55 protein-coding genes (2 of these 55 cut by a window edge) are annotated in these 55,669 nt (G+C 53.3%); 26 read left to right on the forward strand and 29 right to left on the reverse strand.

What is annotated here, in order from left to right; all coding sequences use genetic code 11:
- The 3 genes from ACPXV9_RS10930 to ACPXV9_RS10940 all read right to left on the reverse strand — a co-directional run.
- On the reverse strand, window positions 1-706 hold the 5' portion of the coding sequence (locus ACPXV9_RS10930) for a GGDEF domain-containing protein (RefSeq protein ID WP_423896860.1). It extends 311 nt beyond the left edge of the window; the window shows 706 of its 1,017 coding nt (coding positions 1-706); its start codon is at window positions 704-706; its stop codon lies beyond the left edge, outside the window.
- A gap of 147 nt (window positions 707-853) precedes the next feature.
- A complete protein-coding gene (locus tag ACPXV9_RS10935; protein ID WP_423896863.1) occupies window positions 854-1,042 on the reverse strand; it encodes a hypothetical protein in 189 nt (62 codons plus the stop codon).
- A gap of 501 nt (window positions 1,043-1,543) precedes the next feature.
- Entirely contained in the window at window positions 1,544-2,299 is a 756-nt protein-coding gene (locus ACPXV9_RS10940) for an enoyl-CoA hydratase/isomerase family protein (RefSeq protein ID WP_423896865.1), read from the reverse strand.
- A gap of 265 nt (window positions 2,300-2,564) precedes the next feature.
- On the opposite strand from ACPXV9_RS10940, the gene ACPXV9_RS10945 reads away from it, so the two are divergent.
- From ACPXV9_RS10945 to ACPXV9_RS10955, 3 genes are all read left to right on the forward strand, one after another.
- Complete coding sequence (locus ACPXV9_RS10945) at window positions 2,565-3,089, forward strand: pilus assembly FimT family protein (protein ID WP_423896868.1); 525 nt, start codon at window positions 2,565-2,567, stop codon at window positions 3,087-3,089.
- Window positions 3,090-3,172: 83 nt separating this feature from the next.
- A complete protein-coding gene (locus ACPXV9_RS10950; protein WP_423896871.1) occupies window positions 3,173-3,400 on the forward strand; it encodes a hypothetical protein in 228 nt (75 codons plus the stop codon).
- Window positions 3,401-3,875: 475 nt separating this feature from the next.
- Window positions 3,876-4,667: a GGDEF domain-containing protein gene (locus ACPXV9_RS10955; protein ID WP_423896874.1), complete on the forward strand. Its 792-nt coding sequence runs from the start codon at window positions 3,876-3,878 to the stop codon at window positions 4,665-4,667.
- A 74-nt stretch (window positions 4,668-4,741) separates the two neighbouring features.
- On the opposite strand, the gene ACPXV9_RS10960 is transcribed toward ACPXV9_RS10955, so the two are convergent.
- The 4 genes from ACPXV9_RS10960 to purM all read right to left on the reverse strand — a co-directional run bounded on the left by ACPXV9_RS10960 (window position 4,742) and on the right by purM (window position 7,768).
- Complete coding sequence (locus ACPXV9_RS10960) at window positions 4,742-5,233, reverse strand: FKBP-type peptidyl-prolyl cis-trans isomerase (RefSeq protein ID WP_423896876.1); 492 nt, start codon at window positions 5,231-5,233, stop codon at window positions 4,742-4,744.
- 30 nt (window positions 5,234-5,263) lie between these two features.
- Window positions 5,264-5,980, reverse strand: a complete 717-nt coding sequence (locus tag ACPXV9_RS10965; protein WP_423896879.1) for a DUF3108 domain-containing protein — start codon at window positions 5,978-5,980, stop codon at window positions 5,264-5,266.
- A gap of 97 nt (window positions 5,981-6,077) precedes the next feature.
- Window positions 6,078-6,722, reverse strand: a complete 645-nt coding sequence (purN, locus tag ACPXV9_RS10970; protein ID WP_423896882.1) for a phosphoribosylglycinamide formyltransferase — start codon at window positions 6,720-6,722, stop codon at window positions 6,078-6,080.
- Window positions 6,722-7,768, reverse strand: coding sequence for a phosphoribosylformylglycinamidine cyclo-ligase (purM, locus tag ACPXV9_RS10975; RefSeq protein ID WP_423896885.1), 1,047 nt, complete (start codon window positions 7,766-7,768; stop codon window positions 6,722-6,724). The genes purN and purM overlap by 1 nt, the downstream gene beginning before the upstream one ends.
- A gap of 163 nt (window positions 7,769-7,931) precedes the next feature.
- On the opposite strand from purM, the gene ACPXV9_RS10980 reads away from it, so the two are divergent.
- Both ACPXV9_RS10980 and hda read left to right on the forward strand, forming a co-directional pair.
- Complete coding sequence (locus ACPXV9_RS10980) at window positions 7,932-9,062, forward strand: DUF2066 domain-containing protein (protein WP_423896888.1); 1,131 nt, start codon at window positions 7,932-7,934, stop codon at window positions 9,060-9,062.
- Window positions 9,062-9,793 (forward strand): DnaA regulatory inactivator Hda, encoded by a 732-nt coding sequence (gene hda, locus ACPXV9_RS10985; RefSeq protein ID WP_423897109.1) that lies wholly within the window; start codon window positions 9,062-9,064, stop codon window positions 9,791-9,793. Before ACPXV9_RS10980 ends, hda begins: the two co-directional genes overlap by 1 nt.
- Window positions 9,794-9,974: 181 nt before the next feature.
- On the opposite strand, the gene ACPXV9_RS10990 is transcribed toward hda, so the two are convergent.
- Window positions 9,975-10,943, reverse strand: coding sequence for an NAD(P)H-dependent flavin oxidoreductase (locus tag ACPXV9_RS10990; protein ID WP_423896890.1), 969 nt, complete (start codon window positions 10,941-10,943; stop codon window positions 9,975-9,977).
- A gap of 251 nt (window positions 10,944-11,194) precedes the next feature.
- On the opposite strand from ACPXV9_RS10990, the gene ACPXV9_RS10995 reads away from it, so the two are divergent.
- Window positions 11,195-12,199, forward strand: coding sequence for an AraC family transcriptional regulator ligand-binding domain-containing protein (locus ACPXV9_RS10995; RefSeq protein ID WP_423896893.1), 1,005 nt, complete (start codon window positions 11,195-11,197; stop codon window positions 12,197-12,199).
- Between the two features lie 15 nt (window positions 12,200-12,214).
- Here ACPXV9_RS10995 and ACPXV9_RS11000 read toward each other — a convergent pair whose 3' ends face one another.
- The 5 genes from ACPXV9_RS11000 to arsC form a co-directional block, all read right to left on the reverse strand.
- Complete coding sequence (locus ACPXV9_RS11000; RefSeq protein ID WP_423896895.1) at window positions 12,215-12,745, reverse strand: gamma carbonic anhydrase family protein; 531 nt, start codon at window positions 12,743-12,745, stop codon at window positions 12,215-12,217.
- A 29-nt stretch (window positions 12,746-12,774) separates the two neighbouring features.
- Complete coding sequence (gene sppA, locus ACPXV9_RS11005; protein ID WP_423896898.1) at window positions 12,775-14,613, reverse strand: signal peptide peptidase SppA; 1,839 nt, start codon at window positions 14,611-14,613, stop codon at window positions 12,775-12,777.
- Window positions 14,614-14,808: 195 nt separating this feature from the next.
- Entirely contained in the window at window positions 14,809-15,189 is a 381-nt protein-coding gene (locus ACPXV9_RS11010) for a DUF2069 domain-containing protein (RefSeq protein WP_423896901.1), read from the reverse strand.
- 30 nt (window positions 15,190-15,219) lie between these two features.
- Window positions 15,220-15,816 carry an NAD(P)H:quinone oxidoreductase gene (gene wrbA / locus ACPXV9_RS11015; RefSeq protein ID WP_423896903.1) on the reverse strand — a complete coding sequence of 199 codons (597 nt, stop codon included), beginning with the start codon at window positions 15,814-15,816 and terminating at the stop codon, window positions 15,220-15,222.
- A 13-nt stretch (window positions 15,817-15,829) separates the two neighbouring features.
- A complete protein-coding gene (gene arsC, locus ACPXV9_RS11020) occupies window positions 15,830-16,177 on the reverse strand; it encodes an arsenate reductase (glutaredoxin) (RefSeq protein WP_423896906.1) in 348 nt (115 codons plus the stop codon).
- A gap of 111 nt (window positions 16,178-16,288) precedes the next feature.
- Here arsC and ACPXV9_RS11025 point away from each other — a divergent pair, with 111 nt between their 5' ends.
- The 5 genes from ACPXV9_RS11025 to ACPXV9_RS11045 all read left to right on the forward strand — a co-directional run bounded on the left by ACPXV9_RS11025 (window position 16,289) and on the right by ACPXV9_RS11045 (window position 21,351).
- Window positions 16,289-17,644 carry a YihY family inner membrane protein gene (locus tag ACPXV9_RS11025; protein WP_423896908.1) on the forward strand — a complete coding sequence of 452 codons (1,356 nt, stop codon included), beginning with the start codon at window positions 16,289-16,291 and terminating at the stop codon, window positions 17,642-17,644.
- Window positions 17,637-18,083 (forward strand): TlpA family protein disulfide reductase, encoded by a 447-nt coding sequence (locus tag ACPXV9_RS11030; RefSeq protein ID WP_423896911.1) that lies wholly within the window; start codon window positions 17,637-17,639, stop codon window positions 18,081-18,083. The genes ACPXV9_RS11025 and ACPXV9_RS11030 overlap by 8 nt, the downstream gene beginning before the upstream one ends.
- 70 nt (window positions 18,084-18,153) lie before the next feature.
- Window positions 18,154-18,522, forward strand: coding sequence for a response regulator (locus ACPXV9_RS11035; protein ID WP_423896913.1), 369 nt, complete (start codon window positions 18,154-18,156; stop codon window positions 18,520-18,522).
- Between the two features lie 40 nt (window positions 18,523-18,562).
- Window positions 18,563-19,171 (forward strand): hypothetical protein, encoded by a 609-nt coding sequence (locus ACPXV9_RS11040; RefSeq protein WP_423896916.1) that lies wholly within the window; start codon window positions 18,563-18,565, stop codon window positions 19,169-19,171.
- 137 nt (window positions 19,172-19,308) lie between these two features.
- On the forward strand, window positions 19,309-21,351 hold the full coding sequence (locus ACPXV9_RS11045) for a TonB-dependent receptor (RefSeq protein ID WP_423896917.1): 2,043 nt from the start codon (window positions 19,309-19,311) through the stop codon (window positions 21,349-21,351).
- 29 nt (window positions 21,352-21,380) lie between these two features.
- Here the strand turns inward: ACPXV9_RS11045 and ACPXV9_RS11050 are convergent, their stop codons facing one another.
- Window positions 21,381-24,017, reverse strand: coding sequence for an ATP-binding protein (locus ACPXV9_RS11050; RefSeq protein WP_423896920.1), 2,637 nt, complete (start codon window positions 24,015-24,017; stop codon window positions 21,381-21,383).
- A 227-nt stretch (window positions 24,018-24,244) separates the two neighbouring features.
- Between ACPXV9_RS11050 and ACPXV9_RS11055 the strand changes: the two genes are divergently transcribed.
- Window positions 24,245-26,614, forward strand: coding sequence for a TonB-dependent receptor plug domain-containing protein (locus ACPXV9_RS11055; protein ID WP_423896923.1), 2,370 nt, complete (start codon window positions 24,245-24,247; stop codon window positions 26,612-26,614).
- A gap of 3 nt (window positions 26,615-26,617) precedes the next feature.
- On the forward strand, window positions 26,618-27,175 hold the full coding sequence (locus tag ACPXV9_RS11060) for a YfiR family protein (RefSeq protein ID WP_423896926.1): 558 nt from the start codon (window positions 26,618-26,620) through the stop codon (window positions 27,173-27,175).
- Here ACPXV9_RS11060 and ACPXV9_RS11065 read toward each other — a convergent pair whose 3' ends face one another.
- Window positions 27,176-27,931, reverse strand: coding sequence for a hypothetical protein (locus tag ACPXV9_RS11065; RefSeq protein WP_423896928.1), 756 nt, complete (start codon window positions 27,929-27,931; stop codon window positions 27,176-27,178).
- Window positions 27,932-28,046: 115 nt separating this feature from the next.
- Between ACPXV9_RS11065 and putP the strand changes: the two genes are divergently transcribed.
- Window positions 28,047-29,459, forward strand: a complete 1,413-nt coding sequence (putP, locus tag ACPXV9_RS11070; RefSeq protein ID WP_423896931.1) for a sodium/proline symporter PutP — start codon at window positions 28,047-28,049, stop codon at window positions 29,457-29,459.
- A 37-nt stretch (window positions 29,460-29,496) separates the two neighbouring features.
- Here putP and ACPXV9_RS11075 read toward each other — a convergent pair whose 3' ends face one another.
- From ACPXV9_RS11075 to ACPXV9_RS11085, 3 genes are all read right to left on the reverse strand, one after another.
- On the reverse strand, window positions 29,497-29,874 hold the full coding sequence (locus ACPXV9_RS11075; RefSeq protein WP_423896933.1) for a VOC family protein: 378 nt from the start codon (window positions 29,872-29,874) through the stop codon (window positions 29,497-29,499).
- 26 nt (window positions 29,875-29,900) lie between these two features.
- On the reverse strand, window positions 29,901-30,644 hold the full coding sequence (locus ACPXV9_RS11080) for a glutathione S-transferase family protein (RefSeq protein ID WP_423896935.1): 744 nt from the start codon (window positions 30,642-30,644) through the stop codon (window positions 29,901-29,903).
- A gap of 115 nt (window positions 30,645-30,759) precedes the next feature.
- Window positions 30,760-31,641, reverse strand: a complete 882-nt coding sequence (locus ACPXV9_RS11085; RefSeq protein WP_423896937.1) for a LysR family transcriptional regulator — start codon at window positions 31,639-31,641, stop codon at window positions 30,760-30,762.
- Window positions 31,642-31,831: 190 nt separating this feature from the next.
- Here ACPXV9_RS11085 and ACPXV9_RS11090 point away from each other — a divergent pair, with 190 nt between their 5' ends.
- The 3 genes from ACPXV9_RS11090 (at window position 31,832) to ACPXV9_RS11100 (ending at window position 33,702) form a co-directional block, all read left to right on the forward strand.
- Window positions 31,832-32,650 carry an SDR family oxidoreductase gene (locus tag ACPXV9_RS11090; protein WP_423896940.1) on the forward strand — a complete coding sequence of 273 codons (819 nt, stop codon included), beginning with the start codon at window positions 31,832-31,834 and terminating at the stop codon, window positions 32,648-32,650.
- A 126-nt stretch (window positions 32,651-32,776) separates the two neighbouring features.
- Window positions 32,777-33,004 carry a hypothetical protein gene (locus ACPXV9_RS11095; RefSeq protein WP_423896942.1) on the forward strand — a complete coding sequence of 76 codons (228 nt, stop codon included), beginning with the start codon at window positions 32,777-32,779 and terminating at the stop codon, window positions 33,002-33,004.
- The gene (locus ACPXV9_RS11100) at window positions 33,004-33,702 is read left to right on the forward strand and encodes an SGNH/GDSL hydrolase family protein (RefSeq protein WP_423896944.1); all 699 of its coding nucleotides are present in this window, start codon (window positions 33,004-33,006) and stop codon (window positions 33,700-33,702) included. Before ACPXV9_RS11095 ends, ACPXV9_RS11100 begins: the two co-directional genes overlap by 1 nt.
- Here ACPXV9_RS11100 and ACPXV9_RS11105 read toward each other — a convergent pair.
- Window positions 33,677-34,846, reverse strand: coding sequence for an aromatic ring-hydroxylating oxygenase subunit alpha (locus ACPXV9_RS11105; protein ID WP_423896947.1), 1,170 nt, complete (start codon window positions 34,844-34,846; stop codon window positions 33,677-33,679). The two genes, ACPXV9_RS11100 and ACPXV9_RS11105, sit on opposite strands and share 26 nt — an antisense overlap.
- 124 nt (window positions 34,847-34,970) lie before the next feature.
- On the opposite strand from ACPXV9_RS11105, the gene ACPXV9_RS11110 reads away from it, so the two are divergent.
- Both ACPXV9_RS11110 and ACPXV9_RS11115 read left to right on the forward strand, forming a co-directional pair.
- Window positions 34,971-35,576 (forward strand): TetR/AcrR family transcriptional regulator, encoded by a 606-nt coding sequence (locus ACPXV9_RS11110; protein ID WP_423896949.1) that lies wholly within the window; start codon window positions 34,971-34,973, stop codon window positions 35,574-35,576.
- Between the two features lie 110 nt (window positions 35,577-35,686).
- Window positions 35,687-36,214 (forward strand): fused DSP-PTPase phosphatase/NAD kinase-like protein, encoded by a 528-nt coding sequence (locus tag ACPXV9_RS11115; protein WP_423896951.1) that lies wholly within the window; start codon window positions 35,687-35,689, stop codon window positions 36,212-36,214.
- Window positions 36,215-36,342: 128 nt separating this feature from the next.
- On the opposite strand, the gene ACPXV9_RS11120 is transcribed toward ACPXV9_RS11115, so the two are convergent.
- The 3 genes from ACPXV9_RS11120 to ACPXV9_RS11130 all read right to left on the reverse strand — a co-directional run bounded on the left by ACPXV9_RS11120 (window position 36,343) and on the right by ACPXV9_RS11130 (window position 41,500).
- Complete coding sequence (locus tag ACPXV9_RS11120; RefSeq protein ID WP_423896954.1) at window positions 36,343-39,141, reverse strand: valine--tRNA ligase; 2,799 nt, start codon at window positions 39,139-39,141, stop codon at window positions 36,343-36,345.
- Between the two features lie 190 nt (window positions 39,142-39,331).
- Complete coding sequence (locus ACPXV9_RS11125) at window positions 39,332-39,991, reverse strand: DUF3313 family protein (protein WP_423896956.1); 660 nt, start codon at window positions 39,989-39,991, stop codon at window positions 39,332-39,334.
- Between the two features lie 135 nt (window positions 39,992-40,126).
- Window positions 40,127-41,500 carry a hypothetical protein gene (locus ACPXV9_RS11130; protein ID WP_423896959.1) on the reverse strand — a complete coding sequence of 458 codons (1,374 nt, stop codon included), beginning with the start codon at window positions 41,498-41,500 and terminating at the stop codon, window positions 40,127-40,129.
- A gap of 157 nt (window positions 41,501-41,657) precedes the next feature.
- Here ACPXV9_RS11130 and ACPXV9_RS11135 point away from each other — a divergent pair, with 157 nt between their 5' ends.
- The 3 genes from ACPXV9_RS11135 to ACPXV9_RS11145 are packed head-to-tail and all read left to right on the forward strand — an operon-like array spanning window position 41,658 to window position 45,981.
- Window positions 41,658-42,785 (forward strand): phosphoribosylaminoimidazolesuccinocarboxamide synthase, encoded by a 1,128-nt coding sequence (locus ACPXV9_RS11135; protein ID WP_423896962.1) that lies wholly within the window; start codon window positions 41,658-41,660, stop codon window positions 42,783-42,785.
- 12 nt (window positions 42,786-42,797) lie between these two features.
- Window positions 42,798-44,444: a Na/Pi cotransporter family protein gene (locus ACPXV9_RS11140; RefSeq protein ID WP_423896965.1), complete on the forward strand. Its 1,647-nt coding sequence runs from the start codon at window positions 42,798-42,800 to the stop codon at window positions 44,442-44,444.
- 43 nt (window positions 44,445-44,487) lie between these two features.
- The gene (locus ACPXV9_RS11145; protein ID WP_423896967.1) at window positions 44,488-45,981 is read left to right on the forward strand and encodes a PLP-dependent aminotransferase family protein; all 1,494 of its coding nucleotides are present in this window, start codon (window positions 44,488-44,490) and stop codon (window positions 45,979-45,981) included.
- Here the strand turns inward: ACPXV9_RS11145 and ACPXV9_RS11150 are convergent.
- Window positions 45,978-46,295, reverse strand: coding sequence for a DUF3301 domain-containing protein (locus ACPXV9_RS11150; protein ID WP_423896969.1), 318 nt, complete (start codon window positions 46,293-46,295; stop codon window positions 45,978-45,980). The genes ACPXV9_RS11145 and ACPXV9_RS11150 overlap by 4 nt on opposite strands.
- A 65-nt stretch (window positions 46,296-46,360) precedes the next feature.
- Here ACPXV9_RS11150 and ACPXV9_RS11155 point away from each other — a divergent pair, with 65 nt between their 5' ends.
- Window positions 46,361-46,819, forward strand: a complete 459-nt coding sequence (locus tag ACPXV9_RS11155; protein WP_423896972.1) for a beta-lactamase hydrolase domain-containing protein — start codon at window positions 46,361-46,363, stop codon at window positions 46,817-46,819.
- Window positions 46,820-46,925: 106 nt separating this feature from the next.
- The gene (locus tag ACPXV9_RS11160; protein ID WP_423896974.1) at window positions 46,926-48,707 is read left to right on the forward strand and encodes an AMP-binding protein; all 1,782 of its coding nucleotides are present in this window, start codon (window positions 46,926-46,928) and stop codon (window positions 48,705-48,707) included.
- On the opposite strand, the gene ACPXV9_RS11165 is transcribed toward ACPXV9_RS11160, so the two are convergent.
- Genes ACPXV9_RS11165 through ACPXV9_RS11185 form a run of 5 tightly spaced genes read right to left on the reverse strand, consistent with a single transcriptional unit; the run spans window position 48,685 to window position 52,142 of the window.
- Window positions 48,685-49,272, reverse strand: coding sequence for a Crp/Fnr family transcriptional regulator (locus ACPXV9_RS11165; protein WP_423896977.1), 588 nt, complete (start codon window positions 49,270-49,272; stop codon window positions 48,685-48,687). The two genes, ACPXV9_RS11160 and ACPXV9_RS11165, sit on opposite strands and share 23 nt — an antisense overlap.
- A gap of 3 nt (window positions 49,273-49,275) precedes the next feature.
- Window positions 49,276-49,590 (reverse strand): BolA family protein, encoded by a 315-nt coding sequence (locus tag ACPXV9_RS11170; RefSeq protein WP_423896980.1) that lies wholly within the window; start codon window positions 49,588-49,590, stop codon window positions 49,276-49,278.
- A gap of 31 nt (window positions 49,591-49,621) precedes the next feature.
- Window positions 49,622-50,152 carry a hypothetical protein gene (locus tag ACPXV9_RS11175; protein WP_423896983.1) on the reverse strand — a complete coding sequence of 177 codons (531 nt, stop codon included), beginning with the start codon at window positions 50,150-50,152 and terminating at the stop codon, window positions 49,622-49,624.
- Window positions 50,153-50,167: 15 nt separating this feature from the next.
- On the reverse strand, window positions 50,168-50,884 hold the full coding sequence (locus ACPXV9_RS11180; protein WP_423896986.1) for an OmpA family protein: 717 nt from the start codon (window positions 50,882-50,884) through the stop codon (window positions 50,168-50,170).
- Between the two features lie 7 nt (window positions 50,885-50,891).
- Window positions 50,892-52,142, reverse strand: a complete 1,251-nt coding sequence (locus tag ACPXV9_RS11185) for a hypothetical protein (protein ID WP_423896987.1) — start codon at window positions 52,140-52,142, stop codon at window positions 50,892-50,894.
- A gap of 145 nt (window positions 52,143-52,287) precedes the next feature.
- On the opposite strand from ACPXV9_RS11185, the gene ACPXV9_RS11190 reads away from it, so the two are divergent.
- Window positions 52,288-54,222: a VacB/RNase II family 3'-5' exoribonuclease gene (locus ACPXV9_RS11190; protein ID WP_423896990.1), complete on the forward strand. Its 1,935-nt coding sequence runs from the start codon at window positions 52,288-52,290 to the stop codon at window positions 54,220-54,222.
- Window positions 54,223-54,315: 93 nt separating this feature from the next.
- Window positions 54,316-55,245, forward strand: coding sequence for a rhodanese-related sulfurtransferase (locus ACPXV9_RS11195; RefSeq protein ID WP_423896992.1), 930 nt, complete (start codon window positions 54,316-54,318; stop codon window positions 55,243-55,245).
- Between the two features lie 95 nt (window positions 55,246-55,340).
- Here the strand turns inward: ACPXV9_RS11195 and rdgC are convergent, their stop codons facing one another.
- Window positions 55,341-55,669 carry the end of a recombination-associated protein RdgC gene (rdgC, locus tag ACPXV9_RS11200; protein WP_423896994.1) on the reverse strand. Its footprint extends 586 nt past the window's final position, so the window shows 329 of its 915 coding nt (coding positions 587-915); its start codon lies off the right edge, out of view; it ends in the stop codon at window positions 55,341-55,343.

Consider the following 55,669-nt stretch of genomic DNA (forward strand, 5'->3'; position numbering starts at 1 on the left):
GGAAAACATAATCGTCGTCGCGGAAGCTTTCTTTTAACAGTTGGGCGATCAGGATCAGAACTTCGTCGCCGTAGAGGTGGCCAAAATTATCGTTGACGCGCTTGAAATGGTCGACATCGATCATAACCAGCCAGTGCAGGTTGCCGGTCTCACCGCGCTGATCTTGGGGGTAGCTGTTATCGCGATGAAAAACCATCTCGTGGATTTTGGAGATGTTCTCCTCAAAGGTTTTGCGATTGGCCAAGCCGGTCAACTCATCGGTTTGTGATTCCAGTAGAAGTTCACAGAAGTTCTTGTGGACCTGAACAAACCCTGAGACCAGATAGGCATCCAGTTTGGAGATCGCCTGTTCGGAGATGACAACCAGGTAGGTGCGACTGCGGTTGGTCTGTTGCAACAGGTAGATATTGATGTGGCCAAAATCCGATTGGGAGTTGTAGCTCTGGCTGTTACTGTTTTCCAGATTTTCTATGGCCTGAGACACTTCCTGCTGCAGCTGGATGTTGTTGTATCGGACTTCGCAGTGACCTGAAACAAAATCCGTTTGCATGATCGGGATGGAACGGCGATTAAGCTTGACCAGACTGAGTTTGGATGGGTACAGATGGCCGTGAATGGTTTTGAGGAGACTGAATTCCAGAAGTTCGACATCGCGCAGGGAGGTGAGGCCGACAATCTTGTCGAGAAGTCTCGGGGCATTTTGCATGGCAAGTGTGATTCGTTGAGCGGTTGTTTTGCTTGCGAGGAGAACTACACAAGACGCGTGTGGCGGCGTGGTTGGCGCGCTATTTAACGTAATTATGGGCGCATTTCTCAACTCAAGCAATATCCATGACAGTATTGCTTGGCGGGGTCAGTGAATTTTCAGTTTTTCGAGTATTTCAGGCAGTTCGCTGGGGAGTGATTCCATATCGGAGAGAGTGAGCTCCTCTATGTTGAATTTCAGCTTTCTCACCACCAGCCCCAGTACTTCCAGAGTCTGGTCCAGTTGGTCCAGTGACATAAGAATATCTTCGTGCGGGTTTTTGCTGGTGTGCTTCATGCTGGTGTCACCTTTTAATTGTGTGATTGAGCATTCCGTTAACGACGCCAATGGCGTGGGTAGGTCTGGCGAAGACCGGGTGTCTCGGTGTTATCCCAAGCTTTGCCGATCTTCGCCTGACACTCTCCCCCAAACCTGTTCAGCGCAGGGCTGATTAAGTTATATGGCCCCATGTTTCTTGGGCTCCGGCCATTTGTGCACAGGACGGATGTGGCCAGTTTGTGATGAACTGGCCTGTTTTATATTGTTTTTTACTATATGTTGAGTTGTTCCTGTGGGTGACCCACAAGATAAGGTGGTTTAAACAGTAGGGCAATATGATAACTGAGTTGTTTACCTGTGAGCAGCTTGTGGATAACTTTGAGAGTTAGCATCCACTGCAGGGCAAGTGCTTATTCTTTCAAGGAGTGGGAAGAAAAAGGTGTCATTTGGCTTGCTAGATTTATTGTTTCTATTAAATGACGCTTATATGACACCTTTTTATGACGCTCGGTAATGACTCTAATTGCCGCTAAAAACCGGTGTGCGCTTTTCTCTGGCCGCGGCCAGGCCTTCCTGCAGATCATTGGATTGATTGCAGTGATTGATCATCAGCGTGGCCGCCTCCTGATCCAATATGCCCGCTGCGGCCTGATCACACAGAGTCTTCATGGTTCTGACCGCTATGGGGCCCAGCCGGCAAATGCCTTCAGCCATGCTGCGGGCTTTTTCGTTGATTTCTTCCGGCTCCACCAGATGGGTCAGATAGCCCAATGCCAGCAAGCTTTCACCGTGGAATTCTTCGCTGGCAATCAACAGGCGTTTGGCGGTGTCCGGTCCGAGTTTATGGACGTATCGCTGAATGCCGTTGAGGGGGTAGCACAGACCGAAGCGCGAAGCCGGGACAAACAGGCGCATGCCTTTGATGCCGATACGGAAATCACAGCAGAGGCCAATTTCTGAGCCGCCACCATAGGCGCTGCCATTCATGGCGCAGATGGTTGGTATCTGTACCGCAGCCAGGCGATTGGTCAGTCGCTCAAAAATTTCACCGCTGAGGTTGCCGCTGCCCATCTCGGTCAGTGAGGCGCCGGCACAAAAGGTCTTGCCTTCTGACGAGGTGATGATCAGGGCACGAACTTCCGGGCTCTGTTCGACCTGATTGAGGTGGGCGATAAATTGCTCGATATCACTGCCCGCAAGGGAATTGTGCTTATCGGGGTTGTCGAGGCAGATGGTGGCTATGGGGCCATCTATATTCAAGAGAACGTTATTCATTGATTTTTCCAGCAGGGGTGAGGTGTTGGGCACAAGGCGCCTATTCTAAACGCATATGGCTTGATTGGTGGTCTGCAGGGGGTGAATTCCTTATTTATTGGCAATTTAGTGGAAGCAGGTCTCGCAGGGAGACACATTGGTGCTTTTCCGGAACACAGACGACAGGTCAGTTTACCCTCACAATTAGCCCATAGGTTCAGCAATAGAGCCAGAAAAAGACAAGCGGGGAGATGGTGAGCCATTAAAGGTCGCCAGAAATAACATTATGAACAGCGTAACAAATAACAGTCGTGGTTTTACTCTGATCGAGTTGATCTCAGTGATTGTCATTCTGGGCATCCTGGGTGCCACTGCCATTCCCTATTACACCGATTTATCCAGTGCGGCCCGGGTATCGGTGTTGAAGGCCGTGGAGGGTACCTTGATCACCGCGGCCAACCAGGCACGAATGGAAGCGATTCTGGTCGGTGTACATGAACAGGAAAGGAGCTCGACCAGCAATCCTCCCCACGTGATCATGGGCGGCAAAATCATGGAGCTGAAATACGGCTACCCAGAGGCCTATGCCGATTCAGGCAGTACCGGTGACATTATTGATCTGATACAAATCAGTGACGACCTTGAAGTGTGCTACAGCGATAACTGCACCAGCGGTAACAGTTCCCGGGTAAAAATCGGTTTTGACACCACCGAGGGCAGCGGCTGTTATGTGCGCTACAGTGAGCCGGGTGGTACCGGAGCGCCTTCAGATACCCTGTTTGGCGTGATTATTGTGGATGCAGGCTGCTAGGACGCCTCGATTATTCTGCGGCTCTGCATCGGTAAAGCCTGATAGAATAATCCCTTCATGATTGATCAACAGGTTTGACCTCTGTGCCGAAAAACAAATCCAGCGATTCCAGCCAAAAATCTGCGGCAAATAATGTGCTGCCCTTCAAGCGGCCCAGCGCGGCTCAGAAGCACAAGGGCAAGAGCCTCTGCCGCAGTGGATTTCACAAATGGAAAATCGTCCAGAAGAAGCAGTTTGATGTGAAGCAGGGCAGGTTGGTAACCATCTATAAATGTTCACGATGTGGTGAGCAGAAGGTTGAGCTTCATTGATGGCAGGTTTAGTCAATATATCGCATCAGCTGGGCTCGATGGTTTGTCGTGTGTTTTAACTTGAACTAGGCTAGGGAGTGATGGAAATGTAACTGTGGATTATTAACTATGGATTGTTATGCAGTTAGAGCTTGATGTAAGAACTTCTCTGTACCTTATTGCCTATGGGAACATTCTCTGTTCTTTGTTACTGCTGAGTTATTTCAGCGGCAACGCCGATAATTCTCGTGCTTTCAAATACTTTTTTTCAGGGCGTATTGTCCAATCTGTCGCCTGGATTCTGCTTTGTCTCAGGGGTTATATACCGGATGTTTACTCCTCTGATTTGGGTAATTGCCTGATATTTTGTGGCTTTGCGCTGGAGTCCATGGGGTTTATATCGATGGTTTCCAGGCACAGGGCATACCCTGTTATTTTGGTGGCATTGGTCGTAATAGGCAGTTTGACCTTTAGTTTTTATTCCCAAGAACCGCATATGAAAGTGGCTGTCGCGAGCCTGTTTTGTGCGCTGATATATTCAACGGTGGTCTGCAGTTTTCTGTTGTTTTCATCGCGAACCAATTTGCATCAGACGCTGGTGCTGATTTTTGGTTCTGTAGTTTTATTGCTGCTGGTTCGATGTTATGTCGCAGCCAATCCAGAAAATAATATGACGCTGTTTGATCGCGAAAACCTGATCACCTCATTGACCCTTCTGGGAATCTTTGGCTTTTTGTTTGCCGCCGGTTTTGGTCAGTTGTTACTCCTTAAGCAACATGATGATGATCGCCTGAAAGAGGCCGCTTCAAAAGACCCGCTGACCAATGTCTACAACCGCAGAGCGTTCTTTGAACACGTTGAGCATTTTGCCAATATGGCAATAAGGGATCGATCTTGCATTTCTTTTCTAATGATCGATCTGGATAATTTCAAAAGTATCAATGACAACTTTGGTCACGACCATGGCGATAAGGTTCTGATTGATTTCTCCGAGAAGGTATCCCAATTGATTCGCCGCGAAGACGTTTTTGGCCGATTCGGTGGAGAAGAATTTTGCGTAATGATGGCTTGCGGCAAGGACAAGGCTATGGAAGTCGCTGAAAGAATCCGATTGGCGATGACGTCACATTTGGTTGGTCGTCCGGAGAGTGATTATTGTACGGTCAGTATCGGGGTGTGTAGTGATGTGCCTGAAAGCAGTGGTTGTGCTGATCGGATGATCGTTGTGGCGGATGGTTGTTTGTATAAGGCCAAGCAGGAAGGTCGCAACAGGGTGTTGTGCGCCTAGATCATAATAGGGCAATGGCTTGGTTGACCATTGCCCGGCAATCAAATGGGCTGCCGGTGCAGCCCGGAATAAGATCAGTGATCGTGACCGCAACCGCCCGGGGCGTGAACATGGCCATGGCTCAGTTCTTCTTCGGTAGCATCGCGAATATCGATGATTTCCACATCAAAGTGTAAGCGCTCGCCGGCCAGAACGTGGTTGCCATCGATGGTTACTGCGTCTTCTTCAACGTCGATGACTTCAACAACCTGCATGCCATTCTGGGTTTCTGCGTGAAACGCCATGCCCACTTCGATGGTGTCGACACCGCCGAACATATTGCGTGGTAACTCCTGAATCAGCTCTGGGTCTTTTTCGCCGTAGCCTTCTTCCGGCTCAACCACGCAGCTGATCTTGTCGCCGGCACTTTTACCTTCCAGCTCTTTTTCCAGCCCGGGTACCAGGTTCATGGCGCCATGGAGGTAGGCCAGAGGTTCCTGCCCTTCAGACGAGTCGAGAACTTCGCCGGCGTCATTTTTCAGGGTGTAGTGAATGTTGGCCACTTTTTTGGCAGTGATTGTACTCATGGTGTTTCCTTCAGGACGATGTTTGGCCGGTTACAGGCCGGTAACGGTTTGTTTATCGACGACGGCTTGGGCAATGTTGATTTCATAGGATTTGCCGTCTTTTTCCAGTTGCTGGATTTTTACGATCAGATAATCCCAGTCTTTGGCTAGCCAGATGTGGGTGGTGCGGTTCTTCTTTTTGCGAATCCGCTTGATTTCTACGGTATTCAGTTTCCCCATCGGGGTGTCGATGACGGATTCGCCGATCTTTTCGAATTCATAGGTTTTCAGGCGGCCGCCATCTGCTATCTGGTAAGGGCCCAGCGGTGAGCTGTTGATCAGGTCTTTTCTCAATTGCAGTTGGTAGCTGAGTTTATCCAGAGCAATTTCCGGCAGATCCATCTTCCATTTGGAATCCTGTACCTGATTGACAACGTTGCGCTGGTCCCAGTCAAAGGTCAGCAGGGCGTGTCGTTCCCGGCCAACCCCGGTGCGGTCGTAACGATATTTCTGCGGGATCAGGTAGCCGTGCTCTCCCCACTCGAACAGGCTTTCTTCCACGATGCTGGCCAGCCAGGAGTTGGCGGTGAAGTTGAGAGTCTGCTTTGGGCCATTGGCGGTCAATGAGCGGGTGGCTTTGATTTCAATGCCGTTGTAATTGGCTTTGTAGGTCGCGCTAAATGCCTTGGGCAGTTGATTGGCCTGCAGGGGCAGGCTGCAGAGAAGGGCGGATAGAAAGACCAGCAGGTATTTTGTCAGTAAGTTCATAATCTGTGGCGGGTTTGGACTTTACGCCAGCATAGCACGGTTACGACAAATAAATGTGGCAATTAATCGTATGCAAGTGCGCCGGAGCTCGGGCAGATTAGAGGTCTGCCCAGGCCATGCCGGCTTGCGGTAGCGGGGTGTTATCCAGCAGGGCCTGATTGCCATTCATGGTCAGGCGCCCGGCGGCAAACCACTCCACTGCTTTAGGGTAGATAAAGTGCTCCACTACGTGGACTTTGGTGGCCAGAGTAGCCGCGCTATCGGTTTGCTCGATATCGATGCTGGCGTGAATCACGTTGGGGCCGTCATCGAGTACCGGGGTGACAAAGTGTACCGTTGCGCCATGTTCGCCGTCACCGGCATCCAATGCCCGTTGATGGGTATTAAGACCCGGGTATTTGGGCAGTAGTGAGGGATGGATATTGAGCATCCGGCCGAGGTAATGCTCGGTAAAGCCCTCAGTTAGGATGCGCATAAACCCTGCCAGTACCACCAGATCCGGAGCAAAGCCGTCGATGGTGTTTTGCAGTTGGGTGTCAAAGGCCTCGCGAGACTCAAACTCTTTATGATTGATCAGCAGGGCCGGAATACCGGCATTTTCAGCGCGCTCCAGGCCATAGGCATTGGGCCGGTTACTGATTACGGCAGCAATTTCGGCATTGATCTGGCCGCTCTTGCAGGCGTCAATAATGGCCTGCAGATTGCTGCCACTACCGGAAATAAGTACAACGACTTTGGTCATTACAGGCCCTGAAGCTCAACTCGCTCTTCATCACCTTCGGTCAGGGCAATCTTACCCACTACAAAGGCCTCTTCGCCTTCGGCGTTCAGCAGAGCCACGGCTTGTTCGGCCTTGTCGGCCGGTACCGCGATGATCATGCCGACACCGCAGTTAAAGGTGCGGTACATTTCGTAAGGCTCAACATTGCCCTGCTCTTGCAGCCACTGGAACACCGGGGGAATTTCCCAGGCGTTGGTGTCAATCACGGCCTTGCAGTTATCTGGCAGGACGCGTGGAATGTTTTCCTGCAGGCCGCCACCGGTGATGTGAGACATGGCGTTAACGCCCACTTCACGGATCAGCTTCAGCAGGGGTTTTACGTAGATGCGAGTCGGCTCCAGCAGGGCTTCACCCAGAGGTTTGTCGCCCACTTGCTGGGTCAGGTCGGCGTTGCTGACCTCGATGATTTTGCGAATCAGGGAGTAGCCATTGGAGTGGGGGCCGCTGGAAGCCATGCCGATCAGGACATCACCTTCGGCAACTTTGCTGCCGTCAATCAGTTCGGACTTTTCGGCAATGCCGACACAGAAGCCGGCCAGATCGTAGTCGTCGCCCTCGTACATACCCGGCATTTCGGCGGTTTCACCGCCCACCAGCGCACAACCAGACTGTTCGCAGCCATCACCAATGCCGGCTACTACGTCTGCGGCGACATCCACATTGAGCTTGCCGGTGGCGTAGTAATCGAGGAAAAACAACGGCTCGGCACCGGCAACCACCAGATCGTTGACGCACATGGCGACCAGATCTACGCCAATGGTGTTGTGGCGGTTAATGTCCATGGCCAGACGCAGCTTGGTGCCGACGCCGTCGGTGCCAGATACCAATACCGGCTCTTTATAGCCTGTGGGCAATTCAAACAGGGCGCCAAAGCCTCCCAAGCCGGCCATAACACCGGGGCGGCGGGTGCGTTGGGCAACGCTCTTGATGCGGTCAACCAGGGCATTACCTGCGTCGATATCTACACCAGCGTCTTTGTAGCTTAAGGAGGGTTTGTTGTCGCTCATAATCTGCTCTATATGCCTGCTGCCAGAGAAAGGCGCGTATTCTATCAGCATATTGGCAGAAACATAATTTATGTTTTTGCTCTCAGGTAACTTTTTGCTGCAAGCCGGTGCCGAGTTCCCGCATAATAAGCGCCTTTGATTTTTCAGGTGTTTGGGGGCTGGTTTGTTATCGTCATTGCCAAAACGTGTTGCCGCATGTGTTCTGGCCGGTTTGCTGCTGGTTAGCGCCAGTGCCAGTGCCGAGTTGGTGCGGGATCTTTATACCCAGTCGGTATTGGTGGCCAACCAGTCTGAAGAGACCCGGCGTGAGGCTGCGCAGGAGGCTTTAAAGAAGGTTCTGCAGCGGGTATCGGGTACGCCGGATGTGTTGCACAGCCCGGAATTGATGGGGCTGATTACCAGAGCCGAATCCTATCTTGAGTCGTTTCACTATGAGTCATCTGACGAGCTGATCGATTATCGGGGGCAGGAAGTCAAAGCCTCGAAGCTGGTGCTGCGATTTTCCGGTTCAACTCTGGAAACCTTTTTACGGCAGGTGCGTTTGCCCGTGTGGCCTGCCAATCGTCCTTCGATACTGGTTTGGCTGGTAACGGACAGCGCTGCAGGAAAGCAGATGGTATCGCCGGAAATGGCCGATCCGGTGGCCGAGCTCCTGCCGCAAGTGGCCCGTGATCTTGGTCTGCCCATTTCCCGCCCACTGTTTGATCTGCAGGATCAGATGGCCGCAAATGCTGCGGATTTCTGGCGCCTGGATCGTCGCGCCGTTCGAGCTGCAAGCCAGCGCTATCCGGTGGATGCGGTATTGATTGGTCGCTATAGCCAGACGTCTACCGGCTTGTGGTTGGCTACCTGGTCTTTGGAGCATAAAAACAATCAGAATATCTTTGACAGTCAGGCGATCGAACCCGAAGCTTTATTGACTGATGGTCTGCAGCAGGTGGCGGCCTATCTTGCAGGACTTTACGGTGTGGTTGCATCGGAAGTGCCGGGTAATGCGCTGGTGCTGGAGTTGTCTTCGGTGGCGACCTTTGCGGATTACATCGGTGCACTGGACTACCTCAATGGTTTGACCATTGTCAGCCATGTCGCTCCTCATTCCATTGCCGGCGACCGCATGCGCCTGCAATTGTTTGTTGAAGGCGGGCGCTCCGTGTTACTGGATACTCTTGAGCTGGACAGGCGTTTGGATCGCGTGGCGTCACCCATTGATGGTCTGGGTCAGGTGAGCGTTAATCCGCCCGGTTCTCTGGAAAACCCCTTGAAGTTCATCTGGCAGGGATCGCGCGCCAGATGATGGATTCCGGAAGTTACGATTCTGCCCCACGGCAGCTGGCGCTGGATGTGGGGCTGACGGACGATGCCACCTTTGACAATTATTATCTGCCGCTTAACGGTGGGGGTAACGCTCAGGTGGTGGAGCAGCTGAAGGTCCAACTGCAGCCTTTTGGTGAGCAGAGTATCTTCCTGTGGGGTGCACAGGGCGTCGGTGTGACGCATCTGTTACAGGCCGCCTGCCTGCACGCCTCGCAACGGGGCTTCAGTGCCATCTACTTGGCGCTGGATGAGCAGGGCCGGTTTCAGCCCGATGCGGTGGTAGATGGGTTGGAGCACAATCAATTGGTGTGCCTTGATAACGTTGATGCCGTGCTGGGGCAACCCCGCTGGGAGACGGCGTTGTTTCACCTGTTCAATCGTGTCCGTGACTTGGGTGGGCGGATGCTCTGGTCCGCCGCCTGCGGGCCTCATGAGCTGGCTGTAAGTCTACCGGATCTGGCGTCTCGGCTGAGCTGGGGGCTGGTGTTTCAGGTGCAGCCACTGTCCGACGATGACAAGATGGATGCGCTGGCCATGCGCGCCAGAAATCTTGGGCTGGAGTTGAGTCCCGAGGTGGCACAGTTTATCCAGCACCGCTGCAGCCGCAATCTGGGTGAACTCTACGATGTATTACGCCGTCTGGATCAGGCATCACTCAGTGAACAGCGCCGGTTGACGGTACCTTTTGTTAAGCAGGTCTTGGGGATCTAGTCCGGGCTGAAAAGTACTTGTTGATCAAGCGCATAAGGTAAATTGCTGCCACTGAGTCGGGCTTGCAGTGAGTAGTGGCAGTGAACTTGCGGTGAGTAGTGGCTGTGAAAGAGTTGCGGCAAAAACGAGTCGCTACAGACAGGCTTGTAGCAACTCGTTTCAAGCGATATGAGTAGAGTAATTACTCAGCCAGAGCCGCCAGTTTCTCTCTGATAACCGCTTTGGCGTCATTGGCGATGGTGGTTACGAGTTCTTCGCAGGTGGGGATGTCTTTAATCAGGCCGCCACACATGCCCCAGGTTACCATGCCGGCATTGACGTCACCGGTAGTCCAGGCTTTTTCCTGATTTTTGCCGCTTACATAAGAGTGAATGTCCGCGAACTCGCCGCCGGCGTTTTCAATTTCCTGTACCTTGACGGCAATGTCATTTTTAAACACGCGGGCGGTGTTCTTAAATTTACGGAACAGCAACGACGTATCGGTTTCCTTCATATTAACGATGGCTTGTTTGATGTTGTCGTGTACCGGAGCCTCTTGGGTTGCAAGGAAGCGGGTGCCCATATTGATGCCATCGGCACCCAGTGCCAAAGCGGCAGCCATGCCACGGCCATCGGCAATGCCGCCAGAGGCGAGAATGGGGATGCTCAACTGATCGGCGGCAGCCGGAATCAGTACCAACCCTGGAATGTCTTCTTCGCCCGGGTGACCGGCGCATTCGAATCCGTCAATACTGACGGCCGCTACACCAATTTTTTCGGCTTTAAGGGCGTGGCGAACCGCGACGCACTTGTGGATCACTTTAATGCCGTGGGCATTGAACTTCTCCATAAAGGGTTCCGGGCTGCGACCTGCTGTTTCAACGATTTTTACGCCGCTGGCACAGATGACATTGACGTAATCGTCGTAGTTAATCTCTGTCGCCACCACGCCGACTGTGAGGTTTACGGCGAAGGGCTTGTCGGTCAGAGACTGGCACTTCTCAATTTCTGCTTTTAACAGCTCGGGGGTGGGTTGAGTCAGTGCCGTCATGATGCCCAGACCGCCAGCATTGGATACGGCTGCGGCCAGTTCGGCGGTGCCAACACGCATCATGCCGCCACAAACGATGGGGTATTCGATGCCGAGTAGTTCTGTAATGCGAGTTTTCATGATGTCTCCTGGTGTTTTGGGTGGTCGCAAGTGTCTGTTGGTGAACAGGGCGCAGGCGGTCATATGGCCGTCAGGCGATGAGTTTGTGGAACCTATTATCTGCAAGGTCAATACTCAGATGAATGACTTGGAAAAACAGGTTGGTTGATACTTTATAACAGTGAAGACTGGTAGTATGGATGCTTGTTGGATCCAAAAAAGTGCTGTCAAAAACTGAAGTCTGAGTGATTTGGCGTAAAAAGCGTGAAAATATGCGGAAAACTGATAAAAAATCCCTGTCTTTCGGTGTTTCTTTTGTTAATGCGACCCTGTCCAGGGTGGCTGTGGATGAGCGGGTTGTTGATACCTTGCTGGCTGATTGCCGTATTCCCAAGGCTTTGTTACAGGTTCCCGGTGCCAGGGTAACCTTGGAGCAGCTGGCCAGATTCACCAGCTCGCTGATTCTGGCATCAGGCGATGAGATGTTGGGGTATGGCACAGAGCCATTACCGGTTGGCAGTCGCTCCATGTTGCTGCACTGGCTGATAACGGCGACCACCATGGAACAGGTACTTGAGCGCCTGGAAAACTTCTTTCATATCGTTAACAAGGGTTTCAGTTTTCACCGGGTCTTGGATGATGAGCAGATACACCTGATCATTGATCCGCCTTACGATGACGAGCCGTTTGTCAGTGATATGTTTTTCCTGACACACCGCATTATCAGTTGGTTGAGACGCGAGATTGTTCCGATCCGCCATCTGCGATTTAAGTGGTCAAAATCGATTATGGCTCAGGACTTTCGGGCGGTATTCTACGGTGCGGACATGTCCTTTGACTGTGATTGTGCCAGTGTGAGTTTTTCGCGATCGCTGTTGGCAAAACCCGTTCGCCAGGATCAGGCCAGTTTGGCTTTGTTGCTTGAGGATCTGTACTTCAATGTGTTTCAGCTTCACTTTGAGACTGACAGCTGGGCGGCGGAAGTAGAGCGCACCATCCGTGATCAGCTCGATGCCCTGCCGACCTTGCCTGAGCTGGCGGAGGCCATGAAGGTAAAGCCCTATACGCTCCAGCGCCGGCTGGCGGATGAGGGCACCAGTTATCTGACCATTAAAAACCACCTTAAGCGAGATTCAGCCATTGAGTTGCTGATCAATACCGACCTGACCATTGAGGAGATCAGTGCGAGGCTCGGGTTTTCTGAAACCAGCCCCTTTACGCGAACCTTCAAACAGTGGGTCGGGGTTCCCCCGAGTGCCTATCGCGACAGCCTGTAAATAACATTTATCCGTTCAGCTGTTATTAGCCGGTACGAGTTCTTTATTAAAGCGCTTGCCGTTTTCTATATAGTGCTCGGCACTGTGTTTCAGTGCCTGTTCGGCGTCTTCGCCGAGGCGGGTTTTGATCAGTGCCGGTGAGCCTACCACCAGACTGTTGTCGGGGATGTCGGTGTTTTCCAGCACCAGAGCATTGGCGCCAATGATGCAGTTTTTACCGATTTTGACCCCGTTAAGAACCACCGCATTGATGCCGATCAGGCTGTTGTCGCCAATCTCACAACCGTGCAGCATGGCTTTGTGGCCAACGGTCACTCCCTTGCCGATTTTCAGCGGGATGCCCGTATCGGTGTGCAGCACCGAACCATCCTGAATGTTGCTGCCTTCACCAATATGAATCAGATCGCAGTCACCCCGGATGACAACGTTAAACCAAATGCTGGCATCGTTTTCCACAATAACCGAGCCCACCAGGGTGGCATTGTCGGCAATAAAATGATTGTCACCGCGCAGTTCGACTTTGCGCTCGCCAAGGTTGTAAAGCATACGGGGTCCTTTTTCTGGGTATCTATGGCTCAGGGTGCGCTGCACTCCATGCACTGAGCGTAGACGGATCTGGGGTCGTGGGTCGGTTGTAGCAATTGCAATGGCTGGCTGATTTGCATCAGATGCCGGGACAGAGTGCTCCAGGTGGTGTTCAACTCCGGGAGCCAGCTTTGGTTTTGCGTGTTCATTTGCAGGTCGCGAGCCAGTTGTTCGGCGATCAGCTCGGCCGGGCTCATGGGCAGACGCACTTTCTCCACGGAGTAGTCTTGCAGTTCTGCCAGCTTGGCCGCTGCGGCAATGGCATCCTGGAGGCTGCCTAACTCATCAACCAGTCCCAGTTCCTTGGCACTGGTACCACTCCAGACGCGCCCCTGGGCAACCTCGTGAATTTGGTCCGTGCTGCGCTCCCGGGCTTCGGCCACCAGCGTCAGAAAGCGGTCGTAGATGTTGTCGACACTCTGTTGCATAACGGCTTTCAATTGCGGGCTTAAGGGGCGGTCGATGCGCATGGCGCCTGCCAGAGGGGTGGTGCCAACGCCGTCGGTGTTAATGCCGAGTTTTTGCAGGCTGTTTTCTACGGTTGGAAAGGCGCTGAAAACCCCGATGGAGCCGGTGATGGTGTTGGGGGTTGCCCAGACTTCATCTGCTGCCATGGCCATCCAGTAGCCGCCGGAGGCGGCAACGCTGCCCATGGAAACCACTACGGGGATACCCTTCTCTCGCAGCAGGGCCAGCTCCTGACGGATCACTTCAGAGGCAAAGGCACTGCCTCCGCCGCTGTCGATACGCACGACCAGTGCGCGGATGGCGGGATTGTCCTCTACTGAGCGAATCAGGTAGCTCAGGGTTTCGCTACCAATGGTGCCGGCGGGATGGTCGCCATCAAGAATGGTGCCCCGGGCTACCAGTACACCGACCTGATCGGGCAGGGCGCGATGTTCGCGATCGCTGTAATTCAGGTATTCGCCCATGCTCAGGGTGCGATAGCCGTCCTCCTCTTCGCCCAGCAGGTCTTGCAGCTCGGCCAGCTGCTGGTTGTGATTGCTGAGTTTATCGACCAGCCCCAATTGCAGTGCCAGCTTGGCCGGGTCTCCCTGATGTTGGGCCAGCAATGAGTCGATGTTGGTGATGTACTCATTGACACTGCCTTCTGCCAATTGCCGTTGCTGTTCAACATTGGTGGTGTAGCTTTGCCAAAGTTCATTCAGCCAGCGACTGTTGTTTTCCCGCGAGGCATCAGACATGGCGTCGGCAATAAAGGGCTCGATAGCGTCCTTGTAATCGCCGGTGCGAAATACGTGAAAATTCAGGGCGAGCTTTTCAAAGGCATCCTTGAAGTAATTGCGGTAACTGCCGTAGCCGGTCAGCAAAACCGCACCCATGGGGTTCATGGTGATGGTGTCGGCGTAGGCCGCCAGATAGTACTGCTCCTGGGTAAAGTGATCACCATTGGCGTAAATGGGTTTGCCAGTGGCTTTGAATTGCGCCAGAGCGCTACCAACTTCCTGCAGTTTGCTCAATCCGCCACCGCCCAGATCGTTAAGGTCCAGTACCAGAGCTGTGATGCGATCGTCTTTGGCCGCACGCTCAATGCTGGTGATGACATCGGTGAGCAGGGTTTCGGCCGGTTGCTCCTGCTGGCCATCGAGGAAGCGATTCAGTGGAGCCACGTAGGTGTACTGATCCACCAGAACACCGGATGGGGCTATGGTCAGCGCAATGTTTTCCGGCATCAAGGGTGGCTCTTTGGGGATCAGGGCTACGATTAAGGCCAGAATCAATACCAGAAATACCAGGTTCGCAAGGCTGTTGCGAATCAGGGTGATGGTGCGCCAGAGGAAGCGGAAAAACAGTTTGATGAGCCCCATGGTGATCTTCCTTGTTGTATAAATCTAAATTATACGAACCATAAATTGTATGGACCATAAGTTGTATGGACCCAGGTTCTATGAACCTAGGGTGTATGAACCCAGGTTATATGAACCCAAGTTGTCTTCAGCAAAATTGAATCTGGCAGGGTTGCATCTGATAGCGTGGACAGCGACCTGGCTTGGCAAAAGCCATCAGGCATCGTGCTGCCAGGCCTGCAACCAGCGACTGGTCATCATGGCGGAGATAAACAGAATTGTGCTGAGCGCAATCTGAATATAGTCGCCAAATTGGCCATTGGGTGCCATGGCGTTGTTCACGCCCACGGTAAAGTGCAGCAGTATGGCAAAACACAACCAGCTGTAGGTACGGTGGTTGTTGATGATCATGCCCGGTAGAAATATGGCAATGGAAGCGCAGGGTACCAGCCACAGTACTACTACAAATTCGTCTTCAATCAGGGCGGAATAGGTGTAGAGTGCCAGCAGCCCAAACAGGCAGGCATAGCTGATAAAACGACCTATCAGCAGATTTTGCGGCATAGGCTTGGCGGTGGCGGTATGTTTGTCGTTCACGGGTTCTTCCTGGGATTTATGGGTTGAGGTTCAGTCAGACAGTTTCAAAGCCAGTTCGGCAACACGCAGTCCCAGTGCCTGACACAGCTGTTTCTCTTCCCTGCTCAGCGACTGAGACTGGGATTCGCCGGCGACATGAGAGGCGCCATAGGGTGTGCCGCCCGTCGTTGTCTTCATCAATGCGTCTTCACTGTAGGGCAGGCCGGCCAGTACCATGCCGTGGTGCAGCAATGGCAGCATCATGGTCAACAGGGTGGATTCCTGACCGCCATGGAGGCTGGCGCTTGAGGTGAATGCCGCTGCAGGCTTATTGATCAGGCTGCCGTTAAGCCACAGGGCACTGGTGCTGTCGATAAAATATTTCAGGGGTGCGGCCATATTGCCAAAGCGGGTGGGGCTCCCGAGTATCAGGCCTGAGCAGTTCTGCAGGTCATCCATGGTGCAATAGAGTGCACCATCGTCGGGAATGTCCGCGGCTGTCTGTTCGGTTTCGGCCGAGACGGAAGGCACTGTGCGCAGTTTTGCTTCCATGCCGGTGGCCTGTTCAACACCACGGGCAATTTCCATCGCCATGGCCGCCGTTGCGCCATGACGTGAGTAATAGAGAATCAGTACGTAGGGAGACATCTGTGATGATCCCTCAATCGATCAATGCCAGAACATTTTCCGGTGGGCGCCCCAGCACAGCCTGATCGCCTTTGACCACAATCGGGCGCTCGATCAGTTTCGGGTGGGCCACCATGGCGTCAACCAGTTGCTGTTCGCTCAGGCCGGTATCCTTGAGATTGTTTTGCTTGTAGGCTTCTTCGCCTTTGCGCAGCAGTTCACGGGCGCCAATACCCAGTTTGCCGAGCAGAGTCTTGATGGTGTCTGCATCGGGGGTGGTCTCCAGATACAGTACAATCTCCGGCTCGATGTTGTTTTCTTCGAGCAGAGCAAGAGTCTGACGGGATTTTGAGCAGCGCGGGTTGTGGTATATGGTAAACATAATAATAAGAAGTGCCTTGGTGTTACTTTTGCTTAAAGCAGCTATTGTAAACACATTCATCGGGCTAAACCTATAATCATCGGGCTTAAACCAGCAAGTTAGAGAGCGTCTATGAGTTTTGAAACCGTCTGGCAGTTTTTCCCTTATCTGTGGCATCAGTTCCGTGAGCGCAGGCTGCAGGACAGGGCTGCGGCACTGACCTATATGACCCTGTTTGCCATAGTGCCGATGCTGACGGTGATCTATTCCATGTTTTCGCTGGTGCCTTCCTTTCAGGGGCTGGGTAATCAGCTTGAGGCCATGCTGTATCAGCACATGTTGCCCGACAGCGGCTTGGAAATTTCCAATTACCTGCAGACCTTTTCCAGTCAGGCAAGAAGCCTGACGTTGGCGGGGATTGGTTTGTTGGTGGTGACGGCCTATCTGATGTTGAAAAACATCGAGCGGGCTTTTAACGATATCTGGGGCATTAAGGAATCCCGCAAAGGCTTGTCCAATTTCCTGTTGTACTGGGCGGTGTTGAGTCTGGGGCCACTGTTGCTCGGTGTCGGACTGGCCATGAGCACCTACCTGTTGTCCCTCAAACTGTTTGTCGAGGGCGATGCCAGTATGGGGATTATTCCCCAGATTCTGAATTTTGCCCCCTGGTTACTGACGACCCTGGCGTTTACCCTGTTGTTTGCCGCCGTGCCCAATTGCAAGGTGCCCATGCGTCACGCGGTGGTCGGCGGTGTGCTGACCGCCGTCTGCTTTGAATTGCTGAAAGACCTGTTTGGCTGGATTGTCGCCAATTCCAGCTTTCAGGTGATCTATGGCGCCTTTGCCATGGTGCCGCTGTTTTTATTGTGGGTGAACATTCTGTGGATGATTGTGCTGACCGGTGCGGTTCTGGTGCGATCCTTGTCAGGTTATGGCTTGGTTAGCCGTGGCCGGGTGTATCCGGATCTGATTGCTTCCCTGTTGGTGCTCTGGACATTCGAGCAGGGACGCAAAACCGGGGTGGCAATCGACGATGATCAGGTGTTGAAGGTTGGGATTGAAACGGAGCAGTGGCAGCGACTGCGACGCGCGTTTAAATCCAACAAAATCATTGCCATTACCCAGTCGGGTGATTATGTCCTGAGTCGTGACCTCAATGAGTTGAGCCTGCGCCGTCTGGCGGATGTGGTGGGTATTGAATCCCACTTGCCGGGTGTCAGTGATTATCTGCAAACCTTCGACTGGCTCCCTGAGGTGGCTGCCAGATTGCTGTCCATCGATCAGCACACTGAGCTGGAATTTGATATTACCATTGCGGAGATATTTTCTTCCCATACCCAGCAAGAGCAGGGAACCAGTGATTTGGCTAAAATCGAGGGCTTTGAAACCACCGAGATGGAAGCTGTAACGGATGAAGGGGCCGGGCCTATTACCCAGTCACAGGATCACCCGACTGATCTGTCGCAACGTAACAGTCTGCATGGTTAAGCTCTGGTTGAGGATTTGCACAGTGCTGCTGGCGGTGTTACTCAGTGGTTGCACTGAACGCCATTTGTCTCTGCACCGCGAACCGGATATCACCTGGGAATCGTTACGCGGGCAGTGGCTGTTTATCAACTATTGGGCGGAGTGGTGTAAGCCCTGTATTGAAGAATTACCGGCATTGTCCGCTTTTGATCGACAGCAGGCCTCGGCAAGGGTTCTGGGGGTGAACTACGATGCTGTGCCGGCGGCGCAGCTGGATAAATTGAAGCAGCAATTCGCCATAGAATTTTCTCTGCTGCTGCACGACCCCGCTGCTGAGCTGGCTTACAACAGGCCCACGGTTTTACCGGCAACGGTGGTGTTTGACGTCGAAGGGCGCTACATTGATACTCTTTATGGCCCGCAAACAGGGAAGAGTTTGCAACAGGTAATGTTGGATTAGGTCTCGCAGGTATAATGATTTATGATACGCGGCCGACAACCCCGATACACTCTCTGAATTTTTGCAGCGCATGACTATTCCTCTCTTAATTTGTGACGACTCCAATATGGCCCGCAAACAGGTGGCCCGCTCTTTGCCCGATGGCTGGGATGTGGATATTACCTTTGCAACCAATGGTGTTGAGGGCGTAGAAGCGATTCGCGCTGGCAAGGGTGAAATGCTGTTTCTCGACCTCACCATGCCGGAAATGGATGGCTACGGTGTTCTCGAGACAATTAAAGCCGAAGGCCTGAAGAGTGTTGTCATTGTTATCTCTGGCGATATTCAGCCAGAGGCACGTGAGCGGGTATTGAAACTGGGCGCACTGGAATTTATCAAAAAGCCCATCAACAAAGAGAAGTTGACCAACGTTCTGCAAATGTTTGGTTTGCTGGACTAGGTTTTTAGCATTTTACTTCAATCACAATACCGGACAGCTTATGGCTTATCCATTGCCCTTCAGTGAAGATGTGCGCGATGCCACTCAGGAAATTTGCAACGTTGCCATGGGTGTGGCCGGTGAAGCGCTGGCTGAATTTTCCGGTGTGTTTGTTGAATTGCCGATTCCCAAAATCCGTTTTGTCGATCCGGCCGGCGTTGCCGATGCGCTGGTGGGGTTGCGCGATGGTGGAAAAATTTCCGGCGTGATTCGGGAAGTTACCCTGGGACAATCGTTTCACTATGCACTGGTGGCCATTACCGAAGAGGGACTGATGGATCTGGCGCAGCAGCGCGACTGTCCGATAGACAGTGCCGATCAGGCACAGACCCTGATTCAGGAGTTGGCCGAAGTGATTACCGGTCATTGCCTGCCCGCTCTGGCAGAGCAGTTGGAGCTGGATAATCTGGCGATGGCCCCTGTCGAATTGATTGACCACAATTGCCCGCTGGAGCAATTTGCCATCGCGCAAATTTCAGAACACAGCAAGCTGCTGGCGGTGGAAATCAACTACCACCTTGAAGGCCATCCCTTTAATTGCGATTTGGTACTGCTGCTGCCCGAAACTCATATCCCTCGATGGATCGAGCGGGTTGAAGCACTGCTTTAATCCCTCTTTTTGCGGTCCCTGCGAATTGTCCCGATAATCCAGAGAGGCTGGCTCACTTTATCATAGTGAGTATCTGGCGGCTTATGCCAGAATAATGCGCTGAATCTCCCAATCATTTTACCGGTGCGACTCAACTCATGATCCCTTTAAAATTTCTGGTTACAGCACTGTCGGTCACCATGATGGCCGGCTCCGCTGTGGCTGCTGCCAATCTTGATGAAATCATTGTGACCGGTCGTAAAGACGCACAGCCACTAAACCAGCTGATCGGTGAAGTGGGGCGCCTGTCGTCCGAGGAGCTGACCCGGATTGGCCACACTCACATACAGGAGGTGGCGGTTCGCATCCCCGGAGTCTGGCTGAGTCGGGGTGATGGTCAGGAGCTACTGGCTGCGGTGCGCTCGCCGGTTTACACCGGTCCCGGCAGCTGTGGTGAGCTGATGATCGCCGAGAATGGTATTCCGATTCGTCCTGCCGGTTTTTGTAATGTAAACCAGTTGTTTGAAACCAACTCCGAACAGGCCGGTGGTCTGGAGGTGTGGCGCGGTGCGGGTACGGTTTTTTATGGCTCCAGTGCCATGCACGGTGTGGTGAATGTCCTGGCTCCGGCCATTGATGAACAGGGCTACCTTGCACTGGAGGCGGGCTATCACGATTACAAACGGGTCAAGTTGGGCTGGCAGGGGCAGCAGGGGGATCATCAGTGGCAATGGCTAGCTAACGGCAGCAGCAGTGATTCTTTCAAGGATGATGCCGGGCTGGATCAGCAAAAAATGACCCTGCTCCACAACTACAGTGGTTCCAGATGGCAGGTTCAGAATTATCTGAATGCGACCAATCTCAATCAGGAAACAGCCGGCTACCTCGCTGGTTATGAGGCCTACGAAGATGGCCGCTGGAATGACAATGCCAACCCGGAAGCCTACCGTGATGCCCGTTCTCTGAGGGCATCCAGTCGCTGGCAGACCCTGCTGGGTTCCGGCGCTTCGCTGACTCTCACACCCTATGTGCGCTACAGCGATATGGATTTTATTCAGCACTATCTGCCTGGGCAGGCCATTGAAAAAAATGGCCACACCAGTGCCGGTTTCAGTGGCGTCTACAGCGGTGCATTGTCTGAGTCGGTTTCTCTCTGGCTGGGCGCTGATCTTGAGGTGGCGGATATCTGGGTTGAAGAATTTCAGGAAGCCGCGGATACCGGTTTTGGTGACGTACGCTATCAGGGATTGCACTACGATTTTGAAGTGTTAAGCCGGCAGTTGGCAGTATTTACCAATCTGGAATGGCGCTTGAATCAGGTCACCACTCTGGAAGCTGGTGTGCGCTGGGAATCGCTGCGCTACCAATACGACAATCGCATGCTGGCAGGCAGCAGTCGCGATGACGGTTCCGCCTGTGCGCCTGCGTGCCGTTATTTTCGACCGGATGATCGTACCGATGATTTCAATAATCTCAGTGGCCACCTTGGGGTTCATATTGACCTGAGCGATCGCTGGTCTTTCTACGGTCGATTGGCCAATGCCTATCGGGCTCCTCAGGTGAGTGAGCGATATCGCCTGCTCAATGGTCAGAGTGTGACGCAGTTTGAAGATAAATCCCTGCAAAGTTTCGAGCTGGGGCTTCGCTATCAATCCGGGATGTTGGCCGCCGATGTCAGTGGTTATGTCATGCGCAAGGACGATGTCATTCTCAAGGCATCCAATAATCAGACCGTCGGTGATGGTGAAACCGATCACGCCGGTTTGGAAGCAGCTGTTGCACTGACTTTGAATCCGCAGTGGCAGTTGTCGGCTGCCGCTGCCTGGGCTCGGCATCGTGTGGATCAGTCCAGCGAACTGAATGGTGAATCGGTTGCTGGCAACCGTATGGACACCGCACCCGAGTGGCTCGCCAGTGCCCAACTGCTGTACCGCTACAGCCCCGCAACATTACTGGAGCTGGAATGGGTCTATATGGATGACTATTTTCTCGATACCGAGAATACTGCCGAGTATGACGGCCATCAATTACTCAACTTGCGCGCAGAAAAGCGTTGGGCCAATCAGTGGTCAACCACTTTGCGTCTAAAAAACTTGCTGGATGAGAGGTACGCAGAACGCGCGGATTATGCCTTTGGCAGTTATCGCTATTTTGTGGGTGAGGGACGCGGGTTGTTTGTCGAGATCAGAAAATCGTTGTAATGATATCGGCTGGCAATGGTCGATAGTGATTATTGGGCAGGCTCAAGAAATTTCCTGATGGTGGTTTCCAGAGCCACTTCGTCAATGGGTTTGCTCAGATAGTCGTCCATGCCACACTGCTGAATCTGATCGTAGGTGTCTTTAATCACGTCGGCCGTCAAAGCCACGATCGGTGTCGGATGGCGTTGTTGCTGTTGTTCGTTGAGTCGAATTGCCCGGGTGGCTTCAATCCCATCCATGACTGGCATATGAATATCCATCAGGATCATATCGAACCGCTCTTGCTGAAATTTTTCCACCGCCTCCTGACCGTTATTGGCGCAGGCGACTTCAAGCCCCAGATCTTCAAGCAGGTCACAGGCAATGATCTGGTTGAACTCCACATCCTCTACCAGCAGCACCTTGCCATTCAGGGTGATCTGTTCCTGTTCTAATACCTCACTGTTTTGATCTTCACCCGACAATGTACGCAGGGCATCGGGTTGCTGTATTTGCTCGATAAGCTGTCGCAGCGTCTTATTGGGTGCGTACAAGGGGGCTCTAATGATAAGTGATTCAGTGCCGGGATCGATAAGGGTGGCGCGCGAACAGCTGCTGCTTAACAGTATGGTTGGCAGGTGGGTTTCGCTGTGGCAACGCGTTACCAGATCCTCTGAGGTGGTGATCACAACATCACCGTGTTTGCCAGAGTCTGCCAGCGTGGTGTCATCCTCGATAATGTCTATATTCGACAGTCCCCACAGTGGCAGTGATGTGTAATTTTTCTGTGGGTCCAGTAGCAGTATGTGGGACTTGTCATTCACTTCAGAGGGTGCACTGGTTTGAGAAATGGGCATGTCAATGCGGAAGATTGAGCCCTGACCGAATATGCTTTTTACCGAGATTTCACTGCCCATCAATTCGGCCAGTTTTTTACAAATGGACAAGCCCAGACCGCTGCCACCGAAACGCCGGGTAATATTGTTTTCCGCCTGGGTAAAGGCTTCAAACAAGTGTGGGATGGCTTCCTGCTTGATGCCGATACCGGTGTCGGAGATGGTGCACTGCAGACAACCGTCGCCGCTTTTGTCGATATCCAGTGTGACCTGGCCCTCATCGGTGAATTTAATGGCGTTGCTGAGCAGGTTCATAATAATCTGTTTGATGCGGGTCGGATCGCCTTGCCAGGTTCCCTCGCAGGAAGCATCAAAGCGGTAATGCAGGACGATTTGCTTTTCCTGTGCGCGCCCGGAAAAAATGGTCATTAAATCGGTGGTAATTTTTTCCAGATCAAATTCAACCTGCTCGAGTTGCATTTCACCGCTTTCGATTTTTGAAAAATCCAGTATGTCGTTGATGATGTCCATCAGGGTTTCCCCTGAGCGCTGGATCAATAGCAGGGCATCTTTTTGTTTGTCGTCCAGGCTGGTTTTTGTCAGCTGGTTGGCGCCGCCGAGCACCGCGTTCATGGGGGTGCGAATTTCATGGGACATGGCTGCCAGAAAAAGAGTTTTGGCCTGGTTGGCACGAGTCGCTACTTCGGCCAGTTCTCTGGATTTTTCACTTTGTTTGATCAGGTCCTGATTGAGTTGATCGGTAACACGCTTGGCGTCAAACAGTTCTTCTGTCCGTTGGAAAATACCTTCTTCCAGCATACGGTTCTGGTTCTGCAGGGCGCTTTGGCTTTGGCGTATGTTGGTGGTGATGTAATAAAACAGCAGGCAGGAAAGTATGATCAGCGAGGAGACCAGCGTCAGTACAAAAAATTGCATTTGTTTGAGGTTGGTCAGGTTTTTCTGCAGCGCCGCAACCAGACTGTCGGAAATCTTGTCAGCCTGCTGATCCAGCAGATGCAGGCTGGTGGCAGTCAGTTGATAAAGTTGTGTCAGATCTGAATCAGTGGTGTTTTGCTCCTGCAAACCAAAGAACAGGTTGCGGCGAACTTTCTCCGCTATTTTCAGGGCCAGGTTCATGGTCTGTTTGACAGCCTTGGCCAGTAGAACATTGCCTTCGGGGTCAATGATGGCGGTATCGAGTTCGGTTATCAGGCTTCGGTGTTCGTTAACCTGGCGTACGTGTTTTTTGACTTCGTTGTTGGCCAGAGTGATGTCGTCAATAATCGTCAGATGTTCTGTGTTAAGCAGAATGGACGTCAGTGCGTTGTGCAATCTGGGCAGGATACTGCCGATATGATCTACCTTCTGGTGGTTCTGATCTGACGATATCAACAGTAAACCGGAATCCAGAATACTCTGGTAATAAAGCTGTTGCAGTTGCCGGCTGTTGGACTGGAAATCCTGCTGCAGTTGAATCCAGGTCAATTCCTTTTGGGTGTGTCGTTGCTGTTCGATAAGGGCTTCAAAGTCCTGGTATTGTTGCTGCAGCTCAGGCAGGCCCAGATGTTGACTCGAGGCATCGTGTTTCGGATGTTCAATGGTGCTGTAGTGTTTCAGTCTGGGCAGATGCACATCGATAAAATGATCGTGAATATGGTGAAGCCTGTGCAGGGAGTCGATGCCGGTCAGTTGATTTTCAAGCTGCTGGCGCTTGTCATTGAGCTCTTCGAGGTACAGAAAAACCAGACCGACCAGAGGAATAATCAGCAGCAGGGCAATCAGCATCAGGCGTTGTCCGGTTTTCTGGCTCGATATCAGTTCGAGTTCTGGTTCAACAGATTTTTCCGTCATGATTTGTAGGGTTATTACTCGTTTACGCTCGGCTATGTTTGGCTCTGAAAGTATCGGCAATTCCCGCCTGTTAGTTTTTAGAGATTGCAGGCACCGCGGTTGTGCAGCGACTAATATAAAGACTGTACTAATCAAATGTAGTCGTTGAATCCGGCAAATGCTCGCAGAGTCATGAGGCTGGAGTTCACTAGGATGACTGATTGGATGGCTGACAGAAAACCCTCATCATGATGACACAGCGCTTTTTACGCAATACCAGTGTTTTACGGAACACCGGTGTTTCGTTGTACCTGCTAACAGCTCTGACAGCGGTCAGAGCAGACTCCGGACTGGAGCAGCTGTCGTTGCAGGAAATCATGCAGCAGCGAACTCTGTTGCATCGCGATTCACAAACCGCTTCTGCCGCGGGTGAGAGCATTAAGAATGCGCCTGCAGCCATGGTGGTCATCGACGCCAATGACATACAGCGTCGCGGTTACGACAGTCTCGATGACATGCTTCATGATTTGCCGGGATTTGATACGGTCATCACCAATGGCACCATGCAGGCGGTCTCCTACCAACGGGGTTACCGTACCCCCTGGTTACAGCGCACCCTGTTTCTGATCAACGGCAAGGTGGATAACAACCTCTGGAATCACTCGGCCCAGTTATCACGCCAATACCCGCTGGATATGGTGGATCGCATTGAAGTGCTCTACGGCCCAGCCAGTGCGGTCTATGGCGCCAATGCCTTTCTGGGGGTGATCAATGTGATTACCCGCGATGAGGCGGGGTTGCAGGATGGTGACCACCATGCCTCGGTCACGGTGCGCAGTGGCAGCTTTGATTCCCAGTCGGTGGATCTGACTGTGAACGGCCGCAGTGGTGATTTTTGGTACAACCTTGGCGGCCGCTGGTTTGAAAGCGATGAAGCGGGGATCGACGATTACGCCGATTGGGGTTACACCCGCGAGGCGCTGCTGCGTGATCCGCTGATCTGGGGTGCGGGTATTGGTCTGGCCAATGATCCGGCCACGGGGAATCCCAGCCCGGTGGGTGATATCAATGTCAATGGTGTGGTCGAAAGCTTTGAGAAGTTCAATGGCTCGCCTCTTGGAAGCTACAGTGACCGTTCAGAGGATGTGGGCTTTATCGGTGAGCTGGGTTATCAGAACTGGACTTTGGGAGGCATCTATTGGGAGACGGAGGAGGGTTATGGACCCTATTACTCGTTTGCCGATGGCCAGCCAGGCGGGCCATGGGTTCACGATTCGCTGCAGCTCTATGTTGAGCACGATTATCAGTGGTCCACACGGTTTACCATGGCCAGCCGTTTGTTGTATCGGGAAAACAGCGTGGGCGGTAACTGGCTGGAATCCTTTGCGGGCTCGGTCAGCATCAGCGACTGGTTCAGTGACAACAGCGCCTGGCGCTTTGAACAGCAATACAATTATCAGCTACGCGAGGATCTGCTGGTCAGTGCCGGCATCAAATACGAGCAGAAATCCCTCACTAAGCTTTACCTGATTTGTAACTACTACGACGCCACGGCGGTGTGCCCCGCACAAGCGGCTACCGCCAGTGATGGCATTGGCTCCGATGGCTCTGGCGTGCTGGCGGCCAACAGCATCAGTTCGTTAAACCCGTTGCCTTTGCCGCCGAGTACCGGTGACTCGATTCCAGGCTTTAATGTGCAGGACACCATCGATCGCGGTTTGTTTGGTGAAGTGGCCTACGATCTGGGTAAGTGGCGCCTGAATCTGGGACTGCGCTGGGACGATAACAGTGCTTACGGGCAGGATTTCAATCCGCGGGCGGCGTTTATCTATCACTGGCGTCACGACACCACGTTCAAACTGATCTATGGCGAGGCCTTTCAGGAACCCTCTGCCAAAGATCTCTACGGCGGTTGGAATGGGCGAGCAGCCAACCCGGATCTGAAACCTGAGAAAGCCAGAAATCTTGAATTTATTGCGATTCATCAGGGTAAATATCTGCTGCACGATGCGTCACTGTTTGTCGCCAGTTATGACAATGTGATTGCCGGCGCCGAGAATGTCGGCAAGCGTCGCATTCAGGGGTTGGAATATCGGGGCAGTTTCCATTTTGATAATGTTATCGAGCGTGCGGCCCCGATCAGTGGCCAGATCTATTACACCTTTCTCGATGCCAAAGCCAGCCAGCAATACAACAACGACACGGGCAATTGGGACTCCCAGTGGGATGACCAGGGCGATGTGGCGCCTCACAAGGTTAACCTTCTGTTGAATCTGCCGTTATCGAATCGCTGGAATCTCAATCTGCGTACCCAGTGGGTCAGCGAACGGGAGCTGTTCTCAGAAAATCCCCTGCGCGCTGATTCCAATCCATCGCGCAGTGACAATCGCAAGGCCGAAGCCTTTACCAAGGTCGATGCGCATTTGCTCTACAACAGTCGGGCCTGGCAATTGGGGTTCAAAGTTGAAAACCTGCTTGAGGAAGAATTTTTGCAACCCGGTGTGGAAGGGGCTTCCAGTGGTGATGACTTCAGTATCGATGCTGATGGTTTTCAGAACTCACTGTTGCCCTATGTCAAAGAGCGGATTTACACCCTGACCGTAATGTACCGGATGTAGGCCATGAAGATTGCCAGCAGCGCCTTTCATCACATCCTTACCGCAGCGCCTCGATTGCTGGCAGGGCTGCGGTTGTCTGGTGTGGTCTTGGTTGCGATGCTGGTATTGATGAGCCCGACGCTTGCCAAACCTCTGCCGGAAAAAATGAGCGCCGTGCTGTTGCTCAAATCACTCGAACTTGTGGAAAATCTCGACCTGCAGGATCCAGTCAAAGTTTTAGTGCTTGGCAATGTCAAAGTGGCCAATACGCTGGAGGCTTTAATGAATAACAGCGCTGATCGTCCTCTGCAGGTGCAGGTTTTAACAAACCAGGCGCCCGAGCTGGTGCAACCGGATGTTATTTTTCTCTCGCCGCAAGCGTCACTGCCCGAGGTGATGTTGTACGCTGAGCAGTCAAAGGTACTCACGGTAACCGATAATATTGACCTCGCCACTCAGGGGGTTGTGTTGACCCTGTATGACAACGAAGGCTTGCCGGGCATTATCCTTAATGTGGGTGCTTCCCGTGCCTCCGGCGTGCAGTGGTCACCGCAAATACTTGAGGTTGCCGACCCGCTGTAATCACTCGCTGATGGTCAGTTGGAAGTGGTTGCTACGATTGTGTCGCTGGGCGTAAAGCGCGGGCAGAAAAAATTGCAGACTGGCGACTTCTTCTATCTGATGTCGCTGCCACTGCGCCATCAGCTCGGGGTGAAATACCCGGGCTCTCAAATAGGCATTGATCACTCGGCCCAGCACGGGCAAATCTGAGCCGATGATGGCGTTCACCCGATAACGGGTGCCTCCGGCTTCGGCCTGATAAACGTGTTCCACCCGGCCTATCTCAAGGGTGTCTGCCACTTTGGGGATGGCCACCATGCCGGCGTTGGAAAACTCCGTCATCAGGGCCGCTCCCTTGCTGTCAAATGGCCCAAACCACTCCTCGCGCATGATGATGGCACCTTTCGCTATTCCCGGTGTCCCATCCGGGGCGGGTTTTACCACCTGTATGCGACCGTGCTCGGTCGGATGAAAAATATGGTAGAGCGGATAGGTCTCGCCATTGAGCTCAACCGTGGATATTGGCAGCTGTTGATAAAACCAGGCCACCATGTCCGGTGTGATGCCTTCCAGAAAAAAGTGCTCCACTTGATTGTGAATCCGGCCCTGAGCATCAACATGCCAATGGCTGTCTGCTTTACGATAGTCGGGCAGTGTCCAGGGTAAGGGGCGGGGAGCATCGCGATGCAGGGCAGGCGGCTGGTAAAAGGCTGTCACCGCAGTGAGGGCAATAGTGAAAGCAATCAATAACAGCAGACAGGTTTTTATTATTTTCATGGCGCGCAGAATTTGGAACGGTCGTTATGAGTTATGCTGAACAGGTTTCAGGAACAACATCTTATGTTATTCACCAGGGATTGTAGCGAGCCGGATTATGATAAATAGCGACATAATGATTGTCCTGACCTTTATGGTTTATTTATTGGTGATGCTGGGGATTGGACTCTGGGCCTATCGCCGTACCGATAACCTGTCCGATTACATTCTGGGTGGCCGTTCTCTGGGGGCCTTTCCTTCGGCATTGTCGGCCGGTGCCTCGGATATGTCGGGCTGGCTGTTGCTGGGGTTGCCCGGCTATGTCTATGCAGCGGGGCTGGAGGCTTTCTGGCTGGGTTTTGGTTTGTTTGTTGGTACCTGGCTCAATTGGCAATGGGTGGCACCCGGGTTGCGTACGGCAACCAAAAAGGCCAATGACAGCCTGACGCTGCCGGATTACTTCGGTAACCGCTTTCATGATCGCTTTTTACTGCGCGCCATATCGGCCGTCTTTATTTTGCTGTTTTTTACGTTTTACGCGAGCTCCGGTCTGGTGGCCGCCGGCAAGCTGTTCGTCAATGTGTTTGAGTTTGATTATTTCTGGGCGGTGACGCTGGGGGCTCTGGCGGTGATGTCTTACACCATGTTTGGTGGTTATCTTGCGGTGGCCTGGACCGATATGGTTCAGGGATTGCTCATGGTTGCGGCTCTGGTTCTGGTGCCCTTGGTGGTGTTTCAGGCATTGGATCAATCCCCCACAGACATCTTGCACAATGCCAATCCCTTTTTGCTGGATATCTGGACCAATGCCAAAGGTGAAGCGTTGGGAGCAGTGGCAATCGTATCCCTGTTGGCCTGGGGGCTGGGGTATTTTGGTCAGCCCCATATTCTGGCCCGTTTTATGGCCATTGAAAGTCGTGAGGCGGTGGCACCGGCACGACGCATTGCGGTGACCTGGACGGCCATCGGTTTGATCGGGGCGTTTCTGGTCGGGGTGGCCGGGCTGGGCTATTTTGCCGAGCCTCTGGCCGATCCGGAAACGGTATTTATTGCTCTGGTGCAGGAGGCGCTGTTTCACCCGGTGTTTGCCGGGGTGCTGCTGGCAGCGATTCTGGCGGCAATCATGTCCACCGCCGATTCGCAGTTGCTGGTGTGCTCGTCGGTGTTAACCGAAGATATCTATCGCCGGCTGACACGGTCTAAGCCCGACGATCGCTCTCTGGTCTGGGTGGGGCGTCTGGCGGTTGCCGCTGTGGCCTTGCTGGCCTGGTATCTGGCGCTGGATCCGAACCGCTCGGTTCTTAACTTGGTGGCCTATGCCTGGGCTGGTTTTGGTGCCGCATTCGGGCCGGCGGTGTTGTTGTCATTGCACTGGCCGGGCATCAATCGCTGGGGGGGTCTTGCCGGTATTCTGGTGGGTGGCCTGACGGTTGTGATCTGGAAACAGCTGGAGGGTGGCTGGTTTGATCTTTATGAGATTGTGCCGGGTTTTGTGTTGTCGACGTTGGCCATACTGGTGGTCAGTCATTTGACGCGCGCAACCAGATAATTATCAGAACGCATTCGGATGTATGCATGACGCGGCTTTATTTTTTTAGTGCGGGGCAACAGACATTGAATTTGTTGCCATCGAGATCGCGAAAATAGGCGCAGTAAAAACCGGCCGGGCGCACCCCAGGTTTGCCCTCACACTCAGCGCCCAATTCCAGCGCCTTGTGGTAGACGCGATCAACGGTTTCCGGATCGCCAGCGGCCAGAGCAATCATGCTGCCATTGCCGATACTGGCATCGTTTCTATCCAGCGGTGTGCACACGCCTAAAAAGGGTTGCTCCAGGCTCTTGCCGTAAAAGGTGATGTGGGCAAAATCCATAAAGCGCTTTAAGCCCAGCTCCGGCATCAGCGCATCGTAAAATGCCACGGCTTTTTCACGATCGTTGGTGCCGATCATCATGTATGCAAACATTATTGTTTCCCCAAATTTTTAGGTGATCAATCAGAGGCAATGCTGGTATTGGATGCAATGGTGGCCCCCAGATTGGCATAGCGCTGTTTGGTGTCTTCCTTCCAGTGGTCCACTTCTTCTTTGGGGATACCGTATTCCAGTCCACGGGCCACCGCGGGGCGGGCCCGGACCCGATCGACCCAGGCCACCACATTGGCGTGACCGGTGATGTCGATCTTGCTCCACTTCCAGCCCCTGACCCAGGGATAGCAGGCGATATCGGCAATGGTGAAATTGTCGCCACAGATGTAGTCCTTGCCTTCCAGTTGCTTGTTGAGCACGCGCAGCAGGCGCTGGGCTTCGTTGTTGAAACGCTCCAGTGGGTGTTTTTTTTGTTCTTCAGGAAGATCCGCCAGATAGCGGGTGTAGGACAACTTGTTGCCGAAAGTGGGGCCCATGCCGGCGGCCTGCCAGAACAGCCACTGGATAACCTGCCAGCGCGACGCATCCTGAGGCAGCAATGGCGAGGGGTACTTTTCAGCCAGATAGAGGAGGATGGCGCAACTTTCCATCAGGGTTTGGTCGCCGTCCACCAGACCGGGAATTTTCTGATTGGGGCTGATCGCAGTAAACGCTTTGGAAAATTGCTCGCGGTTGCCTATGTCAACGTGCCTGACGTCGATGTCCGGCAGTTTGATACCGGCTTCAATCAGCTCTTCGAGCATGATGCTGACTTTCCAACCGTTGGGGGTGGCCCAGGTCCAGAGTTCCAGTGGTGGTGTGTTGCTCATAAGCCGGCTCGCTCAATGGGTTGATGAGCGGGCAGGTTAGCATTGTGCGCACTGGTGAATAAGCCGGAAAACTGGAACAGATTGTTTGTATGTGTGAACAGTAAGACGAGAGGGGTTAGGGGGACAGACTGTAAACCGCCATAGCCACATCGATAAAACGTTTGAGGTTGGTGCTCTGCAGTTCCCGGCTGGGGTAAACCAGATTGAGATTGCGGGGTTCCAGCGGGTGGCCTGTCAGTATTTTCTGCAATTGACCGGTTGTGATTTCATCGCTGAGCATGATGTCGTGCACGACGGCAATGCCTGAGCCCTGCAGTGCCAGTTGTTTGATTAGAATCAGGTCATTGGCTTCAATGGTTTTGGGTGGGGTGATGACTTTGCTGCCCTGAGGGGCAACAAAACTCCAGCGAGGGGTATAGCGCGAGACAATGCATTGATGCTCCATCAGTTGCTGCAGGGATTTGGGTTCGCCGAAGCGTTTCAGGTAGTCCGGGCTGGCCACCAGATAGCGTTGAATGGGGCGCAGTTCCCGGCAGATCAGGGTGGAGTCCTGCAGGGGACCAGCGCGCAGGGCCACATCAAAACCGTCTTTTATCAGATCGCACCAGCCATTGGAGCAGACAATCTCTACCGAGACCCTCGGATAGAGCTGGTTGTAACGGCTGATGATCACGGCCAGTGATTCCATATTAAAGCCAACCGGAGCGCTGATTTTTAATTTGCCACTGGGTTCGGCCTGTTTGCCTTGAGCGTCTTCAATGGCGTGCTCGGCACTTTGCAGCATGTTTTGGCAGTGCTGATAAAAAGACTCACCCTGCTCGGTCAGGGACAGTTGGCGGGTGGTGCGCTGTAGCAATCTGACGCCCAGCTGACTTTCGAGTTGGGCTACCTTCTGACTGACGGTGGATTTGGGGATCGACAACTGTTCGGCGGCTCGGGTAAAACTGCCGGTCATAACAACCCGGGCAAAAATGGCCATGTGATTGTAAAGGATCATTGTTTGGCTATCCGGATAATGATTCGTATTTTTTATTATTGTTCTGAATGCTGTCTGACTGCAAATGCCTTGCAAGATGGTGAAATTCACCTTCAATGAATTTAATGGATTATTAAACTGGTTTAACGACTGGTGGCTTTTATGTTGCCTAGAATGGCTGCCACAAACTTATGAATTCGGAGGAATTGAGATGGCTGTTACATTGGATTTTAAAGACAAAGTGGTTGTGGTCGTGGGTGGTACATCCGGTATTAATCGCGGTATTGCCGAGCGCTTTGCGGCTCAGGGGGCTTGTGTGGCGGTAGCCAGCCGCAGTCAGGACAAGGTTGACGATACCGTGGCCTCGCTGAAATCAGCAGGCGCGCCCAAGGCTGTGGGTCAGGCGTTTGATGTGCGCGATCCCGATGCGGTTGCTGCGGGTCTTAAGGTCTTTCATGAGCAGTTGGGGGATTTTGACATACTGGTGTCCGGTGCCGCGGGTAACTTCCCGGCGCTTATTTCCGATATGTCCGTCAATGCTTTCCGGACCGTGGTTGAGATTGACCTGATGGGTACCATTCATGTGATGAAGGGGGCTTACCCTTATCTCAAAAAGCCCGGCAGCAGTATCATCAATATTTCTGCGCCGCAGGGGTATCAGGCCAGTGAGGCTCAGGGCCATGTGGGTGCCGCCAAAGCCGGTGTGGATCAGATTACTCGGGTGCTGGCTTTGGAGTGGGGCGGAGAAGGCATTCGGATCAATTCGGTTGTGCCGGGCTTTATTGCCGATACTGAAGGCGTGAAGCGTCTGTCGGCTTCCGAGGATTCACTCAATGAGACCATCGATTACACGCCGTTGAACCGCATTGGTGAGAAAAACGATGTGGCCAACATGTGCCTGATGCTGTCTTCCGAGCTGTCCAGCTATGTCACCGGCCAGGTGATCGAAGTGGATGGCGGCTTGTACCTGCGCGGTTCGTCCGTATTTGGCAAGGCTCTGGGTGATATGTTGCGCTCACAGAAGGCTTGATCGCCTAACCTTTTTCTTGTCTGTTATCTTGGGCTGTCTATCGGCAATGATGTTCTAGAGGGCGTGGCACTATAGAGTGCGGCGCTATAGAATGCCGCCTTTATCGATACGGCCTGAGATGCAGTTATGGAAATTCAAATGGCGTTTGAGTTTGAGTCGGGGCAAACCGCCGACCGGTTTCTTAATCGTTTAAAGTCGGGTGCCATAGTGGGCGTAAAAGCCAGGCGTTATCGGGGTGCCACCTCCATTCTCGCCAGTTACGGTGCCGCTACTCACAACGCCTTTGATTCCACCTGCCAGCAGTTGGATGATCTGGCGGTGTCCATGGGTGGTTACGAAATTTCAGTATCCTGATGGTGTTCTGGTTTCTGTTGCTGCCATTGTGTTTGCTGGTGTTGTTGGCCGCTCAGGCTGTCTATACCCGTAAAACCGCTATTCGCTTGCCCGAGGCTGAAGGTGTACGTTTGAACCTCAACGGCGGCACGCAAGCTCTGTTGCACGTTGGTGAGAGCACGGTAGCCGGTGTCGGTGTGCCCAATATCCAGCAGGGCTTAACCGCGAACATTATCTCGGGCCTGAATGCCTCCGGTGGGCATTGGGACTGGCAGGTGCTGGGCAGCAATGGCGCTCGAATTGGGGATGTTCAGGATTGGTCTGATCCGATAGTAAGTCCCGATGTGCTGGTGATTACCTTTGGTGTAAACGATGCCACCAAACTGACCCCGATCCAGCGTTGGCGAGATAATTTTCAGACTTGTGTGGATAAATTTGCCGGCGATAACACACAAGTGCTCTGCACCGGTGTGCCGCCGCTAAACCAATTTCCTCTGCTGCCGTTTCCCCTTAATCGGGTGTTGGGTTGGCGTTCAAAAAAACTCGACCGGGCGTTGGTTGAATTGTGTCAAAGCAAGGGCTGGACCCATCTGGACTTGCAATTCGAAACCATTGGTCACCTGATGGCCGAAGATGGTTATCACCCCAATGCCGAGGGGTATCAGGCATGGGGTGATGAAATTGCTCAGCGGATCAGGCAGATTGATTTTGTTCGATGAGGGCGTCGAGCTTGTTATTGAAGTCTTTTAACGCCCATTCGTTTTTACCATAGACAATTTCTTCCAGCGCGCCCGAGGCCAGGGAATCCTGTATCGAAGCGCCCAGTTCCCAGTCTTCGTCCAGTGTGGTGATGGTGATCTGATGGTTTTTATCCCAATGGTTCCGCTGTTGGAAGTCTTCCAGATCCGCATCCCCGGGCACCAGACTGGTGATGGATATCCGGGTTTCTCCTTCTGACAGCGGCAAAAAGGTAATCCATTCTACGTGTTCTTTCTGCACCAGAAAAGCTGAGTAGGGCATCAGCATAAACAGGGTGTGGGTAAAGTCGTGAATGGAGCGGTGTTCTTCTGGGGTGTCCTCTACTTTCTCCAGACTGCGGGTAGGCATGATCACCCGGTAGTGATTCCCAGCGTTTTCAATCACGGCAGTGTTGTTGTAGAAATGCGGGGCAATGGTATTCCGATGGGCAAAGGCAAAGTGATAGGTTTCTAACCCGCCCTCGGCAAACAGTTTCCAATTGCCACCCCAGATCTTGGTGGTGTTTTTAAAGGCTTTCAGGTTTTCGCCTGCCATCCACTGCAGGTCTTTACCCATCTCACCGAGGTGGTCGTCTAAGGCCTGTTCGGCAGACTGGGTATCAGTGGCACTGGGGCAGGCCCAGACAAAGCCGTACTTCTCAACATTGGCCACTTCCACTAGCCCATGGCTTTGCTTATCGAGATCGGGAAAGCAGTGCTTCTCACCGGGTACCGTATTGAGCTGACCATCGGTGCCGTAAGACCAGGCATGGTAGGGGCAGGTCAGGCGCTTGCTGCAACCTTTGTCGTCATTGATCAGACGCGCGCCGCGGTGACGGCAGCTGTTGTGAAAGACATGACTGTTACCCTGCTCGTCCCGGGTTACCAACAGCTGGCCGATGGGGGTGTCGACTCGACGATAGCTGTTGGGCTCAGCCACTTCAGACACATGGGCCAGAGGCATGGGCAGTTTTTTCAGGAGGTAATCGCGCTCCAGTTCAAAGCGCTCAGAGGAGGTATAGCGGTCTGCTCTGGAAGTGTGGATGGTATCGCCCAGCGAGGTGGTGCGATTGTCACGGTTCTCAATACATTCATTGATCAATTTGATTTCGTTGCTGCGATCCATGGTGAGCTCCTGTTTAACTTGCTTAAAATGCGCCTACCGATCGGTAGGTTGTGTTTACAAGTTACCTACCGATCGGTAAGCTTGTCAACCGTTAATTATTTCTTTAGTAAAATCGAGGACGCCGGTGAGCAAAACAACCCGTGACAAGCTACTGGAACAGGCCCATGTTCTGTTTGCCCGCAAGGGCTTCTACGGCACCAGCATTAATGATGTGGCAGCGGAAGTGAGTGTCAGCAAACAGGGGTTGCTGCATCACTTCCCGAGCAAGGAAAAGCTGTACGCCGAAGTGCTCAAAGGGGCAGCGGATCAGTTGATGGTTATGGTGGAGCAGGCCAGGCAGATTTCTGATAATCCTCAGCTGCAGTTACAGTCGATAATGCAGCAGATGAGCCGCGAGGAAGAGGAATCTATCCGGGTTATCTTACTGCTGTGCCGGGAGCTACTGGACAACCGCGATCGGGCTGAAACCGCTCAACAGTGGTTTTTAAAGCCGTTTTTGACCGAGCTGGAAACCATGGTGATCAATGGGCAGCAGCAGGGTCTGTTTGATGACGGGGTACACCCATTGTCTTATATCTATCAGTTGCTGGGCGCTATTCAATACTATTTGATGTCGTTGCCGACACTGCAGCAACTGTATACAGCCAAACAACATAAAGAACATCAGCAGCAGCACATTCGACTACTGGAGCTGACCATGCAGCGAGTGTTGGTTGATCCAGTCAGTTAGCAATCAACGTAATCATTTGCAATCAGCGTATCAGGGTGGACTTTGGTCTGATTGAATCTGCACCTGAATAACAGGTATATTAGATTTTTCTAATTTTAAGGGGGTTGTTTATGTCTCGGTTTAAATTGAGTTTACTGACGCTGCTGACGTCGTTGCTGTTCATTGCCAATACCATGGCCGTAGATTTTACTCAGAACGATGTGGGCGCTCTGGGGGTTCAGAACCTCAAGGTGGTCAATGGCTCTACTCTGGCCAGTGGTCAACCCACAGCAGAGCAGCTGGAGGCCCTTGCCAAGGCCGGGGTTAAGCATGTGGTGAATCTGCGCCCGCGATCGGAAATGGATTGGGATGAGGCCGCGCTGGTGGAGAAGCTGGGGATGGCGTATCACTCGATTCCTGTCGCAGGCAAGCCCGGTATTACCTCGGATAACGCCAGGATTCTGGATGATGTGCTGGCGGAATTGTCAGGTCAGCCGGTTCTGGTGCATTGCTCCAGTGGTAACCGGGTAGGCAGTCTGATTGCGGTTGGTGCCCATGAGATTCATGACGCCAGCGTGGATGAGGCTCTGGCCAAGGGCAGTGATTGGGGATTGACCCGCTTGACGTCCTTTGTAAGAGGCAAGTTGGAAGGTCAGTAGTACCCGTCATTGCCGGCGCAGCGAAGCAATCTCCCTGTGGCAGGTGATCAGGGAGATTGCCGCGTGCCTTCGTAGGCCCTACTTTTGGCGCTGCGCTCCTCGCAATGACGTGGTATGAGCAGTTTTGATTAAAGTGCCGCTATCTTTACCAGTTGCTCTTCCAGTTTACCCAGTGCCGACTGCATATCCGCCAGCTTGTCGCGCTCTTTCTGCACCACCGCTTCCGGTGCCTTGTCGACAAACTTCGGATTATTCAGCTTGCCTTCAACCCGCTGGGCGTCCTTTTTGATCTTGTCGATCTCTTTGTTGAGGCGCGCACTCTCCGCGTCCTTGTCGATCAGGCCGGCCATGGGCACCAGAATTTCCATCTCGCCGACCAGGCCGGTGGCGGACATGGGCGCTTCGTCGCCGGCGTTAAGCCAGGTGATGGATTCCAGACTGGCCAATTTTTGCAGGAATTGAGTGTTGGCGTTCAGACAACGCTGGTCGTTATCCGAGCCGTTGGCAAAGTACAGTGGAATGCTTTTGGCCGGTGAGATATTCATTTCACCGCGAATATTACGCACCCCTTCAATCACACCTTTAAGCCATTCCACATCGGCCATGGCCTGCTCGTCGATCAGGCTGTCGTCGCAGATGGGCATGGCGGCCAGCATAATGGTATCGCCCTCTGTTCCTGCCAGATCTTTAACACGCTGCCAGATTTCCTCGGTGATAAAGGGCATCAGCGGGTGCGCCAGACGCAGGGTGGTTTCCAGTACCCGCACCATGGTGCGGCGGGTGCCTTTCTTCTGGGCGGCTGAGAAATCGTCGCTGTTGAGTACCGGCTTGGAAAGTTCCAGATACCAAGAGCAGTACTCATTCCAGATAAAGTCGTACAGTGCTTGAGAGGCCAGATCGAAGCGGTAGGATTCAATGCCTTCGGCAACGGCTTTCTCGGCCAGTTGCAGCTTGGAAATAATCCAGCGATCGGCGACAGACAGTTCGTAATCGCTGCTACCAGTTTGGCCACAGTCCTGGGCTTCAATGCGATTACCTTGCTCGTCCTGCACTTCACAGTTCATCAGCACATAGCGCGAAGCGTTCCAGATCTTGTTGCAGAAGTTGCGGAAACCTTCGATACGACCCACGTCAAAGTTGATGTCGCGGCCGGTGGAGGCCAGCGAGTAGTAGGTGTAACGCAGGGCATCGGTACCGTAGGGGGTGAAGCCGTCCGGAAAGTCCTTGCGGGTTTGCTTCTCGATCTTCTCGCGCATGCGCGGTTGCATCAGACCGGCGGTGCGTTTCTGCACCAGCGATTCCAGATCAATGCCGTCAATCAAGTCAATCGGATCGATCACATTGCCCTTGGATTTGGACATCTTCTGGCCGTGGTTATCGCGCACCAAGCCGTGCACGTACACGGTGCTGAAGGGCACTTCTTTCTTGAAGTGCAGGGTCAGCATGATCATCCGGGCAACCCAGAAAAAGATGATGTCGAAGCCGGTCACCAGCACATTGGTGGGGTGGAAGGTCTTCAGCATCTCGGTCTGCTCGGGCCAGCCCAGAGTGCCAAAAGTCCACAGACCGGAGGAGAACCAGGTGTCCAGAACGTCATCGTCCTGCTTCAGGGCAACAGACTCGGGAATGTTGTGTTTCTTGCGCACGTCTTCTTCGCTGCGACCCACGTAGGGGGTGCCTTCCTCGTCGTACCAGGCCGGGATGCGATGACCCCACCACAGCTGACGGGAGATGCACCAGTCCTGAATGTCGCGCATCCAGGAGAAGTACATGTTTTCGTACTGCTTGGGGACAAACTCGATGTCGCCGTCTTCCACCGCTTTGATGGCTTCGTCCGCCAGCGGCTGGGTTTTCACATACCACTGGTTGGTGAGGTACGGCTCGATCACCACACCGGTGCGGTCGCCGCGGGGCACTTTGAGTTTGTGCGGATCAATTTTTACCAGCAGGCCCAGCGCGTCCAGATCTTCCACCACCATTTTGCGGGCGTCGAAGCGATCGAGACCGCGGTATTTGACCGGTGCCTCGTTATTGATGGCGGCATCGTCGTTAAAGATATTGTATAGGGGCAAGCCATGGCGCTGACCCATTTCATAATCGTTGAAGTCGTGAGCCGGGGTGATCTTGACGCAGCCGGTACCAAACTCCATATCAACATAATCGTCGGCAATGATCGGAATTTCACGGCCGACCAATGGCAGGGTGATGGTCTTGCCGATCATGTCTTTGTAGCGTTCGTCTTCCGGGTGTACCGCGACGGCGGAGTCTCCCAGCATGGTTTCCGGGCGGGTGGTGGCGACCACCAGTTCGCCGCTACCATCGGTCAAGGGGTAGCGGAAATGCCACATATGACCGTCTTCTTCCTCGGACAGAACCTCCAGATCGGATACGGCGGTGTGCAGCTTGGGATCCCAGTTCACCAGACGTTGACCACGGTAAATCAGGCCATCTTCATACAGACGGATAAAGACTTCCTGTACCGCTTTGTAGAAACCGTCATCCATGGTGAAACGCTCGCGGCTCCAGTCGGGGCTGGCACCCAGACGGCGAAGCTGCTGGGTGATGGTGCCGCCAGACTCTTCCTTCCACTCCCAGACTTTCTCAATAAACTTGTCGCGACCCAGGTCGTGACGGGAAATGCCCTGGGCATCCAGTTGACGCTCTACCACCATCTGAGTGGCGATGCCGGCGTGATCGGTGCCCACCTGCCACAGGGTGTTGTCACCCAGCATGCGGTGGTAGCGGATCAGGGCATCCATAATGGATTCCTGAAAGCCGTGGCCCATGTGCAGACTACCGGTGACGTTGGGCGGCGGGATCATGATGCAATAGGGATTGCCTTCGCCGGAGGGCTTGAAGTAGCCGTTGTTTTCCCAAGTCTGGTACCAGTTTGTTTCAATGGACTGGGGTTGGTAGGTCTTTTCCATAGTCTGTCTAAATCGCCGCCTGTAGGGTGGAGTGTCTAAATATCGCGGAACGGGCAGTTTACTGCGCCGAAAATGGGGGCGGATTATAACGTGATCAGGGGGTGTTGATGAAGGGGGAAGAGGTAGTTATTACTTGTCATTGCGGCAGGCTTTGCAGGAGCAAAAAGGGCCGCAATGACGTAGGTCGAATTTACTGGGTGGGCTCTGACAGTTCAATCAGACCTTGTCGGATTTCAAAGCCCCAGCGGCGAAATGCCTGCTGCATGGCGGCGCGGTTATTGATTCTGTTGTTGAGCATGCGGCCACTGTCGGCATGGGTTTCAACAAAGCGGGCCACAACGTCATTGGTCTGTGCATCTTTGGCGGTAAACATCACCGTCATGGAGCCGGCGCCATCGGTGTAATAACGGGATCTGGCCGGGCGGGTTTTCAAATCGTCCTTGGGAGCTGTTGGAAACAGGCTGAGCAATTCGGTATCGATGATCAGGGTTTGCTCTGTTTGCCCGGCAATATTGGTAAACCGGCCCTTCTTGGTGATTTCATCGGTGACGCCTTCGGCGTACATGCGCTGCATGCTCTTCACATCTTCGCTGTCCAGTACCCATTCCTGTTTTTTCATGCGGGTATCCGCAGGGGGGATGATCTTGACGTTATCGGTGTTGAGCGGGGTAAACACGATGTTGGTGTATTGGCTGAAGTCGGTACCCGGCAGGGTGTAGACCACATTGGATTGTGGCTGTTGCGGGATACTGGCGGTTTCTTCGGTTTTGACGCCGGTGTTGCTGCAGGCAGCCAGAGTGAAAAGCGACATCGCGACAAACATCAGGCGCAGTGAATGGTTCAAATGCATGATTAAATCCCCTATGGCGGTTATTCAATTGGTATTTATACGCAGTGACAAGAAATTCGGGTTATTGATTGGACCGGTTGGTCCAAAGCGAGTTCAGGGTGTTTGGGTTAACTAGTGTAAATGACTCTGTTCATTTCAGCGGGACTTATCCTGCGGCTGTCCTTTGATTTTTTCCAGTTCGGCCGCCAGCGGCACCGCCAGATGTTGGTAGCGCTTGTGCAGGAACGGATAAGCTGTGACATCGTCGAGTAGGCCGACATTAAACAGAGGGGTATCCAGCAGAATCTTGTCAATGGTGATTTGGGTTTCCCGATTAAAACCCACGTAAAAATCCACCCGCCCGGCCGACAGCATTTTCAAACCATGCTCGGCGCTCGTGACCGGAACAATTTGTACTGGAGTCTCGACCAGTTTGTCTTCAATCATCTGGGTGCCGCGCACAAACGCGACCCGATCCTCCCCAGTGAGATCATCGTAGCCTTGCAGTTGGCGATTATTATGATTTGCAAATGCATCGATACTGCCGGTGAGGACGATGCTGTTTACTCTGGTTGCCTGGCCCTCGGTGATCTTGGAAAAGTGCTGGGTGCGGGCGCATTCGCTGTCTACCCGGCCGGCTTTTAATTCCTCCACGGCCCGGGCTCTGAGGATGTAGTGGTACTCCAGGTTGTAGCCCAGGTTATTGAACGCCGCTCGGTACAGGCTTTCCAGTTGGGTGTAGGTACTGCCCTGTAAAGGCATGCTGCAAACCATCTTGATGCTGTGTGGGTGGGCTTTTTCTGGCGGCGTCAATTGATAGGACTGTGTCTCCGACTTTCGGGTGATCATGGGGATGCGTCGATTCAGGATTTCAATCACATCCCGGTTTGCCTCGGTCAAATAGGAAAACAGGGGCAGGGTCAGAAACAGATGCTCGACTTCAATGTGCTTTTCACCCATCAGTGCTTGATGCTGGTAGATACCCTCCTCCCAGAGGATAGCCATATCGGCCTGATCACTGTCGAGCAATTCCATGATCTCGATTTCTGTTTCAGCTGGGATCAGGGATTCTGGTTTCTGCTGCTGGACGATTTGCATTACAAACTGATGGCTGGCGAGCAGGGCGACTCTCGATTTACTGAGATTGAGTTTCGCGGCATTGCGCTTGCGGATGATGTGGTACTTGCCGTTGTAGATCGGGCTCTGGGTGCCGATAAGGCCAGTGACCCCGGTGACTTGTTCGAGGTTCGCAGCTCTGGCGCAGCTGCCATCGAAGTGGCCCGAGGTGATCAGTTGCAGTTCTTTGTCGGTGGCTATCTGGGTCAGGGTGACATGGATGCCCAACGGGGACAGGGCTTGTTGCAGTGTCCCCAGAAATTGCTTACCCAGTGGTGATTCTGGTGAAACTGAACAGCTAAAGGCAATGCTCCTAACCGGTCTTTCACTGGCATGGCTGATCGCGGATACCGTTAGAAACAGCATCAACCAGACGACCGTCACATGGACGCGTGATTGCCAGGAGACGAGCATAAGGTGGGCCACATTTGTTTTTATAGAGTGGCTCAAATATAGCCCAATTTATGCGACACAGAGCGCTAATCTGGTAGAATCTCCGCTTTTCAATGGCACCTTGTGGGCCCCTCAGGAATCACCACGCAGATTGTCGCTTTCTCTACAGGATTTCTCTATGAGCACTAATGCCACTTCGGCCTCCCTGAAAGACTCGGTTCTGGCTGTTAATGATGACCTGCCCATACGCACCGATAAACCGGTGCACAGTGGCAAGGTACGCTCGGTTTACTGGCTGACCGAAGCCGATAGCCGACGTCTGATTGCAGAGAAGGGCTACGATGTCGCCGCCGATGCGCCTCTGGCGATTATGGTGATCAGTGATCGAATCTCAGCGTTCGACTGCATCTGGACTGGCGAAGGGGGCGTGCAGGGAGTACCGGGTAAAGGCGCCGCTCTCAATGCCATTTCCAATCACTGGTTCAAGCTGTTCCGCGAGCAGGGCCTGGCCGACAGCCATATTCTCGATATTCCTCATCCGTTTGTCTGGATCGTACAGAAAGCCAAGCCGGTTATGATTGAGGCCATCTGTCGTCAGTACATCACCGGCTCCATGTGGCGTGCCTATGCCAAGGGCGAGCGTGAGTTTTGTGGTATCCAGATTGCCGAGGGACTGGAAAAAGATCAGAAGTTACCCGAACTGCTGATTACTCCGTCCACCAAGGGCATTTTAACAGGCATCCCCGGTGTGCCCGAGGTGGATGATGTCAATATCACCCGCCAGAATATCGAAGATCACTTCGCCGCTTTCAACTTTCGCTCGGCGGACGATATTGCCACCTACGAAACCCTGTTGCAGGAAGGTTTCGCTGTGATCAGCGGTGAACTGGAAAAGCTGGATCAGATCTTCGTCGACACCAAGTTCGAATTTGGTTTTGTGACCGACAAGGCGGGCAATGAAAAACTGATATACATGGATGAGGTGGGTACGCCGGATTCCTCCCGAATCTGGGATGGTGCCAGTTACCGCGACGGCCAAATTGTGGAAAACTCGAAAGAGGGTTTCCGTCAATTTCTTCTCAACCACTTTGACGATCCGGATATCCTGCTCAACAAAGACCGGATGGATGAGCGTTCGGCGCTGGCCCGGGACAATGAATTGCCCATGGGCGCGCTGATGGCCGTGTCCAATACCTACACCGGGATTGCCGAGAAAATTACCGGGCAGAAGATCGTTCTGTCGGATAACCCCAAAGCGGAAATCGTTGCTATTCTCAGAGACGAATACGATCTGATTGAATCATAGGGGCAATCACCAATGGCGACCATCATCTGGCAGTTGTTTATTGGGTTGGGCATTTTCCTGTTTGGCATGAGCCAATTGGAAGCAGGCATCAAAATGTTGAGTGGTGCCACCCTGCGGCGCTGGATTCCCAAAGCGACCAGCACCCCCCTTTCAAGTTCTGCCTGCGGCGTTGCCGTGACCGCCATTCTGCAAAGCAGCTCCATGGTCAGCCTGCTGGTGCTGGCGTTTGCCAGTGCCGGATTGATCCCGTTGATGAACGCCATTGGCGTGTTGCTGGGAGCCAACCTCGGCACTACGTTTACCGGTTGGGTGGTGGCCACCCTCGGTTTCAAACTGGATCTTGAAGCCATGGCCATCCCCATGACCGGTGTGGCCGGTGCCGTGATCGTCGCCTCCGATAAATCCCCGCGCTTGAAAGCGGCGGGTACGGCTTTTCTGGGGCTGGGCTTATTGCTGCTGGGGTTGTCGCTGATGAAAGACAGCGTGGCAGACCTGCCCGAGCAGTGGGATATCAGTGTGCTGCAGGGCTTGCCGCCCTGGGTCTATTTTCTGGTTGGTGCTCTGGTAACGGCTCTGATTCAGTCCAGCTCGGCAACCATGATGATGACGTTGACGGCGTTGAATGCTGAATTGATTGCCTTGCCCGAGGCCATCGCCCTGGTCATTGGTGCCGATCTTGGCACGACCAGCACCACCATTCTTGGCAGCCTGACCGGCAGCCCGATCAAAAAGCAGCTGGCTTTTTCTCACTGCTTTTACAATCTGGTGGTGGACATTGCGGCCTTCTTGATTCTGTTGCCTTACGCCGAACAGTTATTGGCCTGGTTCAGCATTGAAGATCCGCTCTATGGTTTGGTGGCCTTCCACAGTCTGATGAACTTTATCGGTCTGTTGGTGTTTTTGCCGCTGTTGAAATACTACAGTGCCTGGATCGAAACCCTGTTTCGCTCTCCCGAAGACGACTTAGAAAATCTGGCAAATTTACCCGAGGTTATTCCGGAAGCGGCACTGCCTGCCATGGAGCATCAAATCGCACTGTTGTGGCAGTGGCATTGGTGCAATTTGATGGAGCAGTTTGATATTTCCCCGGACGATCTAAACCTTGCTGATGAGCGCGCGCAAATGGCCAGAGATGAATTGGAGCTGCACAATTTTTCCACTCGCTACGAAGCCATTAAAGCCAGTGAAAGAAAAATTTTAAAACTCAGTTCAGCGCTGCACCGGGAAAAGCTTGACGATAACCAAAGCCAGATTTTGGCCGAGATGATGCAGGTGGGCAGAGCGTTGAGTTACGCCGCCAAAACCCTCAAAGATATTGAGCACAACACTCGCGAGTTGGCCGACGACCCCACGGAGTTGGGGCAGGAGTTGTTGCAGCAGCAGAAACAGTTTTTGCAGAAACTGATTGAAGAATTGGTGGGGCTGGTGACAGAGCCTCGTGAGCTGGCCTTTGTTGAGGAGTCCATGGAGGCGTTACAGAAAGCATCCGATCAGCATCAGCAAAAAATGGATGAGCTGGTGTACCACCGCGCATTAAATGAGTCTTCGGTCGCCATTTCATCGCTGCTGAATATCAACCGCGAAATGAGTCATGCGTTGAAAGAAACCCTGCGTGCCATTTCAGTTTGGCAGCACACTCAGGCTGTTATCAGGCATTGATCCAGCAAGGGTGTCTGAGGCATACCGACACCCGTAGCTGACAATGAATAAGTTAATGAAAGAGCATCTGTTTTATCTCGAACCCAAGCCCGGCCTGAGCCTGCAGGTACAAATCAAGGAAATGCTGGTTTCAGCTATTCTCGATGGTCATCTGGCACCGGGTGATCCGCTGCCCTCCAATCGCAAACTGGCGCAGACCCTCAAGGTGTCGCGCAACACGGTGGTGTTTGTTTACGAAAAGCTTCTGGAGGAGGGGTACATCGTGTCCCGCGAGCGGCAGGGCCATTTTGTCAATCCTGAAGTGCAGTCGGTGATACTGGACGTGGATGCCATTCTGTCTCGCTCCGCAGAAGTTACCTCAACTACCCGGGCGGCAGATTGGGAGAGTCGATTCAGGATCGATCCGCAACCGCCGGCTCACATCAAGATGACCAAACAGTGGCGCCACTGCCGCTACTCCTTTATCTATGGTCAGCTGGATCCTGAGCTGTTCCCTGTGGCGGATTGGCGCGAGTGTGTGCGTCAGGCCTCCAGTAATTTGCTGACCCGCGACTGGCTTGGCGACAGTGCCGATGCCGATGATCCGATGCTGATCGAGCAGTTGCGCTCGCGCGTGTTGCCGCGCCGTGGCATTCGCTGCGGCAGTGATGAAATTCTGGTTACGCTGGGCACTCAGCAATCACTGTATATGCTGGCCCAGTTACTGGCCTCCCCCGGTGTTCGGGTGGGTTTGGAAAATCCCGGTTACGCCGATGTGCGCAAGAACTTTGAACTGGTCAATGCCGACATTGTGCCTCTGTCCATCGATGTGGAAGGGGTGGTGGTGAATCAGGCACTGGAGTCCTGTGACTATGTTTATGTCACGCCCAGCCATCAGGCGCCGACGACCGTGACCATGTCCATGGAACGGCGCAAGGCGTTATTGCAAAGTGCGGAGCTGCACGATCAGATCATTATCGAGGACGACTACGAAAACGAAATCAATTTCCATGGCCATCCGGCCCCGGCTCTCAAGAGTCTGGATCACGGCAATCGGGTGATCTATGTCGGTAGCCTTTCCAAGACCCTGTCGCCGGGACTGCGTATTGGATTTATGGTGGGGCCTGCCGAGTTGATTAACAAAGCCAGAGCTTTGCGGCATTTGATGTTGCGTCACCCTCCGGCTAACAACCAGCGGGCTCTGGCTCTGTTTCTCGCCGGAGGCTATCACGACACCCTGTTGCGGCGCTTGACCCAGACCTATCGTGAGCGCTCTGAATGCCTGATGGCGGCACTGCAGCAATACTTGCCGGAAATGGTGATTTCCGAATCCACGGGTGGCAGTTCTCTGTGGGTAGAGGGACCAGAGGATCTGGACTTGCAGGCGTTACAGGAGCGGGCGCTGCGCAACAGTCTGTTCTTTGAAATCGGCGAGCCGCTGTTTTTTGATGACAGTCCCAAAAAGAATTGTTTTCGACTGGGTTATTCGTCCATTAAAACCGAGGACATAGAACCTGGTATCAAGCTGCTGGCTGAATTGATCCACTGCCGCCATTAGTGCGAAAACTGGTGGGGTTCCAACTCCACAGATTCCAGTCGGGTGCCCAGCAGGCTCATTTCGCCCCGGTAGCGCCTTTCCCCGGTGGCGGTAAATTCAAATTCGTAGACGCGGCGAAGACCAATATTGCCCCGCCGGTCTTTGCCAAACCACAGGGTTTTGAGTGAGACGGTGTCATCCAGTAACTGAACGTCACGATGTTCGCATTGCTGCTTGGCAAGCCCGAGGGCGCGATCGCGAAAGCCGGCATTTTGCCAGATGATCAAACCAATCAGGACCAGAATAAAAGCGATCATTAAATCGTAGAGCGTCATATAGGGATGTCGTGGGCTTTCTGTTACTGTTAGCTATCTTTTAAGCGAGTCTACAGGAAAAGAATATGTCTGACCTTCTCTCAAAAATGCCTGGCCTGTCCATGCCGTTTGCCAGCCAGCCCTATGACAATATTATCTGTGGTGGTCAGCCGGGCATTGAAGATTATCGCCTGATGAAAACGGCTGGCATCGACAATGTGATCAATATGCGTATGCCCGGTGAGCACAGCGATTTTAATGATCAGGAGCAGGCCAGTGCCGCGGGCCTGACGTATGTCGCCATGCCCATAGCCGGCGAGCCGGCCATTACTCTCGATGCCGCCAGACAGCTGGATGAGGTTCTGGCAGGATTGGATGGCAATACTCTGGTCCACTGTGCCAGCAGCAATCGGGTTGGGGCACTGTTTGCGATCCGTGCGGCCGTATTGCAGGGCAAGCCACTGGAAGATGCCGTCGCTGAAGGTCAGGCGGCCGGTTTGAAAGCGTTGCTGGATCGCACCCTGATGGTGATTGAATCCGCCTGATGCGGTTATAGTTTAGCCATTGCGATCTTAGCAAATGTTAATGCAGTCTCTTTGTTGTGGCGTCACCATGGTCTGATTCAGGTGTACAACACAATAAAGAGGCATTATGAAATCCCCCGCGTCCCCCCGGAATATTTACGATCTTTTGCAGCAGGCAACGGATCGCCACCCGCAAGCCACTGCCATTACCTATATTGAGCAGCTTGATCCGAGTCTGGTCGATCGTCGCTACAACTACAGTGAGCTGTTGACCAACATCAATCGCACCGTGCGGCTGCTGCAACAGGTGCTGTCATCCAGTCGTGGTGTGGTGTCGATACTGTTACCCAGCACCCCTGAAACCCAATTTATTCTCTGGGGCGCAGAAACAGCCGGTATCGCCAATCCCATCAATCCCTTGCTGAGTGAAGAGGCGCTGGCAAGTCTGATGAACAAGGCGGAGACCGAGGTGATTCTGGCGCTGGGGCCAAACCCCTCCAGTGACATCTGGCAAAAGGTAGAGGCGGTAGCGCCCAAGGTGCCATCGTTGAAGCAAGTCTATTCCGTGGGGTTTTCTGCCGGTGATGCAACACCCCATTTCGAGGAAGAGCTGGGTAACTACAGTGGTGCTCCAATCCCATCGGAGTCCCTGCCTGACGGTGATGACATCTGTGCCTATTTCCATACCGGTGGCACCACCGGAACCCCGAAGTTGGCTATGCACAGCCATGGCAATCAGGTGGCCGCCGTTGAAGCGGTTAATCAATCCATGCCGGCTCAGCAGGGTGATGTGCGCCTCAATGGCTTGCCCATGTTTCATGTAGCGGGATCGATGGTGGTGGGGCTGGCGGCGCTGGCCTCAGGCGCCAACATTCTGTTGCCGACCATGGCTGGATTGCGCAATCCGGAAGTGGTGAAGCGATGCTGGGATCTGGTTGAGCACTATCGCATCAAGGTGATGGGGGGTATTCCTACCTCAATGGGGGCTTTTGCCCAGATACCACTGGCGGGTCAGGATATCGACTCATTGGATTATCTGGTTACCGGTGGCGCCATGGTAACGCCGGCGGTGGTAAAAGCGGTTGAATCCCTGACGGGGAAATCCCTCTATCAGGTGTATGGTATGACAGAGACCGCCGGTGTGATTTCCATCTCCGATATGGAGAATACGCCGACGCCGGGTTCCTGTGGTTTGCCCGGTCAGGGCATTGAAGTTCGCATTGATGGTGCCAATGGTGAACCCAATAAGACCGGTGAGATCTGTGTGCGCGGCGATAATGTGTTTCAGGGCTACCTCGGACACTCTGAGGAGGCATTGGACGAGGGCTGGCTGCGCACCGGGGATCTGGGGTGCCTCAACGATCGAGGCGAGCTGTTTATTACCGGGCGGGCCAAGGATTTGATTATCCGCAGTGGTCACAATATTGACCCTGCCGTGATTGAAAATTGTCTGGAAAACCACCCCGCCGTGGCTTTGGCCGCAGCCGTAGGCAAGCCGGATCATTACGCCGGTGAATTACCCGTGGTTTTCGTTGAATTGAAAACGGGTCATAAGGCTTCAGAAGATGAATTGCGCGAGTTTGCCATGGCCAATATTGATGAACGTCCGGCGTGCCCGAAACAGGTGTTTGTTATTGATGAGATGCCGAAAACGGCGGTGGGTAAAATCCACAAACCGGCCCTGCGCTTATCAGCAACCAAAACGGCGGTGATGGATAGTATCCGTGCTGAACTGCCGACTGAAGAGGCGAATGAGGGTGTTGCAGTGGAAGGCGTTATTACCCTGCAGGGGGATATGCGTCTGGCCGTTCATGTTGCTGCACAGGATAAGATCTCCGGGATTCAGAAGGTTTGTCAGAACATCGCAGAGAAGTTGAACCTCGCCATCACGGTTTCAGGTTCTTCTTAATCCGGGAGAGGGACACGGCGTCCATGCCCAGATAGCTGGCCAGGTGATATTGCGGAACCCGACTGGCCAGATGGGGTTCGTGGTCGAGCAGCCATTGATAGCGTTGCTCGGCCCCCAGAGTCAGCAGCATGGCCTCGCGCCGTTCGTTGCGCAGAAAGTGTTGGCGGGTGATCAGGTTGAGCATGTCCTGAAATGCCGGGTATTGTTCCAACGCAGCGATCTTGGCTGTCGGGGTCAATATGGCTTCGGATGGTTCCAGCGCTTCAATGGTGAAGGGGCAGGGCTCGCCGGTGATTTGTGAGTTGAGGGAACCCACTGGCAGGTTCTCGGTATAAAAGCTTTTATTGCGCTCTTTACCTTCCGCGCCGATATAGTAGTAGCGAAACAGCCCCCGGGTAATAAAACCAAAATATTTTGGGTGTTGATTGGCCTGCACCAGAGACTGCTCTTTGTCGAAGTAGTGGACAGTGGAGCAGGCCGCCAGAGCGTCAGTGAAATCCGGATCGGTGACACCCAAGGCGGCCAGCGAGGGGGCCAGTTTTTCCTGAATATCGGCTGCAGTCACTGTCTAGCCCGCTTTTGAGCCGCCCATGCAGTTGGGAGAATCCGGAGCCTGTTGCTGTTCTTGCCACTCTGCCGGGGTGTAGGTGTGCAGTGCCAGAGCGTGAACTTCGCCGGCCAATTCTTCATTCAACAGCTGGTAAATCTTTTGATGACGCGCGACCTTGCGCACTCCGTCAAACGCATCGCTGGCAATCACCACTTTAAAGTGGGTTTCGGAATTTTCCGGTACGCTGTGCATGTGGCTCTCATTGACTACCTGCAAATGGCTGGGGTTTAAGGCGTCCTTGAGTTTGGTTTCTATGGTGCTTTGAATTTGCATGGGTAGTCTTTCCGGGTTTGATTCTGTTGCTCTAGAAAATAGGGGTTTCCTGTTTGATTTCAACCGGGTAGACCGGGTATTTGTCAAAAAAGCTGTCCAGACTGAACTCGTCGGCGATTCGTTGGCTGTATTCGCGGTGGCGCTGTCGGGCGGCATCGAAATTCTGGTAACGCAGTTTCTGCAGGCAGTCACTGCAGACTTTGTAGTTGCCGATCTCCGACTGGGGCAGGGCGGTTTTGGCCTGTAGCTGCTGCAGCAGATTGTGGGTTCGCAGCGATTGCACCTGATCGCATTCGGCCAGATGGTAGTGCCAATCGCCCGGTTGTTGCGGGGCGGGGTGATAAATCAGCACCCGGCTGTCTTTGAATACCAGCGTAAAGTCCGAAGCTGCCTGCAGCACTTTGGGGTTAACCGGCAAGCCCTGATTGGCCAGCTCTATACGCTCCAGCCCCGTGAGGTTTTTCTTGGGGTCGAAAAATACAAAATCGCCAAGGTCTTCTGCCCCCATGGCCTCGCGCAACCGGTTGAAGGGTTCGAATTGCAGAAAATCGGGGAGTTTCATGGAGGCGCCCGGTCCTTATTGTTTTTCCAGGATCGAGGCGATCCGGGATTCGGCGTCGGTGCGCAGTCTGAACTCCACCCGGCGCGAGCGAATTTCGTCTTCTTCACCCTGCTCGCCATAGATCAGTTTGGAGGAGGACAGGCCGTTGGCGGTCAGGTGCGCCCGGATCCAGTCTTTCCGGGATGCCAGATCGGGGTGCTTCAGCAGGAAGTCCAGTGTGGTGCGGGTACGGGCCTGGGACAGGGCCATGTTTTTGATATAGGCCACATCACTGCTGCTGTCTCCCCAGTCGCTGGAGGTGTGACCCTCAATGCGCACTTCCAGGATATCGCTGCGATACTTGTCCGACATGATGATGGCCACATAGCGGGGGAAAAAGTCGGCCAGAATGTCACTGAACGCAGGTTTGATGTTGGATTTGCCGTGAGCAAACAATACCTCGGTGTTGTAAAAGCGAAAGCTCAGGTCGGGTTTGATTTCTGCTCCCCAGCGAGGCAAGTCGTCTTTGAATTCGCTGACCAGATCTTCGTAGAGCTGGGTTCGCAAACGGTCGTAAAGCACGGCCACGTCTTTGATCTTGCGGGATTCGATTTCCAGCTGCACCAGATAGATCACCGCAATCAGCAGGAATACCATCATCAGACCGCCCATCAGATCGCTGACGGCAACCCAGTGTTCCTCGTGCTCGATATCGTCGCTGGGGGAATAATTAAGATCCTGATTTTTGGCCATGGCCGGTTTAATCCTGTTCCACGGTTTCGGCCAGTGCCACCAGTTCACGCAGACGCTCGGTCAGTGGCGCGTAGTCGCTGACAAACTTTTCCGACAGGGAGGTCAGCTGGTAACCGAAGGTTTGCAGGGCTTTGGTCAACTCCTGCTCCATGGCGTCGTCGAGGCGCATCACCTGTTGCTCGGTGCGATCGAGCATCTGCTCGACCCGCTGTTTCAACTCCTTGTGCTGGAAATTCATGGCTTCGGCCATATTGCGATTGACGTTTTCAGAGGTGGTGCGCAGCGATTCGGCGCAGGTCTGCATGGTGGTGCTGATCTGGTTCTGACTCTCCTGAACGCCGTTGGCCAGTTCGCTGGTGAGGCTGTGAACCCGTTTTTCCAGTGAGGGCAGGCCTTCAGAGGCGGTGGTGGCAGCGCGCGCCAGTTGCTCAATGTACTGCTCCATACCCGAGGCCTGCTGCTGCAGTACGTCCATCATTTTGCCCAGAGATTGGGAAACGGTATTGAACACTTCCGAGTGCTCCACCATTTGCTGGTAGGCGGTACTGGCTTTGTCCAGCAGATCACCATTGTGGCGCTGGGCGGCCAGTAACTCTTCCAATTCTTTTTTGTAATTTTCCTGCCATTGCAGCATCTGGCCAACCGCGTGGTTGAGCTCTTTGAAATTCTGACCGTACTGGGTATTGATCTGGGTGTTGAAGTCGCGCATCACCTGCTCAATGGCCGAGATAAAGGCGCGGGTATTGGCCTCAACCATATCGGTCTGGTAGTCCCTGAGGCTTTGTTGCATATCATCGAACTTATGGAGTTGCTGGCTGTGCATGGTTTCCATGGATGAGCGCAGCCCCTTGGCCTCCGGGTTGGACATGGAGTCGCGGATATCGCCCAGCAGGTTGGCCAGATCGGTGACTGTGGCCGAGCGGTATTGCTCTTCGACTTGGCGCTGGCGCAGCACGGCGGTGAGGTGACGGAACTTGACGATCAATGAGCCGAGCAAGCCGGCAATGGAGGTCCAGAAGGCGGTTTTAAGCCCTTCGATCAGTTCCGGTACGCTGGCTTGGATGTCCTGAGTATCAAAGGCCAGCAGACCCAGCGCCACACCGAGAAATGTACCGAAGATACCGGTGCTGGTGAGGATGGTGGGGGAGTGGCTGGCGCTCTGGCTGTTGTAGCCGGGGCCGGCGAACCAAAGGGTCATTAAGCTGATCAGGCCGATTAAGCCCAGGCTCAGAGGTGGCAGGTTGGCTAGAAAGTCCATTGGGTTCCCGGAGGTTGCGATGTGGTGGTGTTTTTATGGTTTATATGACACTGCTTACATGTCTCTTATGACTACAGTTTGCTATGATGCGCACCCGGTTTCTACCCCCTTTTTACAGTTCTAATCCTTACGGAATGCGATAGTCATGCTTGATGCCAACAGTTTGTCTCAACTCACCCAGTTAAAAAGTGCCATTCGCGCTGATAAAGACCTTGCCGAAGGCGTGGTGCGGGGCTCTCAGGGACGGTTTGGCTTTGTCTCGCTTGATGATGGCCGCGAGGCATTCCTGCCCCCCGATGAGATGGCCAAGGTGTTGCCCGGCGATCGGGTTGAGGTGAGTCTGTCTGGTAATGACGATCCCAACAGCAACAAGCTCGATGCCGAGCTTGAAAAACTGATCAAGTCCGAAAAGAAAGCTCTGGTAGGGCGCTACGTGGTTCGTGGCAAGGGCCACTTTTTCGCCGTGGATATGCCGCAACTCAATCGCTGGATTTTTATTCCGCCCAAGTCCCGTGGCAAAGCCAAAGAGGGCGATTACCTGTTGGGGCGTATACTCAAACACCCTTTTGAAGACGGTAAAGGTCTGGCGCGTATTGATGAGGTGCTGGGTAATGACGATGTGGTCGGTATTGAGCATCTGGTCGCCCGTCGCAAGCATGCTCTGCCGGATGCCTGGAGTGATGCACAGCAGGCTGAGGCCAAAGCCATTCTGGAAACCTCACTGGAGACCGCCTTTGCTGAACGCACGGATTTGTCGTCTACCGCGTTTGTTACCATCGATTCTGAAAGCACCCGGGATATGGACGACGCGCTGTTTGTGGAAAAGACCGACAGCGGCTGGAACCTGGCCGTTGCCATTGCGGATCCGGGTGCCCTGATTGCGGCGGGCTCCGAGCTGGATAAGGCCGCTTTTGAGCGCGCCAATACCGCCTACCTGCCCGGTAAGGCGGTGACCATGTTGCCCGAAGAGCTGGCCAATACCACCTTCTCTCTGGTCGCCGGTGAAAAGCGCCCGGCCCTGATCTGTCGTCTGCAGATCAATAACGACGGTACCGTGGCCGAGACCCGCTTCGAAGAAGCGGTGATTACCTCTAATTACAAGCTGAGTTATGAAGCGGTAGCGGCCTACCTCAATGGCGACGACACGGCTATCCCGACTGAAGTTCAGGCCATGGCCAAACAGTTGCAAGCCTGCAGTGAAGCGCTCAACAATCAGCGCAAACAACACCAGTTACTGATGGAAGATCAGGCGGATTATGAGCTGAAGCTCAATGATAAGCGCCACATTGAGTCCATCGAGTGCTATCACCGCAATGTGGCCCAGCAGATAGTGGAAGAATCGATGCTGGCGGCCAATAACGCGGCCGGCCGTCTGTTTGCAGACAACCCGGGCACCGGCATCTATTCCTCCCATCAGGGCTTTCGTCCTGAACGTCTGGAAGGCATCAACAATGTGATCGCCGCAGAGCTGCCGGAGCTGGCTGATGTGGATGTCACTACGGCCGAGGGTTACAAGCAGGTGATTCGTGCACTGCAGAACAATCCCGACAAGCAGCATGTGCTGGCGGCCTTTCGCATGATGTTGCAGGCAGGCGTACTGACTCGCGAAGCCCAACCACACTTCGGTTTGGGTATTGATTACTACGCGACCATTACATCCCCCATCCGCCGCTATAACGATCTGCACAATCATCGGGCCATCAAGGCCCTTCTCAAGTCCGAGGGCTGTGAAGCGCCGAGTAATGAAGCACTGCAGGATATGCAGCAACGCATTGGCCGAACCCGTCAGGCCAGTCGCGATCTGGAAGAGTGGCTCTACTGCCTGTTTATGGATCAGCACAAAGATCAGGAGTTGGCTGCGACCATTGCCCGTGTCACTTCTCAGGGGTTTACCGCAAAGGTGGATGCGTGGGGCATCAGTGGTTTTATCAAACTCAATCCCAAAGAGTATCAGTTTGATCCGGAGCGGATGACGTTAACCAGTGAGTCTGAAGTTCTGAGCATTGGCCTGGCGGTCACCGTCAAGGTGGGTCGTATCGATCTGGATAAAAAACGTATTAATTTCGATCGGGTTTGCTGAACGCAATCCAAAATACACGAATGTCATCCCGAGCGGTTGGCGAGGGATCCCTCGTTGCACTTGGGATGACACGGTTTAACTAAGGTTTTTTCTATGAGCTCTGTTGTAGCCGCCCTCTATAAATTTGTTGAACTGCCCGATTACAAGGCACTGCGTGAGCCTCTGTTACAGCACTGTCTGGACAATAACATCAAAGGTACCTTGCTGCTGGCCCGTGAAGGCATTAACGGAACTGTCTCCGGGCCTCGGGAAGGCATCGATAGCCTCAAGGCCTATTTATTGGCCGATGAGCGCTTTCACAACCTCAGCTACAAGGAATCCTTTGATCAGGAACGCCCTTTCTACCGCATGAAGGTCAAGCTCAAGAAAGAAATTGTCACCATGGGCGTGGAGGGTATTGATCCCCGTCAGGTGGTGGGCACCTATGTTGACCCCAAAGACTGGAATGCCCTGATCTCCGACCCTGAGGTGGTGGTTGTGGATACCCGCAACGACTATGAGTACGAACTGGGTACGTTTAAAAACGCTCTGGATCCCGATACCCGCAGTTTTCGTGAGTTCCCGGATTACGTAAAAGACAACCTCGATCCGGCCAAACATAAAAAAGTCGCGATGTTCTGTACCGGTGGTATTCGCTGTGAGAAGTCCACGGCTTATATGAAAGAGCAGGGGTTTGAAGAGGTATATCACCTGCATGGCGGTATTCTCAAATACCTGGAAGAGGTGCCCAAGGAGGAATCCCTGTGGCAGGGTGAATGCTACGTGTTTGATAACCGTGTCAGTGTGGATCACGATCTCAATCCCGGCAGCTACGACCTGTGTCACGGCTGTCGCTATCCGATTACCGAAGCCGATAAAGCCTCTGATAAATACATTGAAGGGGTAGCCTGCCCCCGTTGTTTTGATTCACAAACCCCGGAGCAGCGGGCGCGATTTGAGGAGCGGCAAAAACAGATGCGACTGGCCAGGGCGCGCAATCAAGCACACATTGGTTCGGAGCCACCGGCGCGACAGAAGAAATAATTTGAGGCAGTAAAGCCGTTATCCCGGCATTACTGTATGTCATCCCGAACATCTGTGAGGGATCTCTCCGCTTCGCGTCGAGATGACAAGATTTCCTACTGCGCTTCCCGCGCCAGCCCGCCAAAGAAATTAACCACAACCTCAATAAACTCCCGCAAATTCAAGCTCATTACCACAAAGTCGGCATCAAATTGAGCCGCTTTGTCGCCGTCGCTGGCGTCGTTGGCTTCTTCCAGTAGCTTGTCGGCGAACTTCAGACGCTTGATACTGAGGTCTTCACTGAGGATGCATTGCAGGGTCTCCTGCCAATCTATTGCCAGCTTCACAACCTGCTTGCCGCCATTGAGGTGTTGTTCAATTTCACTGGCGTAAAGATCCTGGCGTTTACAGCGCAGAATACTGCCGTCTTCGCCGGCTTCACGCA

The organism is Candidatus Pelagadaptatus aseana (assembly GCF_040362265.1).
Taxonomy (GTDB): Bacteria; Pseudomonadota; Gammaproteobacteria; order Pseudomonadales; family Cellvibrionaceae; genus Pelagadaptatus; species Pelagadaptatus aseana.

What these genes read in the sequence shown, in the direction of transcription:
- ACPXV9_RS10935 (WP_423896863.1), bottom strand. Translation starts at nt 1,042, where the DNA reads ATGAAGCACACCAGCAAAAACCCGCACGAAGATATTCTTATGTCACTG.
- ACPXV9_RS10940 (WP_423896865.1), bottom strand. Translation starts at nt 2,299, where the DNA reads ATGAATAACGTTCTCTTGAATATAGATGGCCCCATAGCCACCATCTGC.
- ACPXV9_RS10945 (WP_423896868.1), top strand. Translation starts at nt 2,565, where the DNA reads ATGAACAGCGTAACAAATAACAGTCGTGGTTTTACTCTGATCGAGTTG.
- ACPXV9_RS10955 (WP_423896874.1), top strand. Translation starts at nt 3,876, where the DNA reads ATGAAAGTGGCTGTCGCGAGCCTGTTTTGTGCGCTGATATATTCAACG.
- ACPXV9_RS10960 (WP_423896876.1), bottom strand. Translation starts at nt 5,233, where the DNA reads ATGAGTACAATCACTGCCAAAAAAGTGGCCAACATTCACTACACCCTG.
- ACPXV9_RS10965 (WP_423896879.1), bottom strand. Translation starts at nt 5,980, where the DNA reads ATGAACTTACTGACAAAATACCTGCTGGTCTTTCTATCCGCCCTTCTC.
- purN (WP_423896882.1), bottom strand. Translation starts at nt 6,722, where the DNA reads ATGACCAAAGTCGTTGTACTTATTTCCGGTAGTGGCAGCAATCTGCAG.
- purM (WP_423896885.1), bottom strand. Translation starts at nt 7,768, where the DNA reads ATGAGCGACAACAAACCCTCCTTAAGCTACAAAGACGCTGGTGTAGAT.
- hda (WP_423897109.1), top strand. Translation starts at nt 9,062, where the DNA reads ATGGATTCCGGAAGTTACGATTCTGCCCCACGGCAGCTGGCGCTGGAT.
- ACPXV9_RS10990 (WP_423896890.1), bottom strand. Translation starts at nt 10,943, where the DNA reads ATGAAAACTCGCATTACAGAACTACTCGGCATCGAATACCCCATCGTT.
- ACPXV9_RS10995 (WP_423896893.1), top strand. Translation starts at nt 11,195, where the DNA reads ATGCGGAAAACTGATAAAAAATCCCTGTCTTTCGGTGTTTCTTTTGTT.
- ACPXV9_RS11000 (WP_423896895.1), bottom strand. Translation starts at nt 12,745, where the DNA reads ATGCTTTACAACCTTGGCGAGCGCAAAGTCGAACTGCGCGGTGACAAT.
- sppA (WP_423896898.1), bottom strand. Translation starts at nt 14,613, where the DNA reads ATGGGGCTCATCAAACTGTTTTTCCGCTTCCTCTGGCGCACCATCACC.
- wrbA (WP_423896903.1), bottom strand. Translation starts at nt 15,816, where the DNA reads ATGTCTCCCTACGTACTGATTCTCTATTACTCACGTCATGGCGCAACG.
- arsC (WP_423896906.1), bottom strand. Translation starts at nt 16,177, where the DNA reads ATGTTTACCATATACCACAACCCGCGCTGCTCAAAATCCCGTCAGACT.
- ACPXV9_RS11025 (WP_423896908.1), top strand. Translation starts at nt 16,289, where the DNA reads ATGAGTTTTGAAACCGTCTGGCAGTTTTTCCCTTATCTGTGGCATCAG.
- ACPXV9_RS11030 (WP_423896911.1), top strand. Translation starts at nt 17,637, where the DNA reads ATGGTTAAGCTCTGGTTGAGGATTTGCACAGTGCTGCTGGCGGTGTTA.
- ACPXV9_RS11035 (WP_423896913.1), top strand. Translation starts at nt 18,154, where the DNA reads ATGACTATTCCTCTCTTAATTTGTGACGACTCCAATATGGCCCGCAAA.
- ACPXV9_RS11040 (WP_423896916.1), top strand. Translation starts at nt 18,563, where the DNA reads ATGGCTTATCCATTGCCCTTCAGTGAAGATGTGCGCGATGCCACTCAG.
- ACPXV9_RS11045 (WP_423896917.1), top strand. Translation starts at nt 19,309, where the DNA reads ATGATCCCTTTAAAATTTCTGGTTACAGCACTGTCGGTCACCATGATG.
- ACPXV9_RS11050 (WP_423896920.1), bottom strand. Translation starts at nt 24,017, where the DNA reads ATGACGGAAAAATCTGTTGAACCAGAACTCGAACTGATATCGAGCCAG.
- ACPXV9_RS11055 (WP_423896923.1), top strand. Translation starts at nt 24,245, where the DNA reads ATGATGACACAGCGCTTTTTACGCAATACCAGTGTTTTACGGAACACC.
- ACPXV9_RS11060 (WP_423896926.1), top strand. Translation starts at nt 26,618, where the DNA reads ATGAAGATTGCCAGCAGCGCCTTTCATCACATCCTTACCGCAGCGCCT.
- ACPXV9_RS11065 (WP_423896928.1), bottom strand. Translation starts at nt 27,931, where the DNA reads ATGAAAATAATAAAAACCTGTCTGCTGTTATTGATTGCTTTCACTATT.
- putP (WP_423896931.1), top strand. Translation starts at nt 28,047, where the DNA reads ATGATTGTCCTGACCTTTATGGTTTATTTATTGGTGATGCTGGGGATT.
- ACPXV9_RS11075 (WP_423896933.1), bottom strand. Translation starts at nt 29,874, where the DNA reads ATGTTTGCATACATGATGATCGGCACCAACGATCGTGAAAAAGCCGTG.
- ACPXV9_RS11080 (WP_423896935.1), bottom strand. Translation starts at nt 30,644, where the DNA reads ATGAGCAACACACCACCACTGGAACTCTGGACCTGGGCCACCCCCAAC.
- ACPXV9_RS11085 (WP_423896937.1), bottom strand. Translation starts at nt 31,641, where the DNA reads ATGATCCTTTACAATCACATGGCCATTTTTGCCCGGGTTGTTATGACC.
- ACPXV9_RS11090 (WP_423896940.1), top strand. Translation starts at nt 31,832, where the DNA reads ATGGCTGTTACATTGGATTTTAAAGACAAAGTGGTTGTGGTCGTGGGT.
- ACPXV9_RS11095 (WP_423896942.1), top strand. Translation starts at nt 32,777, where the DNA reads ATGGAAATTCAAATGGCGTTTGAGTTTGAGTCGGGGCAAACCGCCGAC.
- ACPXV9_RS11100 (WP_423896944.1), top strand. Translation starts at nt 33,004, where the DNA reads ATGGTGTTCTGGTTTCTGTTGCTGCCATTGTGTTTGCTGGTGTTGTTG.
- ACPXV9_RS11105 (WP_423896947.1), bottom strand. Translation starts at nt 34,846, where the DNA reads ATGGATCGCAGCAACGAAATCAAATTGATCAATGAATGTATTGAGAAC.
- ACPXV9_RS11115 (WP_423896951.1), top strand. Translation starts at nt 35,687, where the DNA reads ATGTCTCGGTTTAAATTGAGTTTACTGACGCTGCTGACGTCGTTGCTG.
- ACPXV9_RS11120 (WP_423896954.1), bottom strand. Translation starts at nt 39,141, where the DNA reads ATGGAAAAGACCTACCAACCCCAGTCCATTGAAACAAACTGGTACCAG.
- ACPXV9_RS11125 (WP_423896956.1), bottom strand. Translation starts at nt 39,991, where the DNA reads ATGCATTTGAACCATTCACTGCGCCTGATGTTTGTCGCGATGTCGCTT.
- ACPXV9_RS11130 (WP_423896959.1), bottom strand. Translation starts at nt 41,500, where the DNA reads ATGCTCGTCTCCTGGCAATCACGCGTCCATGTGACGGTCGTCTGGTTG.
- ACPXV9_RS11135 (WP_423896962.1), top strand. Translation starts at nt 41,658, where the DNA reads ATGAGCACTAATGCCACTTCGGCCTCCCTGAAAGACTCGGTTCTGGCT.
- ACPXV9_RS11140 (WP_423896965.1), top strand. Translation starts at nt 42,798, where the DNA reads ATGGCGACCATCATCTGGCAGTTGTTTATTGGGTTGGGCATTTTCCTG.
- ACPXV9_RS11145 (WP_423896967.1), top strand. Translation starts at nt 44,488, where the DNA reads ATGAATAAGTTAATGAAAGAGCATCTGTTTTATCTCGAACCCAAGCCC.
- ACPXV9_RS11150 (WP_423896969.1), bottom strand. Translation starts at nt 46,295, where the DNA reads ATGACGCTCTACGATTTAATGATCGCTTTTATTCTGGTCCTGATTGGT.
- ACPXV9_RS11155 (WP_423896972.1), top strand. Translation starts at nt 46,361, where the DNA reads ATGTCTGACCTTCTCTCAAAAATGCCTGGCCTGTCCATGCCGTTTGCC.
- ACPXV9_RS11160 (WP_423896974.1), top strand. Translation starts at nt 46,926, where the DNA reads ATGAAATCCCCCGCGTCCCCCCGGAATATTTACGATCTTTTGCAGCAG.
- ACPXV9_RS11170 (WP_423896980.1), bottom strand. Translation starts at nt 49,590, where the DNA reads ATGCAAATTCAAAGCACCATAGAAACCAAACTCAAGGACGCCTTAAAC.
- ACPXV9_RS11175 (WP_423896983.1), bottom strand. Translation starts at nt 50,152, where the DNA reads ATGAAACTCCCCGATTTTCTGCAATTCGAACCCTTCAACCGGTTGCGC.
- ACPXV9_RS11180 (WP_423896986.1), bottom strand. Translation starts at nt 50,884, where the DNA reads ATGGCCAAAAATCAGGATCTTAATTATTCCCCCAGCGACGATATCGAG.
- ACPXV9_RS11185 (WP_423896987.1), bottom strand. Translation starts at nt 52,142, where the DNA reads ATGGACTTTCTAGCCAACCTGCCACCTCTGAGCCTGGGCTTAATCGGC.
- ACPXV9_RS11190 (WP_423896990.1), top strand. Translation starts at nt 52,288, where the DNA reads ATGCTTGATGCCAACAGTTTGTCTCAACTCACCCAGTTAAAAAGTGCC.
- ACPXV9_RS11195 (WP_423896992.1), top strand. Translation starts at nt 54,316, where the DNA reads ATGAGCTCTGTTGTAGCCGCCCTCTATAAATTTGTTGAACTGCCCGAT.